Annotated in this window: 35 protein-coding genes and 1 tRNA gene; 12 read left to right on the top strand and 24 right to left on the bottom strand. The window is 64.8% G+C overall.

Annotated features, from left to right (window positions below; genetic code table 11):
- The 5 genes from addA to tsaE all read right to left on the bottom strand — a co-directional run.
- Positions 1–2825: double-strand break repair helicase AddA (addA, locus tag WBG82_RS13580; protein WP_424425065.1), on the bottom strand; the 2825-nt coding region annotated here is incomplete at its 3' end.
- A complete protein-coding gene (gene addB / locus WBG82_RS13585; RefSeq protein WP_424425067.1) occupies positions 2822–5839 on the bottom strand; it encodes a double-strand break repair protein AddB in 3018 nt (1005 codons plus the stop codon). The genes addA and addB, both read right to left, overlap by 4 nt.
- Before the next feature lie 70 nt (positions 5840–5909).
- Positions 5910–6620, bottom strand: coding sequence for a nucleotidyltransferase family protein (locus WBG82_RS13590; RefSeq protein WP_424425069.1), 711 nt, complete (start codon positions 6618–6620; stop codon positions 5910–5912).
- Between the two features lie 20 nt (positions 6621–6640).
- Entirely contained in the window at positions 6641–7765 is a 1125-nt protein-coding gene (locus WBG82_RS13595) for an aminoglycoside phosphotransferase family protein (protein WP_424425071.1), read from the bottom strand.
- A 1-nt stretch (position 7766) separates the two neighbouring features.
- The gene (gene tsaE / locus WBG82_RS13600; RefSeq protein ID WP_424425073.1) at positions 7767–8264 is read right to left on the bottom strand and encodes a tRNA (adenosine(37)-N6)-threonylcarbamoyltransferase complex ATPase subunit type 1 TsaE; all 498 of its coding nucleotides are present in this window, start codon (positions 8262–8264) and stop codon (positions 7767–7769) included.
- A gap of 118 nt (positions 8265–8382) precedes the next feature.
- Between tsaE and WBG82_RS13605 the strand changes: the two genes are divergently transcribed.
- From WBG82_RS13605 to WBG82_RS13615, 3 genes are all read left to right on the top strand, one after another.
- Positions 8383–8910: a PAS domain-containing protein gene (locus WBG82_RS13605; protein ID WP_424425075.1), complete on the top strand. Its 528-nt coding sequence runs from the start codon at positions 8383–8385 to the stop codon at positions 8908–8910.
- Between the two features lie 234 nt (positions 8911–9144).
- A complete protein-coding gene (locus tag WBG82_RS13610; protein WP_424425077.1) occupies positions 9145–10386 on the top strand; it encodes an NAD(P)/FAD-dependent oxidoreductase in 1242 nt (413 codons plus the stop codon).
- 82 nt (positions 10387–10468) lie between these two features.
- Positions 10469–10789: a 2Fe-2S iron-sulfur cluster-binding protein gene (locus WBG82_RS13615; RefSeq protein WP_424425079.1), complete on the top strand. Its 321-nt coding sequence runs from the start codon at positions 10469–10471 to the stop codon at positions 10787–10789.
- Positions 10790–10855: 66 nt separating this feature from the next.
- On the opposite strand, the gene WBG82_RS13620 is transcribed toward WBG82_RS13615, so the two are convergent.
- Both WBG82_RS13620 and WBG82_RS13625 read right to left on the bottom strand, forming a co-directional pair.
- Positions 10856–13093: a molybdopterin cofactor-binding domain-containing protein gene (locus WBG82_RS13620; protein WP_424425081.1), complete on the bottom strand. Its 2238-nt coding sequence runs from the start codon at positions 13091–13093 to the stop codon at positions 10856–10858.
- A 14-nt stretch (positions 13094–13107) separates the two neighbouring features.
- The gene (locus tag WBG82_RS13625; protein ID WP_424425083.1) at positions 13108–13572 is read right to left on the bottom strand and encodes a (2Fe-2S)-binding protein; all 465 of its coding nucleotides are present in this window, start codon (positions 13570–13572) and stop codon (positions 13108–13110) included.
- Between the two features lie 320 nt (positions 13573–13892).
- On the opposite strand from WBG82_RS13625, the gene WBG82_RS13630 reads away from it, so the two are divergent.
- From WBG82_RS13630 to WBG82_RS13640, 3 genes are all read left to right on the top strand, one after another.
- The gene (locus tag WBG82_RS13630) at positions 13893–15386 is read left to right on the top strand and encodes a flavin-containing monooxygenase (protein ID WP_424425085.1); all 1494 of its coding nucleotides are present in this window, start codon (positions 13893–13895) and stop codon (positions 15384–15386) included.
- A 185-nt stretch (positions 15387–15571) separates the two neighbouring features.
- Complete coding sequence (locus tag WBG82_RS13635; protein ID WP_424425087.1) at positions 15572–16096, top strand: PAS domain-containing protein; 525 nt, start codon at positions 15572–15574, stop codon at positions 16094–16096.
- Entirely contained in the window at positions 16080–17369 is a 1290-nt protein-coding gene (locus WBG82_RS13640) for a methyl-accepting chemotaxis protein (protein WP_424425089.1), read from the top strand. Before WBG82_RS13635 ends, WBG82_RS13640 begins: the two co-directional genes overlap by 17 nt.
- Before the next feature lie 57 nt (positions 17370–17426).
- Here WBG82_RS13640 and WBG82_RS13645 read toward each other — a convergent pair whose 3' ends face one another.
- The 7 genes from WBG82_RS13645 to WBG82_RS13675 all read right to left on the bottom strand — a co-directional run bounded on the left by WBG82_RS13645 (position 17427) and on the right by WBG82_RS13675 (position 25686).
- Positions 17427–20036, bottom strand: coding sequence for an ATP-binding protein (locus WBG82_RS13645; protein WP_424425091.1), 2610 nt, complete (start codon positions 20034–20036; stop codon positions 17427–17429).
- Between the two features lie 128 nt (positions 20037–20164).
- Positions 20165–21562, bottom strand: coding sequence for an adenosylhomocysteinase (ahcY, locus tag WBG82_RS13650; protein ID WP_424425093.1), 1398 nt, complete (start codon positions 21560–21562; stop codon positions 20165–20167).
- 145 nt (positions 21563–21707) lie between these two features.
- Positions 21708–21995, bottom strand: coding sequence for an HPr family phosphocarrier protein (locus WBG82_RS13655; protein ID WP_424425095.1), 288 nt, complete (start codon positions 21993–21995; stop codon positions 21708–21710).
- Between the two features lie 19 nt (positions 21996–22014).
- Entirely contained in the window at positions 22015–22422 is a 408-nt protein-coding gene (locus tag WBG82_RS13660; RefSeq protein ID WP_324300793.1) for a PTS sugar transporter subunit IIA, read from the bottom strand.
- Between the two features lie 129 nt (positions 22423–22551).
- Positions 22552–23031, bottom strand: a complete 480-nt coding sequence (locus WBG82_RS13665) for an HPr kinase/phosphorylase (protein WP_424425097.1) — start codon at positions 23029–23031, stop codon at positions 22552–22554.
- A gap of 10 nt (positions 23032–23041) precedes the next feature.
- Positions 23042–24889, bottom strand: coding sequence for a stimulus-sensing domain-containing protein (locus tag WBG82_RS13670; protein ID WP_424425099.1), 1848 nt, complete (start codon positions 24887–24889; stop codon positions 23042–23044).
- A 95-nt stretch (positions 24890–24984) separates the two neighbouring features.
- A complete protein-coding gene (locus WBG82_RS13675; protein WP_424425101.1) occupies positions 24985–25686 on the bottom strand; it encodes a response regulator in 702 nt (233 codons plus the stop codon).
- Positions 25687–26405: 719 nt separating this feature from the next.
- Between WBG82_RS13675 and WBG82_RS13680 the strand changes: the two genes are divergently transcribed.
- Both WBG82_RS13680 and WBG82_RS13685 read left to right on the top strand, forming a co-directional pair.
- The gene (locus WBG82_RS13680; protein ID WP_424425103.1) at positions 26406–28019 is read left to right on the top strand and encodes a phosphoenolpyruvate carboxykinase; all 1614 of its coding nucleotides are present in this window, start codon (positions 26406–26408) and stop codon (positions 28017–28019) included.
- 75 nt (positions 28020–28094) lie between these two features.
- Positions 28095–29588 carry an acetyl-CoA hydrolase/transferase family protein gene (locus WBG82_RS13685; protein ID WP_424425105.1) on the top strand — a complete coding sequence of 498 codons (1494 nt, stop codon included), beginning with the start codon at positions 28095–28097 and terminating at the stop codon, positions 29586–29588.
- 7 nt (positions 29589–29595) lie between these two features.
- Here WBG82_RS13685 and WBG82_RS13690 read toward each other — a convergent pair whose 3' ends face one another.
- The gene (locus WBG82_RS13690; protein ID WP_424425107.1) at positions 29596–29763 is read right to left on the bottom strand and encodes a hypothetical protein; all 168 of its coding nucleotides are present in this window, start codon (positions 29761–29763) and stop codon (positions 29596–29598) included.
- A gap of 74 nt (positions 29764–29837) precedes the next feature.
- Positions 29838–32708 (bottom strand): DNA polymerase I, encoded by a 2871-nt coding sequence (gene polA, locus WBG82_RS13695; RefSeq protein ID WP_424425130.1) that lies wholly within the window; start codon positions 32706–32708, stop codon positions 29838–29840.
- A 231-nt stretch (positions 32709–32939) separates the two neighbouring features.
- Between polA and WBG82_RS13700 the strand changes: the two genes are divergently transcribed.
- A complete protein-coding gene (locus WBG82_RS13700) occupies positions 32940–33947 on the top strand; it encodes an ABC transporter ATP-binding protein (RefSeq protein WP_424425109.1) in 1008 nt (335 codons plus the stop codon).
- A 49-nt stretch (positions 33948–33996) separates the two neighbouring features.
- Here the strand turns inward: WBG82_RS13700 and WBG82_RS13705 are convergent, their stop codons facing one another.
- Positions 33997–34506: a PAS domain-containing protein gene (locus WBG82_RS13705; RefSeq protein WP_424425111.1), complete on the bottom strand. Its 510-nt coding sequence runs from the start codon at positions 34504–34506 to the stop codon at positions 33997–33999.
- Between the two features lie 298 nt (positions 34507–34804).
- Between WBG82_RS13705 and WBG82_RS13710 the strand changes: the two genes are divergently transcribed.
- Positions 34805–34881 (top strand) — tRNA-Arg (locus WBG82_RS13710).
- A gap of 268 nt (positions 34882–35149) precedes the next feature.
- Here WBG82_RS13710 and WBG82_RS13715 read toward each other — a convergent pair.
- Both WBG82_RS13715 and WBG82_RS13720 read right to left on the bottom strand, forming a co-directional pair.
- Positions 35150–35623 carry an ASCH domain-containing protein gene (locus WBG82_RS13715; RefSeq protein ID WP_424425113.1) on the bottom strand — a complete coding sequence of 158 codons (474 nt, stop codon included), beginning with the start codon at positions 35621–35623 and terminating at the stop codon, positions 35150–35152.
- Entirely contained in the window at positions 35607–37772 is a 2166-nt protein-coding gene (locus WBG82_RS13720; protein ID WP_424425115.1) for a GNAT family N-acetyltransferase, read from the bottom strand. The genes WBG82_RS13715 and WBG82_RS13720 overlap by 17 nt, the downstream gene beginning before the upstream one ends.
- Before the next feature lie 373 nt (positions 37773–38145).
- Here WBG82_RS13720 and WBG82_RS13725 point away from each other — a divergent pair, with 373 nt between their 5' ends.
- Positions 38146–39570 (top strand): OprO/OprP family phosphate-selective porin, encoded by a 1425-nt coding sequence (locus WBG82_RS13725; protein WP_424425117.1) that lies wholly within the window; start codon positions 38146–38148, stop codon positions 39568–39570.
- A 154-nt stretch (positions 39571–39724) separates the two neighbouring features.
- Here WBG82_RS13725 and pstB read toward each other — a convergent pair whose 3' ends face one another.
- From pstB to WBG82_RS13750, 5 genes are all read right to left on the bottom strand, one after another.
- A complete protein-coding gene (gene pstB, locus WBG82_RS13730) occupies positions 39725–40567 on the bottom strand; it encodes a phosphate ABC transporter ATP-binding protein PstB (RefSeq protein WP_424425118.1) in 843 nt (280 codons plus the stop codon).
- Between the two features lie 15 nt (positions 40568–40582).
- Positions 40583–42328, bottom strand: a complete 1746-nt coding sequence (gene pstA / locus WBG82_RS13735; RefSeq protein ID WP_424425120.1) for a phosphate ABC transporter permease PstA — start codon at positions 42326–42328, stop codon at positions 40583–40585.
- Positions 42329–42338: 10 nt separating this feature from the next.
- The gene (locus tag WBG82_RS13740; protein WP_424425122.1) at positions 42339–44987 is read right to left on the bottom strand and encodes an ABC transporter permease subunit; all 2649 of its coding nucleotides are present in this window, start codon (positions 44985–44987) and stop codon (positions 42339–42341) included.
- Between the two features lie 112 nt (positions 44988–45099).
- The gene (locus tag WBG82_RS13745; RefSeq protein ID WP_424425124.1) at positions 45100–46065 is read right to left on the bottom strand and encodes a PstS family phosphate ABC transporter substrate-binding protein; all 966 of its coding nucleotides are present in this window, start codon (positions 46063–46065) and stop codon (positions 45100–45102) included.
- Positions 46066–46279: 214 nt separating this feature from the next.
- The gene (locus tag WBG82_RS13750; protein WP_424425126.1) at positions 46280–47611 is read right to left on the bottom strand and encodes a spinster family MFS transporter; all 1332 of its coding nucleotides are present in this window, start codon (positions 47609–47611) and stop codon (positions 46280–46282) included.
- Between the two features lie 196 nt (positions 47612–47807).
- On the opposite strand from WBG82_RS13750, the gene WBG82_RS13755 reads away from it, so the two are divergent.
- Positions 47808–48170, top strand: a 363-nt coding sequence (locus WBG82_RS13755; protein ID WP_424425128.1) for an Ada metal-binding domain-containing protein, incomplete at its 3' end; no start/stop codon positions are given.

Below are 48170 nucleotides of genomic sequence, written 5' to 3' on the forward strand. Positions count from 1 at the left end.
CGCGCCCAGTCCGGCAGCGGCGGCGTCTCGGTGCGTACCACGAGAATATCCGGCACGGGCACGCGGCGCTGCTCGCCCTCGATGCGCCAGATTCTGCCGCCATCGGGGAGCGGAATTTCCTCCGCCTCCGGAACAAGAGCGGCGGCAATGAGATTGTACCAGCAATCGGGGGCCGGTTCCGTCTTGCCGCGATAGCCGCAGACATAGAGCCTGTCGCGCGCCCTCGTCATCGCGACATAGAGAAGGCGGCGATATTCCTCGCCCTGCGCCTGGCGATGAGCCTCGCGGGCGCGGGCGGAAATCTCGTCTTCATCCTTGCGACGAGCAGGCCAGAGAAAGAGCTTCGGTTCCGTCGGCAAGGCGAGGAGCGGCGGATCGTGGCGCCCGGATGGCGCTGCGCAGGTATCGGGCATGAAGACGATATCAGCCTCGAGGCCCTTCGCGCCGTGAACCGTCATCACGCGCACCTCGTCGCGTCCCTGCTCCATGTCGCGCTTGATTTCCGAGGCGCCCCGTTCGACCCAATGGAGAAAACCCTGGAGCGACGGCGCATGCAGACGCTCATATTCGAGCGCGAGCGAAAGGAACTCGTCTATCGGATCGTTCGCATCGGGCCCGAGGCGGGCGAGCAATTTGCGCCGCCCGCCCCCGGCCGCCAGAAGCTCGGCATAGAACTCATAAGGCCGCTCGAAATCGGCGCGCTTCAACAGGGCGGCAAGGAGCGCATGGGCCTCGCCGAAGCGCGAGGCCGCCCCCTCATGCGCGGAAAGCGCCTGCCAGAGCCGCCCCTTGCGGCCCCAGGCAAGCGTGAAAAGCTCCTCCTCGCCGAGACCGACGAGCGGGCTTTTGAGCACCGTTGCGAGAGTGAGATCGTCATCCGGCATCAGCACGAACTGGCCGAGCGCCATCAGATCCATCACGGCGATCTGCTCGGTCAGCACCATGCGGTCGGCACCCGCGACCGGAACGCCAAGCTCCTTCAGCTGGCGCACCATCTCGCTCACGAAGGAATTTCGCCGCTGGACGAGGATCAGAATATCGCCCGCGCGAATGGGGCGGCCTCGCGCCGCCAGCGGCTCGCCGCTATCGAGCCAGCCCCTGATGGTCGTAGCGATGCGCCTTGCGAGCTTTGCGGGCGGCGCCGTCTCGTTCATGTAGTCGAGTGGTGCGTCCCACGCGCTTTTCTCATCCTGCTCGTCGGGCGCCTCGGGCTCCCAGATTTCGACGAGGCCCGCATCGAGTTCGCGGTGCGCGATATGCATGTCGACCGCGCCCGATGCGGTAAGGCCCTGGCTGGCGATTTCCTGCGCGAAGACCTTGTCCACGGCCGAGAGCACCTGCGGCACGGAGCGGAACGAGCGCACGAGGCGAACGGGCCACCAGGTGAGTTCGGCCGCCTTGACGCGCGCCTCGAAATGGCGGTGCATGTCGGCGAAGCGCTGCGGATCGGCGCCCTGAAACGAGAAGATCGACTGCTTCTCGTCGCCCACGGCGAAGATCGTCCGCACACGTCCGCGCGCGCCATGCCCGGAAAGGAATTCATCGGTCAGCGCGGCGATCACGTCCCATTGCTCGGGACTCGTGTCCTGCGCCTCATCGACCAGAATGTGATCGATGCCGCCATCGAGCTTGAACAGCACCCATGCCGCCATCTCGCTTTCATGAAGCAGGCGGCGCGCATAGGAAATCAGATCCTCGTAATCGAGAAGGGCGCGGGCGCGCTTGGCGCGCTCGAAATCGGCGAGGATCGCATCGGCGAGATGAAAGACGGCTCCCGTCGCCTCCGCGACGCCGACGGCACGCAGCCGCGCGACGAGCCCCGTGATCCGCTCCTGCTCGCGCTGAAGCGCGGCGACGATGGAGGGATTTTCCTCGCCGAGCTTCTTGGTGATGAGGCTCTTTCGCGGCTCGTCCTTATTGGTGAGGAAGATCGACTTGTAGGTATCGAGGCGAGCGAGCCGCGCCTGTGGGTCGGCGAGAAAATCGGCAAGTGCCCTCGAGCGATCGACATCGGTTTTCGTGCCACGGGCGAGCGTCGCCGCGGCGGCGCGCATTTCCTTTTCAGGCACGGCCGCCATTTCGCGGCGGACGCGTTCGCTCGTCTCATCAATCTCCACGCCGAGCGTCTCGCAGACCGCGCCGATCGCGCCTTCGATACTGCCGAAAGCGGCAATGAGCTTCGCGAAGGCGCGGCGCTCGCCGGTGATCCCGGTCAGAAGACTTCCGAAGACAAACTCATCGACGCGCTCGACGATGAGTTGCAGCGCGCGGCCGAGCGCCGTGTCCGGCGCCCTGCCCGCGCGGCGCAGAACGCCGTCGCGCACTTCCATCATCAGATCGGCGGCGCTGCGATCGTCGAGAATGTCGAAATTCGCGGGCACGCCCGCCTCGAGCGGAAAGCGGCCGAGCAGCCGCTCGCAGAAAGCGTGGATGGTCTGGATCTTGAGCCCGCCCGGCGTTTCGATGGCGCGGGCGAAGAGCTTGCGGGCAAGCGCGATCTTCTCCCCGGAAGGGATCGGCCCTTCGATGCCAGCAATCTCGTAGGCGAGCTTTTCATCCTCCATCACCGCCCAGTCGCCAAGGCGCTGATAGAGACGGCCAGACATTTCGGCCGCTGCCGCCTTGGTGAAGGTGAGGCAGAGAATGCGGCCGGGGTCGGTGCCGGCCAGAAGAAGGCGCGCGACGCGCGTCGTCAGCGCATGCGTCTTCCCGGAGCCCGCATTGGCCGACACCCAGACGGAGGCGGCAGGGTCCGACGCGCGGAGCTGCTGTTCGTCTGCCGACGGACGTTTTTTTGTTTCGAGGGTGGAGCCGGATTCGCTCATTCGCCGCCTCCCGCCGCCGACCATTCCTTCACGCGGGCGAGATGGTCATAGTCGCCGAAGCGCGCCTCGAACATCGGGCGCGGACGCGAGAGATAGGGCGTCGTCTCAAGTTCATATTGCTTCAGGAGATCGACGAGGTTTTCGTAGATCCGCTCCACGAGATCGTCGGGCGCGAGGCTGTGTTTCTCGCCCGCCTTGTCGCCGCCCGTCAGCCGCAGATAGAGAAGGCGCGAGGTCCGCGCCTCGCCGATCTCGCCGAAGCCGCTTCGCGCCGCCATCGCCGCTTCCAGGGGAAGCTGCGGCGCAAGCCCGCTCTCGACCTGCGGGGTGCTCGGCACGGCGCCTGTCTTGTAGTCGATGATGGCGATGGTGCCGTCTTCAAGCTCGTCGATGCGGTCGGCCTTGCCAACGAGGCGCACGGGCCGTGAAAGCTCCGCGATCTCGATCTCGCCGCGCAATTCCGCATGAGCGCGGCGAAGGCCCGCGCGGTGCTCGCGCTCGAAATCGACGATCCAGCCCGCGATGCGCTTGAAGCGCGGCCACCAGAAGGCGGCGACGCCCGGCCGGTCCATCGCATGCGCAAAGGTAGCCTCGCCGATGCGGATGAGTTCGTCGAGCGCATTTTCGGGAAGCGCCTGCGGATAGGCGCGGGCGAAATTCTCGAGCGCCTTGTGGATGATGGTGCCGCGCTCGGCCGCCGACGCATCGGCGTCGATCGGATCGAGGATGTCGAGCTTCAGCACCTTCTTCGCATAGATCGAATAGGGGTCGCGGATGAGCGTCTCGATCTCGGTGACGGAGAAGCGCGCAGGCCGCGCGACGAGCGGCGGCGCCGGACGCGGCTTCGCGATGGGCGCGGCCCGCTCCGGCCGGTCAAGCTCGCCCGACCAGCCCGTCCACTGGGGCCGCGACAAGGCATCGGCGCGGCCGATGCCGCCGAGAAGGCTTCTGAGGCGCAGGAGCCAGCGCGAGGCGACGGTCGGCGCGCCCCCAACCTTGAGCGCCCTTGTGAGCACAACCTCCTCGGCGCTCGCGCCCGAAGCGAAATCATGCGCGGCAAGGCCGATACGCCGCTCGGGCGGCTCGATGGCAAGCTCTGCCCGCATCGGCCGGTTCAGCCATGGATCGATGCTGGCATCCCCCGGCCATGTGCCCTCGTTCAGTCCGCCCAGAATGATGCGGTCGGCATGCTGGAGGCGCGCTTCCAGCGGCCCCCAGATGAAGAGGCGCGGATGGCGGCCGAAGCGCGGGCGCAGGACGCGGCCCCCCGCAAGCTCGGCGAAAAGGCGCGGATAGGTTCTGGCCTCCACCTCGCCGAGCGCGGGCGCTGCCTCCAGCATCTCGCTGACGAACCGGAAGGCCCCCTCGCCCTCGTCGCCCGACCAGAGGCGCTTGTCGCCTCCCTCTCCTTGCGCAGCCGCCAGAGCCTCCGCCGCGACGATATGTGCGCGGATGAGCGCATCGAAAGGCGCGGCCCCGCCAGCGGCGAGATCGGCAAGCGGGGCAACAGCCCGTTCAAGCCGTGCAAGGAGGTCTTCAAGACCGGCGAGTTCCCGGACCGGCCGTCCCCGCGCCTCCAGCTCCGCCTTCGCCTCGCCGAGCGCGGCCCGCAATCCCGCCATGCCGGGCGCGGGGCGGGGCCCGCGCAGCACATGGCGCTCGAGCCTGCGAATGTCGGCGCGGAGCCGCGCGGGCTCGCCCCCGAGGCCCGCGAGCGGATGCTTGAGGCAGGCAAGAAGCGGCACGGGGGCGAAATCCTCCGCGATCATCTCCGCGACATGAGCGAGAAAGCTCATGGGCGGCGTCGCGGCGAGCGGCATGCCGCCCGAATCGTCGATGCCGATCTGCCAGCGGCGAAGCTCGGTCGCGACGCGGCGCGCAAGGCCCCGATCCGGCGTGACGAGCGCCGCCGTCTTTCCCGGCGTCTCCAGCGTTTCGCGCAGCATGAGCGCGATCGCCGTCGCCTCGTCGCGCTCGGTCGCGGCCTCGATCAGCGCCAGACCGTGAAGCGCGTCATCGGCTTCCTTTTCGAGCGCGGCGAGGTTCGCCCGCCAGCGCGATGTCGTGTCGGCGGGACGCAGTGCTTCTGAAAGGAGACGCAGGCGCGCCTTCTGCCATGGCGCTGTCTCGCAGCCCGGCCAGACGAGCACGTCGCTCCGGTCGGCGCGCATGAGCTGAAGGAGCTTCTTCATGCCGTATTGGGGATGGGATTCGCTGCCCGCGCCGCCGAGCCCGTCCCAGCTCTCCTTGTCGAGTTCGAAATCGAGGCCCGGCAGCACGACGGCGCCGAAGGGAAGCCGCGCGATGACGGAGAGAAGCTCGCCCGTCGCCGGGATCGAACCCGTGGAACCCGCCGCAATGACGGGATTTTCGGGCGGCGCGTCGCGCCAGCGCGCGGCCTCGGCCTCCAGGAGCGAATTGCGGCGCGCGACGCCTTCCATCGCGCCGAGGCGGGCAAGCTCCTCCGGCCAGCGCTCGGTCAGCACCTTCAGGAATTCGATGGTGAGCTGCCAATAGGCCGTGAACTCGTCGGGGACGAGACGCGCCAGCGCCCCGAGATCGGCCCGCTCCGTGAGCGCCATGTCGAGAAAGCGGCCGAGATCGGCGGCGAGCGCCAGCGCGCGGCCCGGATCGCGATCCTCGGGCGTGCCCGGAAGGTCGAGGATGAGGCGCGCCAGCCGCATCTGCCGCTCGAGCGGCGCGATGGCGGGCGGCAGGCCGAGGCTCGCGGCAGGCGAGGCGCCGACATCGAGCAGCAATTCGTCCTCATCGACATCGCCGAGCGGCCTCAGCACCGGCAGAAGCATGGCCTTGCCGCCACCGGCGCGCAGAAAGGCATCGCCAAGCGCGCGGGCGGCGCGGCGGGTGGGCAGAAGGATGGTGATGTCGGGAAGCTCGACGCGGCGGCCGAGCCGCTGCCCGAGCGTCGGATCGGCGATCAGGGTCCGCGCCAGGGCATCGAGAAACGGCGTGCCGGACGGAATGGAAAATACGCGCGGCGAATCGTGAAGCATAGGCGAGTGTACCCCTGTCCGGGGCGGAAGCCGCAAGCCGAAGATCGGCGCCGACCGCGGCGGGCGGGCGCTAGAGTTTCCTCATGAATTCCTCGGCGGCGTCGAGGTCCTCGGCCGTCCCCACATGCATCCATGTGCCCGACATGCGCTGGCCGAAAAGCCTGCCCGCCTCGATGAGCCGGTCCCAGATGAGATTGGTCGAAAAGGCGCCGTCGGGCCCCTCCGCGAAGAGCTGCGGCTTGATCACCTGCACGCCCGCAAACATGAAGGGAACGGTCTCGGAAGGCCCCCGGCGCGTGAGGCGGCCGAGCCCGTCCATCTGGAAATCGCCGCGCCCGACATAGCCGATCGTCCTGACGGCGTCGGCGATCATCAGCAGCGCGTCCATGCGCTCCGGATCGAAGGCCGAAAGCAGCCCGGGGAGGTTGGAGCCGAGCCCCTCGACCCAGACGCTGTCCGAATTGAAGGTGACGATGGGGTCCTCGCCCAGCAGGTGAAGCGCCTGCTTGGCGCCGCCGCCCGTATCGAGCAAACGCTCTCGCTCGTCGGAAATGACGATGCGCGGAGAACGCCGCCCGGCGAGATGCGCCTCGACCTGATCGGCGAAGCGATGGACGTTGACGATCGCTTCCTCGATCCCCGCTTCCTCCAGACGGTCGAGCACATGATCGATGAGCGGCACACCCATGAAGGGAACGAGCGGCTTCGGCATGGTGTCCGTCAAGGGACGCATGCGTGTGCCCTTGCCAGCCGCCATCACCATTGCACGCTTGATCTTCATACTGGACCCGGGAGAAATTTTCAGAGCGAACGAAGGAGGGTGCCGGACCCTCCGGAGAGCGCCGGGGAGGCCCCGAGAACATGGGCATCGAGCCATGACTTCAGGGGCGCGAGCGCGGGGTGGACGAGATTGCGCCGCAGATATTCCATCGTGCGCGGCATATGCGCCATGTATTGCGGCTTGCCGTCGCGCTTGAGAAGGCGGGGCCAGAGGCCGATGAGGCGCAGGGCGCGCTCGGCGCCCAGCACGGCATAGGCGGCGCGGAATTCCTCTTCGTCGAAGCCGGCAAGATCGGCACGCGCATGGCTCACATAGCGCGCGAGCATCGCTTCCTCGCGTGCCACCGGCACGTCGCGGCGCGCATCCTGCAGAAACGAGACGACGTCATAGGCCCGCGAGCCGATGAGCGCGTCCTGAAAGTCGATGAGGCCGACACGCGCTATGCCCGTGCGCGCGCCGAGCCAGATGATGTTGGGCGAGTGGAAGTCGCGCAGAAAGAGCGATGAGGGCCCGGCATCCATGACGGGGCGCAATTCGGACCAGAGCGCGTGATATTCGGCGCGCAGATCGGCCGATGCCTCGCGGCCGAGCACGACCGGAAAATACCAGTCGAGAAGAATGTCGAGCTCGGCGCGGAAGACGCTGTCGTCGAAGGAGGGGACGACATGCTCCGTGCCATCGCCCAGAGGCAGGCGGCGGGGCGCATCCTCCGCCTGCAGAGCGATCAGCGCGTCGATGCCCGCGCGATAGAGTTCGTCTAGCGGCTCACCGCCGGGTCCCCTGCCCGCGTCGATCAGCGTCCCATAGGCCGCATCGCCCAGATCCTCGAGAAGCAGCAGCCCCGCATCGAGATCGCGCGCATAGATTTCCGGTGCCGAGAGCTTGAGGCGGCGCAGATATTCGCCGATGGCGACGAAGGGTCCGCAATCGACGGCGAGATGCGCGACCTGGCTGTAGGAAAGCTGGCCCGAGGGCAGCGGCACCTCCGGCACGCGCGGCCAGTCCATGAGCACGGCGGCGCCTTTCGGTCCGCCGAGCCTTTCGTAGCGGCGCGTCGAGGCATCGCCCGCAAGCGGCGCGCGCATGGCGTTCCCCCAGCCCGCGGCGTCGAGAAACGCCCTGATCTCCTCTTCGCGCGTCGCCATTCTAGCCCTTCAACCCGTCAAGCCGCCGCGCCCACGACCCATGGCCGACAAGCAGCGCCTCCCGCTCACCGCCTTCTCCCACAATGCGGATATCGATGTCGAGGCGATCCTTGGGCAGCCGCCCGAGCTTTTCAGGCCATTCGACCAGCACGACGCCTTCGTCGAGCGCGTCCATCAGGCCGAGCTCGGCGGCATCCTCCGGCCGCTCGAGCCGGTAGAGATCGACATGGGTCAAAAGGAGGTCCGGCGTCTCATAGGTCTGGACGAGGGTGAAGGTCGGGCTCGGCACATCCTCATGAAGTCCGTGCCCGGCGAGCCGGGTCTCGATCAGCGCCCGGGCGAGGGCGGACTTGCCGGCGCCGAGGCTACCCGTCAGCGCGATGAAATCGCCGATCCGCACCAGGGAGGCAAGCCTGGCGCCGAGCGCGCGCGTCGCCGCCTCGTCGGGAAGCGCGATCTGGCGTTGCGCGGTCGGGGCGGGGGAAGCGCGTTCGGACATGGGGCGCATAGGAGGAAATGCGGCCGGACTTGTCAATTTCGTTGATCCGGCGCCGATCGCAATTAAAGCGCTGGTAACCCACCGATGGCAGGCTGGGGCGGACGGGAAGACGGGACTCATGCCTTACACAGCTTCGACTTCACGCCTGCGCGCCGCGACCGAGATCGACCCCCAGAGGCTCGAACATCCGGTGCTCTCGGCGGTCAAGGCCTATTGGGATGAACGGCGCGGGACCAGGCTCATGCCCTCGCGGGCAGAAATCGACCCCGTCGCGCTCAAGGACCATCTGGGGTGGATCCTGATGCTCGACGTGCTGGAGGATTGCAGCGACTTCCGCTTCCGCCTCATCGGCACCAAGGTCACCCATTATTTCTTCACCGACGCGACCGGCCAGACGATCACCGAAGCCTTCGCCCGCTTCGGCCCGGCGGCGGTCAATGGCGTGCTCGCCGTTCACCGCAAGACGGCGCGCGACCGCGTTCCCGTCAGGGCCTTCGGCGATGCGGGCTGGCTCGCGCAGCGCTATTACGAGTTCGACGCGATCTACCTGCCGCTTTCCGACGACGGCGTCACCGCCAACAAGATCCTGAGCGTCTTCACCTTCGATCACAAGCGCGTCGCGGCCAGACGCGACAGCGCGCTTTAGCCGGAGCCGGGACCGGCGGCGCCGCCCGCGCCAGCCGTTCGGTATTTTCAAACAATGTGGATATAGAAGTTGACGCCAGCGTCACTTTTATGGCGTGCTCTGCCGATCATTTCAGCCGGGCTGGGTTCCGCCGCCATGAACGATCGCAGGCGGTGACGGCGGGAGCGCGGTTCTATAAAAGGCGGAATGCGCCCTTCGGGGCGAGAGGCGACGAGGGAGAGCGGGAGGACGGGTTTGAGTACGAACAGCGATACGGGCGGGGTCATCATCATCGGCGCGGGCCAGGCGGCGGCACAGGCGGTCATGAGCCTGCGGGCCGAGGGCTATGAGGGCCCGATCCGCATGATCGGCGACGAGCAGGAGCCTCCCTATCAGCGGCCGCCGCTCTCCAAGAAATTTCTCGCCGGAGAGATCGGCTTCGACCGGGTGGAACTGAAGCCCGCCAGCTTCTATGCCGACAACCATTGCGAACTCGCTCTCGGCTGCCATGTGACCGCGATCGAGCGGGCCGGCAAGACCGTGCGCACGAGCGACGGGCGCGCGTTCGGCTACGACAAGGTCCTCATCGCCACGGGCAGCCGGGTGCGAGAGATCAATGTTCCGGGCTTCGATCTGGAAGGCGTGCACTATCTGCGGACGGTCGGGGACGTGAAGGAACTCCAGGCCCATTTCCGCGAGGGCGCGCGTCTCGTCGTGGTGGGCGGCGGATATATCGGGCTCGAGGTCGCCGCCGTGGCGAGGAAGCACGGGCTCGATGTCACCGTGCTCGAAACCGCCGACCGGGTGATGGCCCGCGTCGTCGATCCGATCGTGTCGCGCTTCTATGAGCGCATCCACAAGGAAGAAGGCGTGAAGATCCGCGTCGGCGTCACCGTCGCGGGCTTCGAGGGCGAGGGCGGAAGGCTCACGCGCGTCGTCTCCGGGGAGGGCGAGAGCTTTGCGTGCGATTTCGCCGTCGTCGGCATCGGCATCCTTCCCAATGTGGAGCTTGCCGCCGAGGCGGGGCTTGCGGTCGAGAACGGCATCACGGTCGACGAGTTCGGCCGCACGAGCGATCCCGACATTTTCGCGGCTGGCGACTGCACGAACCATCCGAACGGCATTTACGGCCGCAGGCTGCGTCTCGAAAGCGTTCACAACGCCATCGAGCAGGCCAAGACCGCGGCGGCGGCCATTGCCGGCAAGCAGAAGGCCTATAATCAGGTGCCGTGGTTCTGGTCCGACCAGTACGATCTCAAATTGCAGATCGCGGGACTTTCGACCGGCTACACCCAGGCGGTGGTGCGCGGCGACCCCGAACATGGCCGCAGCTTCGCCGTGTTCTATCTCAAGGACGGCGTTCTCATCGCTGTCGATGCGGTCAATCGCGCGCCTGAATTCATGATGTCGAAGATGCTGATCGCGCGCCATGCGAAGCTCGATCCGGCACGGCTCAGCGACGAAAGCATCTCGATGAAGGAAATCGAGAACGCCTGAAGCGTTTTCGCAACGTAAGCTGCCCAGGCAGAAAATCGCGACCAAGAAGGACCGCGAGAACATAAGAAGGAGACGGGAGAGGATGGCAAAGATCACCTATATCGAGCACAACGGGAAGGAACATACGGTCGAGGTCGCGGACGGGCTGACGCTGATGGAAGGCGCGATGCGCAATTCCATTCCCGGCATCGACGCCGATTGTGGCGGCGCCTGCGCCTGCGCGACCTGCATGGTCTATGTGCCGGAGGAATGGTTCTCGAAGCTCGAGCCCGCGGAACCCATGGAAGAGACGATGCTCGATTTCTGCGACCGCCGCGATGACAGCTCGCGCCTGTCCTGCCAGCTCAAGGTCTCGCCCGCGCTCGACGGCATCCGCGTGAAGATGCCGGAAAGCCAGCACTGACCGCTCAAGACTGACGAAATCATCTCATGCCTTGAGGCGCGCAACGCCCTCAAGGCATGAGTGTTTTCAGTCGGCCGCTCTCGCGAACTTCGCCGAATGCGGCGTCAGGTCGTGCTTCTTCAGCGGCAGATCGCGGATGCGCTTGCCTGTGGCGGCAAAGACGGCATTCGATACCGCCGCCGCGATGGGCGGCGTCGCAGGCTCGCCGAGCCCGCCGAGCGGCGCGCCGCTCTCGATGATATGCACCTCGATCGCCGGTGCCCCGGCCAGCCGCACCATCTCGTAGTCGCCGAAATTCGACTGGGTGACGGCACCCTTCTCGATCGAAATCTCGCCATAGAGCGCCGCCGTGAGGCCGAAGATGATGCCGGACTCGGTCTGGGCCTCGATCGTGTCGGGGTTGATCGCCTCGCCGCAATCGACGGCGGCGACGACGCGGTGAACCTTCAGTTCGCCGGTCGGGCTGACGGAAATTTCGGCAACCTCCGCGACGATCGACTGGAAGGATTCCTGGATGGCGATGCCGCGAGCATGACCTGCGGGCAGCGGCGTTCCCCAGCCCGCCTTCCCCGCCGCAAGCTCCAGCGCCGCAAGATGGCGCGGGCTGTCCTTCAACAGCGCGCGGCGGAACTCGAACGGGTCCTTGCCCGCTTCATGCGCAAGCTCGTCGACGAAGCTCTCGGTGAAGAAAGTGTGCTGCGAATGGGCGACCGAGCGCCAGGCGCCGAAGGGCACATGGGTCGGGCTTTCGACATAGCGGATGGACTGGTTCGGCACGGCATAGGGAATGTGCGCCGCCTCGGCGGGCTCGTTCTTGCCGATATAGCGATTGGACCAGGCGACCGGGTTCCCCTCCGCATCGAGCGCGGCGCGGAAGACCGAGGTGACGGCGGGGCGGTAGCAATCGTGCTGGATATCGACCTCGCGCGTCCAGACGAGCTTCACCGGCGCGTCCACGCTGCGCGCCGCGGCAACGGCCTGCGCGACGAAATCGAGCGTCTGCGAGCCGCGACGGCCGAAGCCGCCGCCGAGATACTGGCAATGCAGCGTCACATCCTCAACGCCGATGTCGAGAAGCCCGGCGACATAGGCGGCAGTGCCGAGCGCATCCTGCGTGCCGACCCAGACTTCGGCCTTGCCGGGCTTCACCCAGACCGTGCAGTTCATCGGCTCCATGCAGGCATGGGCGAGATAGGGCACGCGATAGCCTGCCTCGACGAGCCTGCTCGCGCCCTTGAGCGCCGCGTCCGCATCGCCGAGCTCGACATCCTTCGTGCCCTTGTTCGCGGCGAGGTCCTTGTCATATTGCGCGTAGATCGTCGCCGAGGAGCGCGCGTCATTGCCCTTCGGGTCGAACTTCACCTCGAGAAGCTCCGCCGCCTCTTTCGCCCGCCAGAAGCTGTCGGCGATGACCGCGACGCCACCCGGAACCGCCACGACTTTCTTCACGCCGCGCCGCTCCATCACCTTGTCCGCATCGAAGCTCAGCACATCGCTTCCGAAGACGGGCGCGGGCCTCACGGCTGCGTAAAGCATGCCGGGGCGGCGAATGTCGATGCCGAAGCGCGCCGAGCCATCCACCTTGGCGGGAATGTCCACGCGCGGAATGCGCTTGCCGACGATGGTGTAATCCGCCTTCGCCTTGAGCACGGGATTTCGGGGCGGCGAGAGTTCGGCCGCTTCCGCCGCAAGCTCGCCGAAGGTCGCGGACCTGCCCGACGGCTTGTGGCTCACGACGCTCATGGTCGCCACACATTCCGTTGACGGAACGCCCCACCGCCGGGCTGCGGCGCGGATCAGCATGTCCTTCGCCGCGGCGCCCGCGACGCGCATGCCGTAATGCCCGGTGAAGCGCACCGAGGTCGAGCCGCCGGTGATCTGCAAATTCATGTGCTCGGCGATCTTGAGCATGGCGAAATCCTCGATGCCCGTGAGCGCCGAGGGCACGGAAATGCCATGCGTGAGATAACCCTTGGCGAGCCCGTCATTGGCGAAGGCAATTTCTGCCGGCGCCTGCACGGAGCGCACGCGCGACCAGTCGGCCTCCATTTCCTCCGCGGCCATCATGGGGAGCGAGGTGTGGACGCCTTGCCCCATCTCGGAATGAGGAACATAGACGGTGACGATGTTGTCGGGCGAAATCTTGATCCAGGTGGTCAGCATGCGCTCCTTGGCGCCGGCAACGGAGCGGCCGGCCAGCGCCCGGCGCGACGGAACCGCGAAGGCGTAGCCCAGAAGCAGGCCGCCGCCTGCAAGGCCGCCTGCGACGATCAGCTGACGGCGGGTCGGTCTGGTGATGCTCATGGCGTTCCTCCCGCTCAGGCGTTTGCCAGCGAATGAATGGCGGCGCGCACTCTCGGATAGGTGCCGCAGCGGCAGATATTGGTGATCGCGGCGTCGATCTCGGCATCCGAGGGCTTGGGATTTTCCTTCAGAAGCGCGGTGACGGCCATGATCATGCCGGACTGGCAGTAGCCGCATTGCGGCACCTGCTCCGCGATCCAGGCCGCCTGAACCGGCGCGAGCCCGCCCTTGCCGCCCGAGGCTTCCGCAAGGCCCTCGATGGTGACGATCTCCTTGCCCTCGACCACGATGAGCGGCGTCACGCAGGAACGCACAGCCTCCCCATCGACATGCACCGTGCAGGCGCCGCATGAGGCGACGCCGCAGCCGAATTTCGTGCCGGTGAGGCCGATCTCGTCGCGCAGCACCCAGAGGAGCGGCATCTCGAATTCGACATCGAGCACATGCTGGACGCCGTTGACCTTGATGGTGATCGACATGGGTTCCTCCCTTTCCCGCATGAAGCGGCCCGGACGGGGCGGCCTTCGTCATTCTACACCCGGGACGCGGCCCACCCATAACCGGGGAGTGGGCCTGACGGGCGGGCGACGCGTTCGCGATGAACGACTGACCGTATTTATCATTTCGGTCATTGTTGGGAAAGAGCGCAGCGCGATGGGAATGTCGCAAGACGGTTCACACAGGGGCGCGAATGCGCGGGCCTCGCGCCCAATCGGCACTTTGAAAACCGACCATGTCAGATTAAATATCATGCAGCGGCCGGAACGGTCGGCCTGCCTTGCGGGAGTTGGGTCATTCCATGACGATTGAACATTTCGACGTGCTGGTGGTGGGCGCGGGCATTTCGGGCATCGGCGCCGGATACCACCTGCAGAGGAACTGCCCCAACAGGAGCTATGTGATCCTCGAAGGCCGCGAGCGTATGGGCGGCACATGGGACCTTTTCCGCTATCCCGGCATCCGCTCGGATTCCGACATGTATACGCTCGGCTATTCCTTCCGGCCGTGGAAGGAGGCCAAGGCCATCGCCGACGGCCCGGCGATCCTCAACTACCTGCATGAGACGGCGAAGGACTACGGCATCGACCGCAAGATCCGCTACGGCCATATGGTCAGACGCGCCTCCTGGTCGACCGATGATGCCCGCTGGACCGTCGAGGTCGAGCGCGGCCCGGAGAAGGAGCCCGTGCGCTTCACCTGCAATTTCCTCTTCATGTGCAGCGGCTATTACAACTACGCCGAAGGCTATACGCCAGATTTTCAGGGTACGGAGCGTTTCAGGGGCCGCATCGTCCACCCGCAGAAATGGACCGACGACATCGACTATGCGGGCAAGCGCGTGGTGGTGATCGGCAGCGGCGCCACCGCCGTGACGCTGGTGCCGGAAATGGCGAAGAAGGCGGCCCATGTCACCATGCTTCAGCGCTCGCCGACCTATGTCGTCTCCCGCCCGGCCGAGGACGGTTTTGCGAACTGGCTGCGCCGGCATCTCCCTGCCATGACCGCCTATCACCTCACGCGCTGGAAGAACGTGCTCTTCGGCATGTATTTCTACCGCCTCTGCCGCCGCAAGCCGGAAGCGGCCAGGAAGTTCATCCTCAATGGCGTGCGCGCGCAGCTCGGGCCGGACTTCGACATCGACACGCATTTCACGCCCAGCTACAACCCCTGGGACCAGCGCCTCTGCCTCGTGCCGAACGGCGATCTCTTCGAGGCGCTGAAGGCGAAGCGCGCTTCCGTCGTCACAGACCATATCGAGACATTCACCGAGACGGGCATCCGGCTCAAATCGGGCAAGGAGATCGAGGCCGATCTCGTCGTCACCGCGACGGGGCTCAATCTTCAGGTGCTGGGCGATCTCAAGATCGCGGTCGACGGCAAGGACGTCGATTTCTCGAAGACGCTCAACTACAAGGGCATGATGTATAGCGACGTGCCGAACCTCGCCTCGGCCTTCGGCTATACGAACGCCTCATGGACGCTGAAATGCGACCTCACCTGCGAATATGTCTGCCGGCTCCTCAATCACATGGAGCGGACCGGACTTCGCCAGTGCACGCCGCGCCGCAACGATCCCGATATCGCCGAAGAGCCGTGGATCGATTTCTCGTCCGGCTATGTCCAGCGCTCGCTCGACAAGTTTCCCAAGCAGGGCTCGAAGAAGCCGTGGAAGCTCTATCAGAACTACGCGCTCGACATCATGAGCCTCAGGATGGGCAAAGTTGAGGACGGGGTGATGGCGTTCACCAATCCGGAGCCCCGGAACGGCGCGATGGAGAAGCTCGCGAGCTGAAGACAGGACCGATAGCTGCAACACCGAACCCGGCCGGGACAACCCCGCGCCGGGTTTCCTTTTTTGCGCGCCGAAGGAGCCCCGACCTTCTTGCTACAGGTTAACACGGATGAGAACGCGCTTAAGCCCGCCTTCACCTTTGCTTCCCAAGATCGCTCGCATCACTCGAATTTGCGAGGCAGCGCATGACGAAATTGCAGATCCGGCCAACGGGTCGCGAGAGCCCGTTCCGGGAAGACGAGATGATCGTCAGCAAGACCGATCTCAAGGGCCGCATCACCTATGCCAACGAAGTCTTCGAGCGCGTCTCGGGATATTCGATGAAGGAGCTGATCGGCCAGCCGCACAGCATCGTGCGGCATCCGGACATGCCGCGCTGCGTCTTCAAGCTCCTTTGGGACACGATCGAGGCCAAGGGCGAGATCTTCGCCTATGTGCTCAACATGGCCAAGAATGGCGACCATTACTGGGTGCTTGCCTGCGTGACGCCGACCCTCGACGCGCAGGGGAACATCATCGGCTACCACTCCAACCGGCGCAAACCGAGCCGCGAGAAGCTGGAAAAGATCATTCCGCTCTACCGCGCGCTGCTCGCGGAGGAGAACCGGGCCGCGAACCGCAAGGAGGGCATGCACAGCTCCTTCCAGCAACTGACCAGCGATCTCCAGAAGAGGGGCGTAGCGTATGATGAATTTGTCCTCACTCTCTAAGGCAAGCCTCCTCGCCTCGGCCGGCGCCATCATCCTCGCCATCTCGCTGCTGCCGCTCGGCCTTGGCGGATCGGTGACGCTCCCGGCGCAGGCGCTCGCGCTCGGCCTGATCGCGGGCGCGGCCTTCTACATGCGCCGGCTCGCGGGCGTGCTGCGCCGCGCCGCCAGCGTCTGCACCGCGGCATCGAAGGGCGACCTCGAAGCGCGCATCTTCGAGCTTCCAGAGCCCGGCTCCGTCGGCGAGATGCAGCGCGGCATCAACAACATGCTCGATATTTCGGACGCCTTCGTGCGCGAGGCGACGAGCACGGCCGACTATGTGAGCCGCGGCCTCTTCTACCGCGAAGTGCTGCTGAACGGCCTTCCCGGCTCGTTTGCAAACGCTTCGCGCGCGCTCAACGCCTCGACCGCCATGATGGCCGACAAGGTGCGGGAATTCGCCACCTTCGCCGATACCTTCGAGGCGAATGTCGGCCGCGTGGCGGAAAGCGTATCCGCCGCCGCCGTCCAGATGCGCAGCGGCGCCGAAACCATGTCGGTCAACGCCCAGCAGACCAGCGAGCAGGCGATGGCCGCCGTGGCGGCGACGGAGGAAGCCTCGACCAACGTCCAGACGGTCGCGGCCGCAACAGAACAGCTCTCAAGCTCGGTCGGCGAGATCGGCCAGCGCGTCGTCCAGTCGAGCACCATCGCCCAGTCCGCGGTCGAAAAGGCGGAGCGGACCAATGCCATCGTGCAGAGCCTCTTCGACGCCGCGCAGAGGGTCGGCGATGTCGTGACGCTCATTCACGACATCGCGGAGCAGACGAACCTTCTCGCCCTCAATGCGACGATCGAGGCGGCGCGCGCAGGCGAGGCCGGCAAGGGCTTCGCGGTCGTCGCCAATGAGGTGAAGAGCCTCGCCTCGCAAACGACTAAGGCGACAACGGAAATCGCCGAGCAGATCGGCACGATCCAGAACGTGACCAATGAGGCGGTGGGCGCCATCGAGGACATCGGCTCCACCATTCGCGAGATCAACGGCATCGCCACCATGATCGCGAGCGCGGTCGAGGAACAGTCGGCGGCGACGCAGGAAATCGCGAGAAACGTGCAGCAGGCCGCCGCGGGAACGGAAGTCGTGTCCACCAATATCTGCACGGTGCGCGAAGCGGCGGCGGATACGGGCCGTGCGTCGGAAGACGTCTTCAGCGCCGCGTCCGATCTCACCACGCAGGCTCAGCGCCTGCAGAGCGAGGTTGCGAGCTTCATGAAAAAGGCGCGCGCCGCCTGATCGCTGCCACCTGATCGCTGAAGGGCGTTCCGCGAGAGCGGACGCCTTCGGCCCGCCTCAGGCGCCCTCCTCGTAGCCGACCATGATGGCGGGCTCGACGGCGTCGTCGGGCGCGGCCGCCGAAGCGACGCGCACCGGCAGGTGGCAGGTGACGCGCGTGCCCACATCGGGCGCGGATTCGAGCGTTACCCAGCCACCATGAAGTTCGACGAAGGAGCGCACGAGCGAAAGCCCGAGGCCCGCGCCACGGCGCCGGTCGGTCCCTGCGCGCGCCTCGAAACGATCGAAGACGGTTGCCTGAAACTCCGGCTTGATGCCGATGCCGGTGTCGGCGACATAGAGCTGGACGGCGTTTTCGAGCCGCTTCGCACCGATGGTGATGGTGTCGCCCGGCCGCGTGAAGGCGAGCGCGTTGGACAGAAGATTGATCATGATCTGCTTGATGCGCTTTTCGTCGGCGCGGATATGGCCGAGGCCCTCGGGACATTCGACCTTGAGCACGACCCTGTTCTTCTGCGCGGGGCGCTGGGCGAAATCCTCGGCGGCGAAGACCACTTCGGAAAGTTCGACATCGGAGAGGTCGAGCGTCATGGCGCCGGCCTCGATCACCGCGAGATCGAGAATATCGTTCACGACATCGAGAAGCGTCTCGGAGGATTCGAGAATGCCTTGCGTATATTCGTGCTGCTTCGGATTGAGATCGCCGAACATCTCGGCCTCGAGGATCTCGCCGAAGCCGAGAATATTGGTGAGCGGCGTCCTGAGCTGGTAGGAGACATGGCTGATGAATTCCGACTTGAGCCGGTCGGCGGTCTCGAGCGCATCGTTCCGCTCGCGCAGCGCCAGCTCCATCTTGATCGAGTCCGTCACATCGACATAGGTGAGAAGGCTCGCCCCGTCGGGAAGCGGCACGACGGCATAGTCGATCACCGTGTCGTCCGGGCGATTGAGCCTGCCGGTCGCAGGCGAGCGCACGCCCGAGGCCATGGTGATGCGCGCCTTGAGGCTTTCGACCTCGGCGTCGCTTGCAAAGAGCGGGCGGCTCGCCGCCAGCACCTCGTTCACATGCGGTTCGCCGCCAAGCACGTCGCCGGCGAGCGACCAGATGCGCGCGAAAGCCGGGTTCCAGAGTTTCAGGCGGCCATCCGAACCGAACACGGCGACGCCTTCATAGAGGTGATCGATCGTCTCGCGCTGAACGCGGGCGAGCGTGTTGTACGAACTTTCGAGATTGAGCTGCTCGGTGACGTTCTCATAGAGATAGATCACGCCGCCGAACGGATGGGCCTGCCCCAGAACCTTGATCGTGCGGCCATCGGGCAGGTGCCAATATTCCTCGATCGGATCGGGCGAGGTGTATAGCTCCATGCGGGCCTGCTTCCAGGCCTGGAAGTTCGCCTGCTCGGGCAGGCGCCGCAGCACGCGAAGCTCATCGAGCATTTCGCCATCGCTCGGCTCCGCATCGAGCCATTGCGGATCGAGCCCCCAAAGCTGCTCGAAGGCGCGGTTGCGGAAGCGGAGCCGCTTGTCCGGCCCGCAGATCGCGACGGCCGTCTTCACCCGGTCGAGCGTCGCGGCATGGCTCTCTATATGGCGGCGAAGCTCCGCCTCGGCATGATCGAGCGCGGAGACGTCGATCGCGACTCCAGCGAGCCCGTTCTTCACCCGTCGCTCGAAAACCTCGATGGCGCGGCGCTCGCCCGCCATGATCGCATGCGTGCGCTCCTCCGCCCGGTCGCGATCGAAGAGGCGGCGGCGCAGCCTTCCGAGCACGTCCTCGCCCAGAAGCTCGAGCCCGCGCTCCACCGCATCCTCGGGCGAGGCCGCATCGACGGCGCGGGCATAGGCATCGTTCACCCAGAGGAGCTTTCCCTCCTCGTCGCGGCGCCAGGCGGGGAAAGGCGCCGTCATCAACTGTTCCTCGAAGCGCGCGCGCGCGGCGTCGGCCTGGCGCAGCCTCTCCATGAGGCGGCTCACCTCCGCGCGCTCGCCGGTCACGTCGCGCAGCCAGAGCACGGCGAGAGCGCCGGCGGGCCTGCCCTCCGCCTCGAAAGTGCGCCCGTCCAGCGATTGCACATGGAGCGAAAAGCGCGCGCCGCGCGTCCGCAGGCGCTGCACGGCGGTGTTGAGGCGGCCCGCATTTTCCGGCTCGAGCCGTGAGAGCAGATAGGCGAAATCGAGATCGCCCGAGGCGGGATCGACGAGCGTCGCGGTCGAGCCGACGATGCGGGGCCGCGACTGGAAGGTGCCGGGCGCGGCGCGAAGGCTCTCCGGCGTCCAGATGAAGACAGCATCGGGCTCGGCGGCGAGGATCGACTCGGCGGAATGAAGTCGCGCTTCGAGGCTCGCAAGCTCCTCCTCGCGCGCGAGCGCCACGCGGCGCGCGATGCGGGCGGAACGCTGGCCCATGAAAGCGGCGGCCGCGCCGACGATCGCAATGCCGACGGCGGCGAGAAGGGAGAGGCTGACGCTCGGCTCGGCGGCGGCAACGGGCGGGACGCCGAGAGCGCCGAGCGCCTTGGGCAGACCCTGCTGGAGATTGCCGGGCAGTTCCGCGGCCGCGCGCGCGGCAGAGAGAGGCACGAGCGCGGCAAGACCCGCGACACCCGCAAGCCTGACGCTCCGATCGCTGCGCTTTCCCGCCGGCGGCGTCGCTTTCGTCTTCATGTTCCCCATTCGATGCGATTCGCACCGTCACACGGCCCCGAGGACAGCGATACTACAGCCCAGAGGTGCCGCGACAAAGCGCCGGGAGAAAGCCGCCACCCGGCAAGGGCGGCGGCTCGGGGAAACGATCAGTAGCGGTAGTGTTCCGGCTTGAAGGGGCCCGTATCCTCGACGCCGATATAGGCCGCCTGCTTCGGCGTGAGCTTGGTGAGCTTCACGCCGATCTTCTCCAGATGGAGCGCCGCGACCTTCTCGTCGAGCTTCTTCGGCAGGGTGTAGACCTTCTTCTCGTACTGGCCGGGCTTCGTCCAGAGCTCGATCTGGGCGAGCGTCTGGTTGGTGAAGGAGGCCGACATGACGAAGCTCGGATGGCCGGTGGCGCAGCCGAGATTCACGAGGCGGCCCTCCGCCAGCAGAATGATGCGGTTGCCACCCGGGAACTCGATCTCGTCGACCTGCGGCTTCACATTGTGCCACTTGAAGTTCCTGAGCGCGCCGACCTGAATCTCGCTGTCGAAGTGCCCGATATTGCAGACGATGGCGCGGTCCTTCATGGCGCGCATGTGTTCGACGGTGATGACGTCCACATTGCCCGTCGTCGTCACGAAGATGTCGCCACGCGGCGCGGCGTCCTCCATCGTCGTGACTTCATAGCCTTCCATCGCGGCCTGAAGCGCGCAGATCGGATCGATTTCGGTGACGATGACGCGCGCGCCCGCATTGCGGAGCGAGGCAGCCGAGCCCTTGCCCACATCGCCGAAGCCGGCGACGACGCCGACCTTGCCCGCCATCATCACGTCGGTCGCGCGGCGGATGCCGTCGACCAGCGATTCGCGGCAGCCATAGAGATTATCGAATTTCGACTTGGTCACACTGTCATTGACGTTGATCGCGGGCCAGAGAAGCGTGCCCTTCTTCTGCATCTCGTAGAGGCGGTGGACGCCGGTCGTCGTTTCTTCCGTCACGCCGCGAACGCTGCGCGCAACCTCGCCATACCAGCCCTGCTTGTGCTTCAGGCGACGCTTGATCGCGGCATAGAGGATCTCTTCTTCCTCGTTCGAGGCGGTGTCGAGAAAGGCCGTGTCGCCCTGCTCGGCGCGCAGGCCCAGATGGATGAGCAGCGTCGCGTCGCCGCCATCGTCGAGGATCATGTTGGGCGTGCCGCCATCGGCCCATTCGAAGATGCGATGCGTGTATTCCCAGTAATCCTCGAGGCTCTCGCCCTTCACGGCGAAAACCGGCGTGCCAGAGGCCGCGATCGCGGCGGCGGCGTGATCCTGGGTCGAGTAGATGTTGCAGGAGGCCCAACGCACTTCGGCGCCGAGCGCCTTCAGCGTCTCGATCAGCACCGCGGTCTGGATCGTCATGTGGAGCGAGCCCGCGATACGCGCGCCCTTGAGGGGCTGGGACTTGCCGAATTCGGCGCGGGTCGCCATGAGACCGGGCATTTCCGTCTCGGCAATATCGATTTCCTTGCGGCCCCAATCGGCGAGGTTGATATCCTTGACGACGTAGTCCTTGCTCATGGGAGCTCCTTCGGGAATGCCAATGACTGCGGGCGCATATGGGCGCCATTCTGGATTGTCGGCCTTATAACAGGGGCGCGGCAGTCCGACAAGAATCACATAAAGAAATGTTTATGTCTTTGTTTTCGCCGGGCAGGGCGCCGGATCAGTCCCGTTCGCCGAAGCCGTCCGAGACCAGGGCTTCCAGCGCATCGAGGGCGGGCTCGGCTTCGGGGCCCTCGGCCTCGATCAGGATGCAGCAGCCGGGGGCGGCCGCGAGCATCATCAGCCCCATGATCGAGGTGCCAGAGACGGTATGGCCGTCCTTGGACACCTTGATGCGCGCGTCGAATTTCTCCGCACACTGAACGAATTTCGCCGAGGCGCGGGCATGGAGCCCGCGGCTGTTGACGATATTCAGAAGCCGGTTATGCGGACGGGTCGTATCGTCCATTCAATGACCATCCATCGGCTCAGGCCCCATCGCCCGCGAGAACGCGGCTGGCGATGGAGATGTATTTGCGCCCCGATTCCTGGGCGAGGTCGACCGCCTCGCCGAGGCTCGCCTGATCGCGGATGCTGGCCAGCTTGATGAGCATGGGCAGATTGACGCCCGCGATCACCTCGACTCTGGCCTTGTCCATCACCGAGATGGCGAGGTTCGAGGGCGTGCCGCCGAACATGTCGGTGAGAAGAATGACGCCGTCGCCCGAATCCGATGTCGCCACGGCCTCGAGGATATCGCGGCGGCGCTGCTCCATATCATCGTCGGGCCCGATGCAGATCGCCGCCACCTGCGGCTGAGGCCCAACGACATGTTCCATGGCCGCGACGAATTGGCTGGCCAGAGCGCCATGCGTTACCAGTACTAGTCCGATCATCAAAAGCCCTCTTCGCCGCTCCAGTCCGAACTGCAGGCTGGATCGCCGGCCGTGCCCCTGCGGAGGCGCGTATCGTGCCTCCAATCGTGCTCAAAAGACAAGCATGCAGGGGTCGCCATAACAACGCCTTCAGATACCGCCTCCGCCAAGGCACCCGTCATCGCCGGGAAAGCCCTGGGCGGGGATTTTTTCAAGCGCGAGACGTACCTTCTCGGCGGCCGTCAGGTCAAATGCATGCAGCGCGAGAAGCGGCAATTCGACCTCCGCCAAGGTGGCGGAGCGCGGTTCGGGCAGCCGCGGCACCTCGTCGCGCCGGACGAGATCGACGACGAGCGCAACCTCGGCGCGAACCGCATGAGGCAGGCGCAATAGCCCGAGGCCCCTGAGTTCCAGAAGCCCGGCCAGCGCCGCCGCCGGCGAGGCCAGAAGCCGCCCTTCCTCGACGGAAAGGCCGACCTGATCGTCGGCGACGAGAAGCGCGCTCGCCCCCTCGCCGCGGATCAGGCGGAAGGCGAGATCCGACTTGCCCGAGCCCGAGGGGCCGCGGAGGAGAACGGCGCGCGCGCCGACGAGAACGCAAGTGCCGTGAACGAAGAGGAGCGCAGACATTTCCGCTCTTTCAGTTGGCGGGTATCGGCAGTTCGACCACGAAGCGGGCGCCGAGCACGCGGCCTTCGGGCCCGTCGCCCTCGTGCCGGTTTTCGGCGCGGATGGTTCCGCGATGAGCCTCGACGATCTGCTTGGAGATCGCAAGTCCGAGGCCGGAATGCTGGCCGAAACTGTCCGGCCGGTCGGTATGGAAGCGGTCGAAGATGCGCTCGAAATTGTCGGGCGGAATGCCGGGGCCCTCGTCCTCGACCAGAATGACGATGCGGCCGGGCGCCCGGCGGGCCGAGACGAGAACCGTTCCGCCTTCGGGGCTGAAGGTGAGCGCATTGTCGATGAGGTTGCGCACCACCTGTCCGAGCCGCATGTCGAAGCCCTTGACGATGAGCCCCGCGCGGCCTTGCGGCCCGGGGTCGATGTCGAGCTTCACATCGGCGGAGCCCGTGACGCCGGTTTCGGTGAAGAGATCGCAGACGGTTTCGAGGAGCGTGGCGACATTGACGTTGTCCATCTCCTCGCGTGAAAGCTCCGCATCGAGGCGCGAGGCGTTGGAAATGTCGCTGATGAGCCGGTCGATGCGCCTGACATCGTCCTGGATGATCTGCATGAGCCGCGCCTTGGCCGCTTCATCCTTGGCGAGCGTGAAGGTCTCGATGGCGCTTCTGAGTGAGGTGAGGGGGTTCTTGAGCTCATGGGCGACATCGGCGGCGAAGCTCTCGATCGCGTCGATGCGGCTGTAGAGCGCGTTTGTCATGTCGCGCAGCGCGCCGGACAATTCGCCGATCTCGTCGCGCCGCGCGGTAAAGTCCGGAATCTGCGCGCGCCTCGTCTTGCCCCGGCGGACGATTTCGGCCGATTCGGCAAGCCGGCGCACCGGCTCGGCGATGGTGCCGGCAAGCACGACCGAAAGCAGGATCGTCACGCCCAGCACGACGAGAAACACCTGCACGATGGCGAGGCGCTCCGCCCGGACGATGCGGTCGATATCGCCGCCGCGCGTCGACAGCATGAGCGCGCCGAGCACGGCGCGATAACGCTGGATCGGCACGGCGACGGAAACGATGAGCTCGCCGCGATCGTTGATGCGCTCCATGCTCGAGGGCAGGCCGCCCAGCGCCCGCGTCACTTCACTGTAGATGGAGCCGTTCTGGCTGCCCGCCTCCTTGTAGCGTTCGAGATCCCGCCCCGGGAGCAGCATGAGCAGGCGGTCGCGGAGCCGGCCGATGGGCCCTTCCGATTCCGTGCCCGCGGGCGGCGGCAGTTCGAAGGCGACGATCTGGCCGGATGCGGTGAGTTGACGTGAATCGAGGATGAGCCAGCCATCCTTGTCATAAAGGCGGGCGCGCGTCTGCGTCGGCAGAACGAGGCGGCGCAGAATGGGGGCGGCATTTTCGGGAATGATCGGCAGGCCGCGATCGGCCGTCTCGTCATCCATGTCGCCGCGCGGGCGGATGTCGAGCGGCTTGCCGCGGCGGCGTTCCATCTGGTCGAAGACCGGCGCGGCCTCGTTCGACGTCGCGCCTTCGGCTATGGCGCCGGCGATGATCTCGGCCTGGGTCAGAAGGCTCTGGCGGCGCGCGTCGATCAGCCCCTCGCGGAACTGGTTGAGATAGAGAATGCCGCCGAGCATGATGAAGAGCGCGACGACGTTGAAGACGACGATACGGCGCGTGAGGCTCGAAAAGCGCCCGCGCAGGAGGAAGCTGCGGAAAGCGGCGAAGGCATGGGCGACGAGCGCCTCGACGAATTGCCGGAACCTCGCGGCGAGGCGCGCGGCGCGCGAGACGGCTTCTTCCCGCCGGGAGGCGGGCGCCTTGGCCGATCCGGTGCCTCCGGCTTCATGCTCCGTCACGCTCGCCATGCCATGCTCATCGGGTGAAGGCCCTCCGTCGCATCTCTATGCCGATCGCAGGGCGCATCCCCATCCGGGGAATCCACAGCATTCCGTATCGGGGTCTAGACTTCACGATAGCGATAGCCGACGCCGTAAAGCGTCTCGATCGCGTCGAAATCATCGTCGACTTCCTTGAACTTCTTTCTCAGCCGCTTGATGTGGCTGTCGATGGTCCTGTCATCCACATAGACCTGATCGTCATAGGCCGCGTCCATGAGCGAGTCGCGGCTTTTGACATAGCCGGGCCGCTGGGCGAGCGCCTGAAGGATGAGGAACTCGGTCACGGTGAGGACGACCGGCTTGCCGTCCCAGGTGCAGGAGTGCCGCTCGGGATCGAGCACGAGCTTGCCGCGCTCGAGCACGGCCTTCTCGGGCCCTTCGGCGGGCGCGCCCTCGGCCTTCGGGCTCACGCGGCGCAGCACCGCCTTCACCCGCTCCACCAGCAGGCGCTGCGAGAAGGGCTTGGTGATGTAGTCGTCCGCGCCCATCTTCAGGCCGAAAAGCTCGTCGATCTCGTCATCCTTGGAGGTGAGGAAGATCACCGGCAGGTCCGACTTCTGGCGCAGGCGGCGCAGAAGCTCCATTCCGTCCATGCGCGGCATCTTGATGTCGAAAACGGCGATGTCCGGCGGATTGGCGGACAGGCCCGCAAGCGCGGCCGCTCCGTCCGTATAGGTCTGCACATGGTAGCCTTCCGCCTCGAGCGCCATGCTCACCGAGGTCAGAATATTGCGGTCGTCATCGACCAGAGCGATGGTGGGCATCGACCCCCGTCCCTTTTGCAGAGGCTCTTTTCCGGCTTCATCCATTCGCGACCCCTCCAGAGGCAGGCTCTCTGCCCGGCAAGTTTCCAAACAGCCGAAGCCTTAGGGTCGCTTTTGGCCTAAAATGTGGCGGCAGTATAAGCACTTGGGCCGGTTCGCGCCACGGTTTATGCCCATAATGCGTGCCCTCGCCGCCCCTGCCCCACCCCCGCCAGGCGCCGGTCGGGCCGCGTCCCGGGCCCGGCCGGCCGGGACCTCGCCGCGCCGCGAAATCCGGGGGGCGAAGTGTGGCCAAAGTACCATTCCGGCGCCCGGCCATCGCGACCCAGTTGCGCGGGCCAAGCCTCACAACTATGGTGCCGCCATTCGGAACAGGGACATCGGCACCGGGGCGGATCGCACACCGGACCGGGAACCTTCGGGGACCGTCTTCACATGCTTCGGGAGGCGGCCGATAGCGGCTTAGCCGATGCGAAGCCGCGCCGCATGATATAGTGCGCGCGGATGAGCCGGATTTTCGGGCCGAATGCGAAGCAGTGACGACCCAGGCGAGACGAAGAGAAACCAGTTCAGCAAAGATTCAGGAGGCAGTGAGACCGGCGGCCCCGGATGGCCCCCGATGACGGGAGAAAATTTTTCCGTCCCGGGCGTTCAAGCCAGGCAAGCCAGCCCCATATGGGCAAAGGCCCCAGCCTCACGAGCAGCACAGGAGAGAAGGTGTGAAACAGACCGGGCCCTACATCAGCAAATACGGAGTCGATAAAAGCGGCTTCAAAAATCTGGCCGCCGCCCACTGGAACTACCGGCCGGCCGCCCTCTACGAGGAAGCAATCCGCCGGGGCGAAGGCATGGTCGCCGCGAACGGGCCCCTCGTCGTCAAGACCGGCGTTCACACCGGCCGTTCCGCGAAGGACAAGTTCATCGTCCGCGACGCGAACACCGAAAAGTCCGTCTGGTGGGACAACAACAAGTCGATGACGTCGGAAGCCTTCGACCTCCTCCACCAGGACATGCTGAAGCACGCCGAGGGCAAGGAGCTCTTCATTCAGGATCTCTTCGGCGGCGCCGACAAGACCCATCGCCTCGCGACCCGCGTCTATTCCGAATATGCCTGGCACTCGCTCTTCATCCAGAACCTGCTGATCGAGCCGAAGCCGGAAGAACTCGACGACTTCCTTCCCGAATTCACGATCATCGACCTGCCGAGCTTCGTTGCGGACCCGGCGAAGTACGGCGTTCGCACCTCGACGGTCATCGCCTGCGACTTCACCAAGCGGATCGTGCTGATCGCCAACACCTCCTATGCCGGCGAAATCAAGAAGTCCGTCTTCTCGATGCTGAACTACGAGTTGCCGCCCAAGCGCGTCATGCCGATGCACTGCTCGGCCAATATCGGCGCCAAGGGCGACACGGCGATCTTCTTCGGCCTTTCGGGCACCGGCAAGACCACGCTCTCGGCCGATGCGAGCCGCACGCTCATCGGCGATGACGAGCATGGCTGGTCGGAGAACGGCGTCTTCAATTTCGAAGGCGGCTGCTATGCGAAGATGATCAAGCTCTCGGCCGAGGCCGAGCCGGAAATCTACGCGGTGACGCAGCGCTTCGGCACCGTGCTCGAAAACGTGGTGATGGACGAGACAACGCGCGAGCTCGATCTCGACAGCGCCGCGCTCGCCGAGAACAGCCGTGGCGCCTACCCGCTCTCCTTCATCCCGAATGCGAGCGCGACCGGCACCGGCGGCCATCCGAGCAACATCATCATGCTGACGGCCGACGCCTTCGGCGTGCTGCCGCCCATCGCCAGGCTGACGCCGAGCCAGGCCATGTATCACTTCCTTTCCGGCTACACGGCCAAGGTCGCCGGCACCGAAAAGGGCGTGACGGAGCCCGAGGCGACCTTCTCCACCTGCTTCGGCGCGCCCTTCATGTCGCGCCATCCGACCGAGTACGGCAACCTGCTGCGCGCGCTCATTGCCGAGCACAAGGTCGATTGCTGGCTCGTCAACACGGGCTGGACGGGCGGCGCCTATGGCGTCGGCAACCGCATGCCGATCAAGGCGACGCGCGCGCTGCTCGCCGCCGCGCTCGACGGTTCGCTCTCGCATGTCGAGTTCCGCACCGATCCGAATTTCGGCTTCGAGGTCCCGGTCAGCGTTCCGGGCGTCGACACGAAGATCCTCAACCCGCGCGACACATGGGCCGACAAGGCCGGCTATGACGCGCAGGCGCAGAAGCTCGTGAAGATGTTCATCGAGAATTTCGCCAAGTTCGAGGATCACGTCGATCCCGACGTGCGCGCCGCCGCCCCGACGGCCAAGCGCGCCGCCGAGTGATCGCGCTTTCAGCGCAGTTTGCGAAAAGCCCGGGCCTCAAGGTCCGGGCTTTTCTGCTTTTCAGGGTGAGTAGCCATGTACAGGGATCGCATACGCAACAAGGAACTGCATGACAGGATCGTCAGCGCGGAGGAAGCCGCCCTTCTCATTCGCGACGGCATGACCATCGGCATGAGCGGCTTCACGCGGGCAGGCGAGGCGAAGGCCGTGCCGCTGGCGCTTGCCGCACGCGCCAAACGTGAGCCGCTGAAGATCACGCTCATGACGGGCGCCTCGCTCGGCAACGATCTCGACAAGACGCTCGCCGAGGCGCATGTGCTGGCGCGCCGCCTGCCCTTCCAGTCGGACCCGGGGCTCCGCAAGGCGATCAATGCGGGCGAGGTCATGTTCATCGACCAGCATCTTTCCGAAACGGTCGAGCTTCTGCGCACGCATCAGATTCCCGAAGTCGACATCGCCATCGTCGAGGCGGTCGCCATCACCGAGACGGGCGGCATCATCCCGACCACCTCCGTCGGCAATTCGGCGAGCTTCGCCATTCTCGCGCCCAAGGTCATTGTCGAGATCAACCTCTCGCAGCCGCTTCTCCTCGAGGGTCTTCACGACATCTACATCCCGACGAAGCGGCCGCATCGCGAGCCCATTCCCGTGATCGCGCCGGAAAGCCGGGTGGGCCTGCCCTATATCCACATCCCGCCGGAGAGGATCGCGGCCATCGTCATCACCGAGAAGCTCGACAGTTCGGCGAAAGTCTCGCCGCCCGACGAGGGGACGCGCGCCATTGCGGGCCATCTCATCGACTTCCTCGGCCATGAGGTGAAAAAGGGCCGGATGGGAAGCGATCTGAGGCCGCTTCAGGCGGGCATCGGCTCCGTCGCCAATGCGGTGCTGCACGGGCTCATCGCCTCGCCTTTTCACGACCTTAAGATGTATTCGGAAGTCCTGCAGGATTCGACCTTCGATCTCTTCGATGCGGGCAAGCTCGTCTTCGCCTCGGGCTCATCCATCACGCTCTCGGCGGAGAAATATCGCGAGGTCATGCCGAATATCGGCGATTACAAGCAGAGGCTCCTCCTCCGCCCGCAGGAGATCAGCAATCACCCGGAGGTCGTGCGCAGGCTCGGCGTGCTCTGCATCAACACGGCGATCGAGTTCGACATCTATGGCAATGTCAACTCCACCCATATAGGCGGCACACAGATGATGAACGGCATTGGCGGTTCGGGCGATTTCGCGCGCAACGGCTATCTCTCGATCTTCGTCACCAAGTCGATTGCCAAGGAAGGGAAAATCTCGAGCGTGGTGCCGATGGTCTCCCATGTCGACCACACAGAGCATGATGTCGATATTCTGATCACGGAGCAGGGGCTTGCCGATCTGCGCGGGCTTGCGCCACGCGAACGCGCGGCGCTCATCATCGCCAACTGCGCCCATCCGCTCTATCGCGACCGGCTCGCCGACTACTACAAGCGCGCGCTCGCGCGCGGCGGGCACACGCCGCATGTGATCGAGGAGGCGCTTTCCTGGCACATGGCGCTCTCTGAACGCGGCACGATGCTGCCGGGCTGAGCCGCCTTCAGGGCTTTCTGGCCGCCCGCGTTTCCGCCGGCTTGCCGACATGGGTCGGCGTCCAGGCGGGCGGATCGCTGGCGGGAAAGGTTCCCTCGCCCGCCAGATCGACGAGTGCACTCGCCTTGGCGGCTTTTTTCGCAGCCGCCGGCTTCTTGGCCTTTTCACGCTTCACAATGGACACCTCCGTGGTACGACCCGTTTTAGATGGGGTCGACGGCAGGGAATCCCAAGGGCGTCCCCCCGCGATCAATGCGCCTCGTCCCAGTTGCCCGCGGCGCGGGCGTCGACATCGAGCGGAACCGAGAGCTTGACGGCCGGCTCCGGCGCCGACGCCATGACGCTGGCGACGAGCTTGCAGGTCTTTTCCGCCTCGTCCTCCGGCACCTCGAAGATCAGTTCGTCGTGAACCTGGAGCAGCATGCGCGCGGCGACCTTGGCTTCGGCAAGCGCCACAGGCATGCGGATCATTGCGCGGCGAATGATGTCTGCGGCCGAACCCTGAATGGGCGCGTTGATCGCGGCGCGCTCCATGAAGGCGCGCTCGGCCGGGTTCCTGGAATTGATCGCGGGGATATGCACGCGGCGGCCGAAAACCGTCTCGACATAGCCGAGCTGGTGCGCCTGCTCCTTCGTCGCTTCCATATAGGCGCGAATGCCGGGGAAGCGTTTGAAATAGCGCTCGATATATTCGCCCGCCTCCTGGCGCGAAATGCCGAGCTGGTTGGCGAGGCCGAAAGCCGAAATACCGTAGATGATGCCGAAATTGATCGCCTTGGCGCGGCGGCGCACGGCCGGGTCCATGCCTTCGACCGGCACGCCGAACATTTCCGATGCGGTCATGGCGTGAATATCGAGCCCGTCGGAGAAGGCTTTCTTCAGCGCGTCGATGTCGGCGATATGAGCGAGTAGGCGTAGCTCGATCTGGCTGTAATCGGCAGAGACGAGCCTGTTGCCCTTCTCCGCGACGAAGGCCGTTCTGATCTTGCGGCCGTCATCGGTGCGGACGGGGATGTTCTGAAGATTGGGGTCGCTCGATGAAAGACGCCCCGTGGTCGTCGAGGCCAGCGCGTAATTCGTGTGCACGCGGCCCGTGTCGGGATGGATGAAGGAAGGAAGCGCGTCCGTATAGGTGCTTTTCAGCTTCGACAGGCCGCGCCAGTCTAGCACGGCGCGCGGCAGGGCATGGCCCTGAACGGCGAGTGCTTCGAGCGCATCGGCATCGGTCGACCAGGCGCCCGTCTTCGTCCGCTTGCCGCCCTCATGCCCCATCCGGTCATAGAGGATTTCGCCGAGCTGCTTGGGCGAGGCGATGTTGAAGCGCTCCCCCGCGAGGCGATAGATGTCCTCCTCATATTCCGCCATCTTCTGCGCGAAGTCGGCCGAGAGGCGCGCAAGCACATTGCGATCGACCTTGACGCCCGCGCGCTCCATGGCGACCAGAACGGGTACGAGCGGCCGCTCCAGCGTTTCATAGACGGTGGTGCGGCCCTCCGCGACGAGACGCGGCTTCAGTACATGCCAGAGCCTGAGCGTCACATCGGCATCTTCCGCCGCATAGGCGACGGCCTTGTCCACCGGCACCTGATCGAATGTGATCTGCGCCTTGCCGGTGCCTGCGACCTCGGAGAAGGCGATGGGCTTGTGCCCCAGATGCAGTTCGGAAAGCTCGTCCATGCCGTGCCCGTGGAGCCCGGCATCGAGCGCATAGGACATCAGCATGGTGTCGTCGATCGCGTCGACCCTGAGCCCGTGCTGCGCGAAGACGATGAGATCATATTTGATGTTCTGCCCGACCTTGAGAATGGAAGGGTCCTCGAGCAGCGGCTTCAGCGCCGCGAGCGCGTCGCGGAGCGGCATCTGCGCATGGGCTGCGGCATTGTCGAGATCGAGCCCGCCGCCATTTCCGTGCTGAAGCGGCACATAGCAGGCTTCGCCCGGCTCGATGGCGAGCGAAAAGCCGACGAGGCGCGCGAGCATGGGATCGAGCGAATCCGTCTCGGTATCGACCGCAACGACGCCCGCCTCCCGCGCGCGCGCGACCCAGCCCTCAAGCTCGGCAAGCGTCGTCACCGCCAAATATTTCGCCTCGTCGAACGGACGGTCGATGCCGGGCTTCACGATGCCCGGAACGCCGCCGCGCGGAGACGCCGCATCGTCCTTGCGGGCCGGAGCGGATTTCTCCGCCCCTTCCTTTCGCACGGGATGGGCGCCCGAGGCTGCGATCTTGTCCATATCGACGCCGAAGTGCTCGGCCACGCGGCGCGTCAGTGTCGTGAACTCCATATCCTTCAGGAAGCCGATCAGCGTCGCCGGGTCGGGATCGTGAAGCCCCATCGTCGTGATCGGCACATCGACCGGCACATCGTCATCGAGGGTCACGAGCCTTTTCGATATGCGCGCGATCTCGGCATTGGCGATGAGATTTTCGCGGCGCTTGGGCTGCCTGATCTCGCTCGCGCGGGAGAGCAGCGTTTCAAGGTCGCCATACTGATTGACGAGTTCGGCCGCCGTCTTGATGCCGATGCCGGGCACGCCGGGCACATTGTCGACGCTGTCGCCGGCAAGGGCCTGCACATCGACCACCTTGTCCGGCGGCACGCCGAATTTCGCGATCACCTCGTCGCGGCCGATCGACTTCAGCTTCATCGTGTCGAGCATGTCGACGCGGTCATTGACGAGCTGCATCAGGTCCTTGTCGGAAGAGACGATGGTGACGCGCGCACCCGCCTCATGCGCCTGGCGCGCATAGGTGGCGATGAGGTCGTCGGCCTCGTAGCCCATCATCTCGATCGAGGGGACAGAGAAGGCGCGCACGGCATCGCGCACAAGCGCAAACTGGGGAATGAGGTCCTCGGGCGGCGGCGGGCGATGGGCCTTGTATTGCGGATAGATATCGTTGCGGAAGGTCGTGCCGGAGGCATCGAAAATGACGGCGAGATGAGTGGGCTCGAACTCGTCCTTCGTGTCCTTGATCAGCTTGTAGAGCATGTTGCAGAAGCCGGCGACGGCGCCCGTGGGCAGGCCGTCGGACTTTCGCGACAGGGGCGGCAGCGCGTGATAGGCGCGGAAGATATAGCCCGAGCCATCGACCAGAAAGAGATGGTCGCCCTTCTTCAGGGGTCTTTCCGCAATGTTTTGAGGGGCTTCGCTCTTCGCCACGCCGTTTGCCTTCCTTTATCAGTATCAGTGGTCGAGCGCCGATGCGGGTTTTCAGGGAACGCCGCGCCTGCGGGATGCAGGGATGCGGCGGAACGCGAGACCGGACGATTTGACGCTGTTGCGAGGCGGATGATACCAACTCGGAACGCCGCGCACAAAAGAGCCCGCACACGATAAAGAGCCTTCTCGATGGCCGAAATCATTCCCGCCGATCCCGCTTATTCCGCCAGGGCCGCCGTTCCGCCGGAGCCCGCGCCCGGAAACGAGACCGGAAACGCGATCGAGGCGCGCGGCCTGCGCAAGGTCTATCGCGCGAGCGGCGGCCAGCCCGCGAAAGAGGCGCTCAGGGGCATCGATCTCGCCGTGCCGCGCGGCTCGATCTTCGGGCTGCTCGGCCCCAATGGCGCGGGCAAATCGACCTTCATCAACATTCTCGCCGGCCTCGTCATCAAGACCTCCGGCTCGGCCTCGGTCTGGGGCTTCGATATCGACGTCAATCCGCGTCAGGCGCGGGCGGCGATCGGCGTCGTGCCGCAGGAACTCAACATCGACCCGTTCTTCACTCCCGCCGAGGTGCTGGAGCTGCAGGCCGGGCTTTATGGCGTGCCCAAGCGCGAACGCCGGACGATGGAAATCCTGCGCGCCATGGGCCTGGAGGACAAGGCCGACGCCTATGCGCGGACGCTTTCGGGCGGCATGAGGCGCCGCCTCCTCGTCGCGAAGGCGATGGTGCACAATCCGCCCGTGCTCGTGCTCGACGAGCCGACGGCGGGCGTCGATATCGAGCTTCGCAAGCAGCTCTGGGACTATGTGAAATCGCTCCATGAGCAGGGCACGACGATCGTGCTCACGACGCATTATCTCGAGGAAGCCGAAGCGCTCTGCGACACCATCGCCATCATCGACAAGGGGCAGCTCGTCGCCTGCGAGCCGACGCAGCGGCTCATCGCGCGCATCACCGACAAGAAGCTCATCATGCGGACGGCCCGGCCCGTGACGCCAGAAATGGCGGCGATGGAGGGGCTCAGAACCGAGATCACCCAATCGGGCGCGCTCTCCGTCCAGTACAATCCGCTCGAGGCGAGCGTCATGGACATTCTCGACCGGGTGCGGGCGCGAGGGCTCGAGATCGTCGATATCTCGACGGAAGAATCGGACCTCGAAGACGTGTTCCTCCAGCTCACCTCGTCTCACTGAGGCTGGCGAGGCCGGGGACGCCGGCGAGGCCGGAGACGCCGGAGACGCTCTAGCCCAGCGGCGAGGCCCGCTTCACCAGTTCGCCCATCGTCATGCCGACATGCGCGCCGCCGACTGAGAGCGGCAGGCAAACAAGCTCGATTTCGGTCGCGGCATGATCGTCGCCAAACTGCGCGGCCCCGTGGAGGCGGAGGGGACGGCGCAATTCGCAGACGATGGCGAGCACCTTGGCGGCGGCCGAGGCGGCCTTGTCCGACAGGCCGTCGGCAAGGCTGCGGCCCGTGAAATCGCGGGCGAAAAGCTCGTTGAGGGCCGTGCCCATCAGCCGGACATGAAAATCCCTGGGCGTCACCGCCGGGGGCTCGGCCCCGATCAGGAAGACGGAGGGCAGGTGGCTCACAATGTCGCCGGGGTTCACATCGGCGCGCGCAGGCATTGGGCGGCCCGACCGCTTCTCGTTCCAATAGGCGAAAAGCTCGCGAAGGCGGCGGTCCTGGAGCTCAAGCAGCGGATCGATATAGACGTCGAAAGGAGATAGCCGCAGATGATGCGCCGACATGAACTTCCCAAACCCGCCCCCGGCCGCGCGAGGGCGGCCAAACATCCCGATCCGTATAGATCAATTCGCAGGGAGCGCCAAGCAGGCGCCCTGGCGCATTTCGGCCGATCCTCGTGCCGATTCGCGCCGGTTTCGGCCGGAACGGCGCGTAGGATAGGGCCGGAGGCCCCCGCACCCGGGGCGCGCGAAACATGCGGCGCGCCAGGTTTCGGGGCGGGCGTCACGGCGGATTGTCAGGGCGTTCCGTTTCATCTAATTTGCGCCCCATCGAAGAGGGCCTTTCCCGAGGCCCGGCGCGGCACCCGTAGCTCAGCTGGATAGAGCGCTGCCCTCCGAAGGCAGAGGTCACACGTTCGAATCGTGTCGGGTGCGCCACTACTTCCAATGACTAAGACGGGCCTCCACATGGATGGAAATGCTCTGGGTAGCGCCAGGGTAGCACGCTCTATCAGCCAATTCCTGCCGATGTTTTCCACAGATTCGATCACTGCCACGGCCCTTTGTCCGCCTCTCTAGAGAGTTAGAGATGAAGCGCTGAGGGTGGGTTCGCTTTCCACGGCCCCCTCTCGCGCTCTCCAAACAGGGCTGTAGAGAGCGGGCGGTGAGAAGCGAATGGGTGCTATGAACACCAATAGTCGATGGGTCACGCTCGCAAAAGGCGCACCACATTGCCTACATCTTCCTTATCAAACGAACTCATTTGACGAAGACGTTTAGCTTCCGACGCCGTGATGCGAGCTAGTACCTGCGGCGGGTGAAAGCCCTCTTTCCAGATGCGCAATTGCTCTATGTTGATGGGCTGCATGCGTTGAACCCTCGAAAGCCGAATTCCGATGGCTTCTCGCGCACCTTCAAAATAGCTATCGAAGTCGTCGCGGTTGATCGCAATGCGATCAGAGTATGTTTCCCATACAGCTTGAGGAGTCCCCCGAAAGATAGTGTCTATGATTGCGACGCCAACGATCGAAGCAGCGGGCCGCGTCGCGTAAATCCACAGACGAGCGCCGACCTCTATAGGAGGAATACGACGGCGAAGCTCGACTGTTTTTCTGCCCGATAGAATGGCCTCTGCGAAGGCGGGGCGGATCGAGATAATTGCTTCACTGAATTTTGCCATTGGACCACGCGCAGGTGAGAATGGAGTCAATTTTCTCACTTGAAAGCGAGACGGCAGATACAAGGTTGGTGGGACCGACGGCACCAAAGCGCTTCAACGCGTCGAATGCCACCGGCGCAGGGAACACCATAAGGTTGTCAAAAGTGGTCAAAAGCACATTGTCGGTTGCAGAGAACCCATCGGCGGTATCGATCACCAACCGCTTGTCGGATTTAGGGTTCAACTGCGATTTGGGAACCACAATCGAATTAACGATCCGTGCCACGGCCACAGCAGCTCCTCGCCCACTACCTTTCCCCTTGGATTCGTAGAAAATGATCGGAGCGCCAACCCGCATGTTTCCGGCAGTTCGTGGCGAGTTGACGTAGCCCCGCAGCGATAGAAATGCTGCATCGCGGTTAACGATAAACGGCAGATTGGACTGGACCCCCGTTCCCAGCAACTCGTCGGCGTATGTGTGAGTGATGGGAACGATGACACCGTCTCGCCCCGGCCAAACTAGGAGGGTTGGACTAAGCAGATCTTCCAAAGAGGCCGGATTGATCCGAGCTGTTACCCCCTTGGCAGTCTGAATATCAATCTCTTTACCAGCCGACGTGAAGGGCAACACATTCGGCAGGATAAGCCCCGTTCGTCGACGCACCTGTTGAACCACAGCAGGCCACGTACTCACAGAACAGGGTCTGCCAACCGCGATCTTTGCGAAAGTCGACGAATTTGCATGTCGTTGAAAACCACGCGCAGCGGCCAACTTGTTAACGATCGATTGTCCCGGAAGATGGGCCAACTCAATCACGATAGGCGCACGCACACTTGAGGTGCGTATGAGCGTGCCAAGCAGATGATCCGCAAACAGTTCGGCATCATGGTGCTCACTTCGGACATGCACGATCATGCGTGCAGTAGGATCGACGCCTTTCGGGACATGAACTACCCCGGCTGCGACGACACGTTCATCACATCGAACCGCGCGGCGCTGGATGAACTCCGCCGATGCATCCAGCTTTACAAATTCCGCAATGGCGGAGGTTGGTACGCCCACTTCCGTGAAATATGTCCCCAGCTGCGCACTATCTATGGAGCTGAGTTCAAAGCCATCGCCGCGTAACGCGACCGCGTCCGAGCTAATCGGCTCTGGCAACAGGTCCAGCACTTCTTCAACCGTCGCAATGTCAATTCCGAATGTCGAAAGAAGCTCGTTGCGTGCATTCAGGATAGGACCGTCACGAGTGATAAAAGCCGCAGCACGCGAAATGGCCGCATGGGCGAGGTGCCTTGCATCACTTCTGGCTTGATCTGTACCTACCCCTTTGGCGTTCCGCTTTACGAATACAATGTCGTAAATCTGGTTAGCTACCTGATCCAATGCAGACGCATCGGGCTTCGGCAATCTTGGAAGCTGCAATGCCATTTGAAGGACGGGGTCAACAGATGGGCCATTCGATGTTCTTCGGAGCTCAGAAACAAATTCATCCGCGACTGCCAGACGAATTGTATGCCCCAAGGCCTCACCAAATAAACGGCGAGCCCGTTTAGATTGAGCCCGTTGCTTAACAAGGTCGAAATACACGTTTAGGTCAAACGCAAAGACCGGAACTTCTCCGGGGTTGCGGTGCCGAATCCCAAGATCGATTTGCGGGTCGGCTTGAGCCGCAGCGAAGGAGAAAAGATTGTCGGTGTCAAGTTGACGCGAATGAACAACGATTTTGCGCCCGCGCGCCCTACCCCCAGCGCGCTCGAGTACTGGCTCGAAGCCGTTCTTAGTATAGAAAGCAAGGGCGTTCGGAAGATCGGAGGCGATATCCGCCTGGATGGATAGGAAGCCGGCACGTTCAAGTTCCGAAACAAGCGCTTTCAGAAGGGACGACGCCACCCCTGCTTTTCGGAATGTATCGACTACTGCGATCTGCTGAACCTTTGCATTGGGAAATACACCGCTATGCAAAAGGTACCCTACGAAACTGCGGGACTTACGATCATCGACGATGGCAGCGATCAATCTTCCGCGTCCGATCGCATCTTCAAAAGCCTTAGCTGGCAGGAAGCCAAGGGCATTATCTTTTTCGGAGTCGGCGAGCGACTGAATCTCCGGGAGCAGCGCCGTCAGCGCTCCAAGATCTTTCTCTATAATTACATTTAAGCGCTTCACCGCTTGCTCCCCGATTTAGCAGCAGTGCGGGTGTCAGACGCCGTGCGTTGATCGTCAGTCACCATGCAAACGGCTTCATCTGTACGTTCTCACAATTACTATCCAATTTCGGGGCCATCAAAATCAAGGCCGATATGCTGCGCACCATGCTGGTGACCTCACGCTCTTCTTCCTTGGTCAAGTGGCGATTAATAAGATCTTCTTCAGCGCCGATGCATGAGGGCCACAGTCCGGGCCCGTCATCTTCCTGTCATCGAAACAGAACCGAACCGTCATAACGCTCTGTTACGAGCCTTGGCCAGGGGGCGTCGTGAGTATCGCTCGCGGCTCGCAATCCTGCACAGAAGCTCATTTATCAACACGGAGACGTCGAATGACGTTGAGAAATATTCTGCTGGCGGGCACCGCGCTCGGTGCCGCGGCAATGCTCACGGGCCCTGCCTTCGCCGGCTCGCAAAACGAGATCAATACGATGAAGCAGCAGATCATCGACCTGCAGCAGCGGCTCGACGATCTTCAGATCTCGCAGGGCAACGAGATCAAGGAAATCAAGGAAAAACAGGAAGCGGTCCAGATCGACTTCAAGGACGGCAAGCCGACCTTCCGCACGGGCGACGGGCTCTTCACCATGTCGATCCGCGGTCGCGCGCATCTCGACATGGGGTCCTACAACATCAGCGATTCCGACAGCGCCAAACTCAACACCCTCGGCGCCTCGTCCACGGGCCTCAACTCGGGCGCCAACTTCCGCCGCGGTGAACTCGGCGCCGAAGGCACGTTCCTGCGCGACTGGGGCTACAAGATGAACTTCCAGTGGGGCGACAGCGGCAACGAGAAAGCCAGCACCATCAAGGATCTCTATCTCTCCTATAACGGCATCAAGGGCATCTCGCTCATGGCCGGCGCCATCAAGACGCCGATGAGCCTCGACGATGTCACCTCCTCCAACGACATCACCTTCATCGAGCGCGCCACCGCCTCGAACCTCGCCACCTCGCTCGGCGCGGGCGACGGCCGCATCTCCTTCGGCGCCAAGGGCAACACCGACAACATCTACGCCTCGCTCTTCTACACGACCGAAACGGTCGGCCAGGCCAACACGTCGAACGAAGGCTCGAACATCGTCGGCCGCACGGCCTACCGCTTCAAGCCGGCAGCCAAGACGAACGTGCATCTCGGCCTCTCCGGCACCTATGCGATGGACCCGAGCGCCAATGGCGGCACGGCAGGCAGCGTGCGCTTCCGCGACCGGCCGGAACTGCGCGTCGATCCCTCGCGCCTCATCGACACGGGCAGCATCGCGGCAAAGAACGCCTATGTCTTCGGGCCGGAACTCGCCGCGAATTACGGCCCGGTCAAGGTGCAGGGCGAGTACTACACCTACAAGATCGACCGCATCGGCACCCTGCCCGACCCGGACTTCAATTCCTGGTATGTGCAGGCGTCCTGGGTGCTCACGGGCGAAGAGTACAAATACTCGATGGAAGACGCCGCCTATAAGGGCGTGAAGCCCGCAAGCCCCTTCACCTTCGGCGGCGGCACCGGCGCCTGGGAAGTGGCGGCGCGCTACAGCCAGACCGATCTCAACTACAAGGACCACCTCACCAATGCCAATGGCGGCGTCGCCGGCGGCAAGCAGGACATCATCACGGTGGGCCTCAACTGGTACCCGATCAACAATGTCCGCGCGATGGTCGAATATCTCAATGTGAGCGTCGACAGGCGCGCGACCGGCGGCGCGGCGGTCCAGAACATCAATTACGACGCGGTGGCCGCCCGCCTGCAATTCGCCTTCTGATCCGATCCTCGCAAGGTCATCAGAAAGAAGACCCCGGCGGGAAACCGCCGGGGTTTTTTCATACCTTGCGCACAGGCAAAAAAAGACCCCGCCCAAGGAGGGGCGGGGCCAGTGACGCTGCGAGGAATGAAGCAGCGGGAGAGAAACTTTCGTCTCAGCCGAAGCGGCCGGTCACATATTCTTCCGTGCGCCTCGAAAGGGGCTTTGTGAAGACCTCATTCGTCTCGCCATATTCGATGAGCCGGCCGAGATACATGAAGGCCGTATTGTCCGAGACGCGCGCGGCCTGCTGCATGTTGTGAGTGACGATGACGATAGTGTAGGTCGATTTCAGCTCCTCGATGAGCTGCTCGATGCGCATGGTGGCGATGGGGTCGAGCGCGGAGCAGGGCTCGTCCATGAGGAGCACTTCGGGATTGCCCGCAATCGCGCGTGCGATGCAGAGGCGCTGCTGCTGGCCGCCGGAAAGGCCGAGCGCGCTGTCATTGAGGCGGTCCTTCACCTCGTCCCAGAGAGCCGCTCCCTTCAGCGCCTGTTCGCAGGCTTCGGCGAGTAGCTTCCTGTTGGTGACGCCGTCCACCTTCAGCGGATAGGTGACGTTCTCGGCGATCGACATGGGGAACGGGTTGGGCTTCTGGAACACCATGCCCATGCGCTTCCTGAGCGCGATCACATCGACCTGCGGGCCGAAGACGGGCTCGCCGGAAAGCCGCACCTCGCCCACGACGCTCAGATTGTCGATGAGGTCGTTCATTCGGTTGAGCGAGCGGAGAAGCGTGGACTTGCCGCAGCCAGAGGGGCCGATCAGCGCCGTCACCATGCCCTTCTGGATCTCCATGGAGATGTTGTGAAGCGCCTGCGACGCGCCGTACCAGAGATTGAAATCGCGGATGGAGATTTCCGCGCCGGACGCGCTCTCGACCGGGTGATAGACGGTCGGGTCGAAGCCATCGCCCGATGCGGGCGACCGGCGCCTCGGAGCCGCTGCTGTTGCCATCGGAATGATCCCTTGTCAGAACTTGTCGCCGGCGAATTTGCGCTTCAGCCGGTTGCGGACGTTGATCGAGACGGTGTTGAGCGCGAGCACCAGCGCCATGAGCACGAGCGCCGTCACGAAGACCATGGAGCGGCCGGCCTCCGAATTGCGCGACTGGAAGCCCACGTCATAGATGTGGAAGCCGAGATGCATGAACGAGCGCTCGAGATGGATGAAGGGGAAGACCGCATCCACGGGGAGCTCCGGCGCCAGCTTCACCACGCCGACGATCATCAGCGGCGCGACCTCGCCAGCGCCGCGCGCCATCGCCAGGATGAGGCCGGTCATGATGCCGGGCATGGCGCGGGGAAGAACAATCCATTTGATCGTCTGCCATTTCGAGGCGCCGCAGGCGAGCGAGCCTTCACGCATCGAGCGCGGCACGGCCGCAAGCGCCTCCTCGGTCGAGACGATGACGACGGGCACTGTCAGCAGCGCCATGGTGAGCGAGGCCCAGAGAAGGCCGCCCGTCCCGAAGGTCGGGCTCGGCAGGCGCTCGGGAAAAAAGAGCGCGTCGATCGAGCCGCCGAGCACATAGGCGAAGAAGCCGAGACCGAAGACTCCATAGACGATGGAAGGCACGCCGGCGAGATTGTTCACGCAGATGCGGACGAGCGCGACGATGCGTCCCTGCCTTGCATATTCGCGCAGATAGAGGGCCGCGACGATGCCGAAGGGCGCGACGAGAAGGCTCATCACCACCGTCATGACGAAGGTGCCGAAAATGGCCGGCCAGACACCCCCTTGCGTATTCGCCTCGCGCGGTTCGGCGGAGAGGAACTCCCCCCAGCGCGCCAGATAGATCCCCGCCTTCCGCGCGAGGGTGAGATCGTTCGCGGCGTAGTAGCGGACGAAATTGGCGAGGGGAAATTCGCGCGTCTCGCCGCCGATCTCGGCGGCGGAAGCGGTGAGCGCATCTTCCTTCTCGCGGATGGCGGAGACCTTGGCCGAGAGGCGCGCGAACTCGCCATTGAGCCGCGCCGTCTCCCGGGCCGCCCGTTCGGCAGCGGCCAGCGCCTCGGGCGAGCCCTCGCCATGATCGAGCTCGGCCCGACGCACGGAAAGGCGCAGATCGTTCAGCTCGCGGTTGATGCCGCCGATCTCGTGCTTCTCGATCGACATGCGTTCTGCGCGAAGCGCGCGAGCGCGTCGCTGCGCCGCGTCGAGCGTCGCCATGTCGGGCGCCTCGATCTTTCTGCCATCGGCTGAAATCGACTTCACCTTGCCGATGAGCGCGCCCCATTCCTGGCGCTCGATCAGCATGATGTCGCGGGGGCGCGAAACCGACTTCACATCGAGGGCCGGCACCCAGACGAAATCCTCGCCATAGAAATCGAAATTGCCGACATGATAGAGGGTGCGGCTCGAATGCCCGCCATGCGCCTCGATCTCCGCGCGCGCCTTTGCGGGCAAGGCGGCGAGCGCCGCGGGCTCGGGCTTGTAGCTTTCGGTGCGCAGGGGCTCGCCGGCGATGATGCGGCCGCTCGTCAGGGTCACGACCTCGACGGGCTTCGGCCAGAAGGCGGTGAGGCCGCTCCAGAAGATGAGGCCCATGAAGCCCGCGATCATCATCAGGCCGAAGGCGAGCGAGCCGCCCATGGCCCAGACCATGGGCTCGCCCCGGGCGGTGAGGTCGCTCGATCTGCGCCGCGGAACGGCTGCCAGGCCTACCGCCTTTCCGTTCACGAGGATACCGTCCATCGGTTGAACCAGTTCGGCCATGTCGCCTCCCTCAAAGCTGGGCCGCGCGCTTGCGGAAGCGCTGGCGAACAAGCTCGGCAAGCGTGTTCAGGATGAAGGTCATGACGAAGAGGACGAGCCCGCAGAGAAAGAGCGTGCGATAGAGGCTCGAATCCTTCACCGCCTCCGGCAGCTCGACATTGATGTTCGCGGAGAGCGCGCGAAGTCCATTGAAAAGGCTCCAGTCCATGATCGGCGTGTTGCCCGTCGCCATGACGAGGATCATCGTCTCGCCGACGGCGCGGCCGAGGCCGATCATGATCGCCGAGAAGATGCCCGAACCCGCGGTCGGCAGAATGACCCAGCGCGCCGTCTGCCAGTTGGTCGCGCCGCAACCGAGCGAGGCGGCGCGCAGATGCTCGGGCACGGCGCCGAGCGCATCTTCCGCAATCGAATAGATGATCGGGATGACGGCGAAGGCCATGCCGAAAGCCGCGATCAGCGTGTTGCGCTGGACATAGGTGCCGACGATGCCGCCGCGCGCATCGAAGCCGCCACCTGCGAGGAGCTGCGCCAAGCCCGCCGCGACGGCGAGCGAAAGCAGCGTCAGCGCCACCCAGCGGCCTAGCTCCCATGCGCCCGCCACGTGATATTCGCGGCCGCGCAGCCGCCCGCGCCAGGACTGGCCGAAGAAGCGGCCTGAAAGGCCGAAGACCAGGATGAGGGATAAGGGCAGAACGAGGAGGAAGAGGAAAGGCGCCGCCGAGCCCGCGCCCGTCGTCCAGGCCTTGAAGTCGCCGGCAAAGAGCGCGTGCTCGAGAAGGGGAGAGATGGCGAGCGTGAGCCAGATCGCGCCTGCAAGGGCAGCAAAGAAAGCGACGAGCTTCGGCGCGCCGTCGAGGCGGAGGGCGAGCGGGCGCGGCAGAAGCTGCCAGAGAAAGGCCGAACCGATAAGCGCGAGCGGCACGACGCCGAAGGCGATGACGACGGCGGCGATCCAGTTTTCGACGATGGGCGAGAGAACGAGCGCGACGACGAAGCCGATGACGACCGAGGGCAGCGAGGCCATGAGCTCCATCAGCGGCTTCACCACGGCGCGCAGGCGCAGATGCATGAACTCCGAGGTATAGATCGCGGCCAGAAGCGCGATCGGCACGGCGAAGACGAGCGAATAGAACGCGCCCTTGATGGTGCTGAAGATGAGCGGCACGAGCGAGAGCTTGGGTTCCGCGCTATCGGTGCCGGATGTCGACTGCCAGGTGTAGCCGGGTTCTGGATAGCCTTCGTACCAGACCTTGCCGAAAAGCGATCCGAGCGTCGTTTCGGGATGCGGCACGTCGAAGGACCAGAGGCGCGCCGCCCCGTCCCTGCCGATGGCGAGCGCGCCATTGTCGCGCGGCGCGAGGATCAGCGTTTCGACGGGCGCGGCCGCGCCTTCGGAGGGAAGCGACAGGACGCGCCGTTCCGTCGTCGCATGATAGAGGGCGACATCGCCCGCCCTGTCAGCGCCGATGAAAAGGCGCGTGCGCTGGCTGACCGCGAGGCGCTCGACCGGCGCGGGCTGGAGCCCGAGATCGTGGATCTTCGTCAGCACGGCGCCGTCGCTGGTCGATGAGGATTTGCGGTCGATCATCGTCCAGATCGAGAGCGAGCGATCGGAGCCCGCGACGATGAGGGAGTTCTCGCCATTGAGATAGGCGAGCGCGGTGGGCCGGACGCCTTGCGGCAGAAGGCGCGCCGTCTCGGCGAGTTTCGCATGGGCGGGATCGCGCGTATCGAAGCGGCGGATGGCGCCGTCCGCCGTCGCAACGAGGAGGCGGTTGCCCTGCGTGTTGAGGAGAATGGCGGCAATGTCACCGACGGCGAGCCCTGTCGGCACCTCGACGTTCGACACTGTCGTCAAGGTTTCGCCGGTCATCATGTTGACTTGGGCGTAGGCGGTGGAGAGGCGCGCCGTGCCGTGCTCGTCGACGGTGGCGAAGGTTCTGAGCGGGCGCTCGGCCGTGCCACCGACGCGGTAGTCGAGGAAGCGAATGGCCGTGCCCGAGGGCGCGACCTGAACGGGCGCCTCGAGCGCGAGGCGCGGCGCGAGACGGCGCAGCTGGCGGCCGGGAATTTCGGAGTAGACGGCGGCGCCATCGCTGCGATCGCCATTGGGGAGTTTTTCGAGCGCTGACGGCGCGGCGCTCGCCGGCAGGACCGCGGTGTCTATCGCCAGCGTGCCGAGACGCACGGTCCCGTCGGGAAAGCCGAAGGCAACATCATCGCCCTGCAGGGTGCGCGCGAAGGCGCCGGGCGCGGCGCCGCCGAAATCGAAGGCGGCGGCGGCGATCTTCCTGCCGCTCGGCGCGTGAAAGACTGTGACCTTTCCATCTCCGGCGAGTTCGAGGCCGAGTGTGCGATATTCGTCGATGGAGGTGGAAAGGATGTGCCCGTTCGTCTGGTCGAGCGCATATCGTTTCGCTTCGCCGACCTTTCCCGCGCCGAAGAGCGGCATCGCCACATAGACGAGAAAGAACATGATCGCGAAGACGGTGAAGATGACAAAGAGGCCGCCGATGGAAATGGCGCGCCGGGCGAAGCGATCCATCCAGAGCACGGAGGCCCTTGTCTGCTTGCTGCGCGTATAGACGACGGAGCGGCGCTTCGTCTCCTGCCCTGCTCCGGGCTCGCGTTGGTTCGGGATGGCGGCGTCGGTCATGCGCGGAAAATCACGTGGTTGGGATGCGGCGAAGCCGAAAGGACGATCCGAAGCGGCCGGCAACGGAAGGTGGACGGGCCGGCGTATCGTTCCGCCGGCCCGCCTCTGCAGCTCACTTCAGGCCGAGCTTCGCCAGCTCTTCCTGAGCGAAGACGTAAGGCATCGGGTAGTAGCCGTCCTTCACCGTGTCCTTCTGCCCGTCCTGCATCAGCACGAAGCGCAGGAATTCACCGCGCAGCGGATCGAGCGCCGTCGAGGGGTTCTTGTTCACATAGGCATAGAGGAAGCGCGTGATCGGATAGGCGCCCGTATAGGCGTTGCGCTGATTGGCTTCCTGGCATTTGCCGTCGCGGCCCGCGACCGGCACGGCCTTGACGTCGGCGGTCTTGTAGCCGATGCCGGAATAGCCCATGGCGAACTTGTCGGCGGCGACGCCCTGCACGACGGCGGATGAGCCGGGCTGCTCTTTCACCGTGTCCTTGTAGTCGCCGTTCACCATCGCGACTTCCTTGAAGTAGCCATAGGTGCCCGAGGCGGAGTTACGGCCGAAAAGCGAGATCGGCTTGGACGCCCATTCGCCGGTGAGACCGAGCTGGCCCCAGGTCACGATGTCGGGCGAGCCGGAGAGGCGGCTCTTCGAAAACACGCCGTCGAGCTGCGTCAGCGAGATGCAGGAGAGCGGGTTGTCCTTGTTGACGAAGACGGCGAGCGTATCGACGGCGAGGCGAACCTGCGTCGGCTTGTAGCCGTATTTCTGCTCGAAGGCGTCGATCTCGGCGGCCTTCATCGGGCGCGACATCGGACCGATCTGCGCGGTGCCGGCGATGAGGGCGGGCGGCGCGGTGGACGAGCCCTTGCCTTCGATCTCGATCTTCACCGAGGGGTAGATCGCCTTGAAGCCTTCGGCCCAGAGCGTCATGAGATTGTTGAGCGAGTCCGAGCCGATGGACTTCAGGCTGCCGGAGACGCCGGCGGTGGGCTGATAGGCCTGATACCGGCTGTCGATATCGATGGCGAACGCGCTGGTCGCCGTCAGGCTGACCGCAAGCGCGCCAAGGAATGATCCTATGCGCTTCATAAGTTTTTGACCTTCTGAAAGGACGAAAGATTGGCACGCGGCGGTGTTGCCCGCCCCGGAAGCGTTCTTACGGGCGCGCCGTGAAGCCTGTGCAAAGGATTTGCGACGCAATCATGACAGTCGGCGTGACAGCGGGCGCGACAGCGGGACCGCGCCAAAAGAAAACGGCCGGGCGATGCCCGGCCGTCACAATTCGCCGATGAGCGATGCGGCTCTATCTGAGACCGTGGAGACGCGCGCGCTCGATGTCGTCCTTCAGGGTGCGGGCGGCCAGAACATAATGGAAGGCCGACCAGATCCAGACGACCGAGATCGTCAGAAGCGCATAGCGCAGCGATTCCTGCCCATAAGCTTCGGAATAGAGATCGCTGAGCAGGCCCGCGAGCTGGGGCCCGAGCCCCATGCCGATGAGATTGAGCACGAGGAAGAGCACGGCGGAGGCGGCAGCACGCATGCGGACGGTGACGAGCGCCTGCGTCATCGCAAGAGAGGGCGCGACATAGGCCGCGCCGGCAAAGGCCGGATAGACGAAGATCGCGAGCGCCGCCATTTTCGCATCGCTCAGATAGAGAGCGACCGAGAACGGAAAGCTCAGGCCGACGACGATGGCGACCACCCAGACGTTCCAGCGCACGTCGCGCTTGCCGAGGCGGTCGGCGAAATAGCCCGTGGCCCAGGTGCCGAGGCCGCCGGCAAAGCCGATGATGAGCGCGAGCGCCGTGCCGATCTCGCCCGGCGTCATGGCGAAGGAACGCACGAGGAAGGCCGGAAGCCAGGTGACGCCCGCATAGCCGCCCATGGCGGCGAGCGCGGAACCGAAAGCGATGTGACGGAAGGAGCGCTGGGCCCAGAGGAGCCTGAAGACTTCCCCGATGCCGGGGGCAGCGCCCGCGCCCTCCGCCGTCAGACCGTCGGCCGTTCCGCGCACCGGCTCCTTCAGCGTGAAGCGCACCAGAAGCGCGATCAGAAGGCCGGGAACGCCGACGATATAGAAGGCCGCGCGCCAGCCATACCACTCGCTCACCCAGCCACCGACGAGAAAACCGATCAGGATGCCGATATTGATACCGAGCGAATAAACGCCCATGGCGGCGGCGCGCTTCTCCGGCGGGAACATGTCGGAGATCATGGAATGGGCGGGCGGGCTCGACCCCGCCTCGCCGACGCCGACGCCGATGCGCGCGAGCGCGAGCGCGAGCTGGGCGAAGCTCGTGACGAAACCGCAGACGACCGTCATGCCGGAGAAGATCGTCAGGGCGAGGGTGATGATGTTGCGGCGGTTGCCGCGATCGGCCCACATGGCGATCGGAATGCCGAGCGTTGCATAGAAGAGCGCGAAGGTGATGCCGGAGAGGAAGCCGAGCTGCGTGTCGCTCAATCCGAGTTCGAGCTTGATCGGCTGAAGCAGGATCGAAAGAATCTGGCGATCAACGTAGTTCGCCGTATAGGCAAACATCAGCACTATCAGCGCATAGTTGCGATAGGCCGGCGTCATGCCGGCATCGCGGGCACGAACGACGACATCGCCGCTCACCTGGTCTGTCATTATTTCCTCCCTCGCGGCCCGGGTCTTCGCTCGCGCAGCCCGTTTGCCGTCCTGATTGCGAGCCTAACAGCGGCGAGCGCTTTCGCAACCCTCCGCAAAACCGAACATTTCTGTCAGCAGAGGCGACCCGCATCATGCCCATGGACATGTCCGTTTTTGGCGAGCGGCGCTATCGCGGCGGGTCTAGTATCCATTCATGACCAGCGCGGAAAAGCTCGATCCGGATTTCTGCTACCGCATCATTCAGGCGAAGGATGCGCGCTTCGACGGACGCATCTTCGTCTGCGTCACATCGACCGGGATCTATTGCCGCCCGGTCTGCCCGGCGCGCGTGCCGCATAAGGAACATTGCCACTTCGTCGCGAGCGCCGCTGCGGCGGAGGCGCTCGGCTTCCGCTCCTGCCTCCGCTGCCGGCCCGAGACGGCGCCCGGAACGCCCGCCTGGGCGGGCACGCAGGCCGCCGTCGCGCGGGCACTCAGGCTTATCGAGGATGGCGCTCTCGACAGGGATGGCGTCGAGGCGCTCGCCGCCCGCGTCGGCCTCGGCGCGCGCCAGCTC

Origin of the sequence: Parvibaculum sp. (assembly GCF_049671045.1) — a bacterium.
In the GTDB taxonomy this organism is placed as follows: domain Bacteria; phylum Pseudomonadota; class Alphaproteobacteria; order Parvibaculales; family Parvibaculaceae; genus Parvibaculum.

Excerpts from the sequence above, each read along its gene's own strand:
- WBG82_RS13660 (WP_324300793.1), bottom strand. The coding sequence starts at position 22,422 with ATGATCGGACTAGTACTGGTAACGCATGGCGCTCTGGCCAGCCAATTC.
- WBG82_RS13740 (WP_424425122.1), bottom strand. The coding sequence starts at position 44,987 with ATGACCGACGCCGCCATCCCGAACCAACGCGAGCCCGGAGCAGGGCAG.
- WBG82_RS13685 (WP_424425105.1), top strand. The coding sequence starts at position 28,095 with ATGTACAGGGATCGCATACGCAACAAGGAACTGCATGACAGGATCGTC.
- WBG82_RS13750 (WP_424425126.1), bottom strand. The coding sequence starts at position 47,611 with ATGACAGACCAGGTGAGCGGCGATGTCGTCGTTCGTGCCCGCGATGCC.
- WBG82_RS13635 (WP_424425087.1), top strand. The coding sequence starts at position 15,572 with ATGACGAAATTGCAGATCCGGCCAACGGGTCGCGAGAGCCCGTTCCGG.
- WBG82_RS13645 (WP_424425091.1), bottom strand. The coding sequence starts at position 20,036 with ATGAAGACGAAAGCGACGCCGCCGGCGGGAAAGCGCAGCGATCGGAGC.
- WBG82_RS13620 (WP_424425081.1), bottom strand. The coding sequence starts at position 13,093 with ATGAGCATCACCAGACCGACCCGCCGTCAGCTGATCGTCGCAGGCGGC.
- WBG82_RS13590 (WP_424425069.1), bottom strand. The coding sequence starts at position 6,620 with ATGAAGATCAAGCGTGCAATGGTGATGGCGGCTGGCAAGGGCACACGC.
- WBG82_RS13725 (WP_424425117.1), top strand. The coding sequence starts at position 38,146 with ATGACGTTGAGAAATATTCTGCTGGCGGGCACCGCGCTCGGTGCCGCG.
- WBG82_RS13670 (WP_424425099.1), bottom strand. The coding sequence starts at position 24,889 with ATGGCGAGCGTGACGGAGCATGAAGCCGGAGGCACCGGATCGGCCAAG.
- WBG82_RS13615 (WP_424425079.1), top strand. The coding sequence starts at position 10,469 with ATGGCAAAGATCACCTATATCGAGCACAACGGGAAGGAACATACGGTC.
- WBG82_RS13630 (WP_424425085.1), top strand. The coding sequence starts at position 13,893 with ATGACGATTGAACATTTCGACGTGCTGGTGGTGGGCGCGGGCATTTCG.
- WBG82_RS13605 (WP_424425075.1), top strand. The coding sequence starts at position 8,383 with ATGCCTTACACAGCTTCGACTTCACGCCTGCGCGCCGCGACCGAGATC.
- WBG82_RS13595 (WP_424425071.1), bottom strand. The coding sequence starts at position 7,765 with ATGGCGACGCGCGAAGAGGAGATCAGGGCGTTTCTCGACGCCGCGGGC.
- WBG82_RS13625 (WP_424425083.1), bottom strand. The coding sequence starts at position 13,572 with ATGTCGATCACCATCAAGGTCAACGGCGTCCAGCATGTGCTCGATGTC.
- WBG82_RS13665 (WP_424425097.1), bottom strand. The coding sequence starts at position 23,031 with ATGTCTGCGCTCCTCTTCGTTCACGGCACTTGCGTTCTCGTCGGCGCG.
- WBG82_RS13715 (WP_424425113.1), bottom strand. The coding sequence starts at position 35,623 with ATGGCAAAATTCAGTGAAGCAATTATCTCGATCCGCCCCGCCTTCGCA.
- pstA (WP_424425120.1), bottom strand. The coding sequence starts at position 42,328 with ATGGCCGAACTGGTTCAACCGATGGACGGTATCCTCGTGAACGGAAAG.
- tsaE (WP_424425073.1), bottom strand. The coding sequence starts at position 8,264 with ATGTCCGAACGCGCTTCCCCCGCCCCGACCGCGCAACGCCAGATCGCG.
- addB (WP_424425067.1), bottom strand. The coding sequence starts at position 5,839 with ATGCTTCACGATTCGCCGCGCGTATTTTCCATTCCGTCCGGCACGCCG.
- WBG82_RS13675 (WP_424425101.1), bottom strand. The coding sequence starts at position 25,686 with ATGCCCACCATCGCTCTGGTCGATGACGACCGCAATATTCTGACCTCG.
- ahcY (WP_424425093.1), bottom strand. The coding sequence starts at position 21,562 with ATGAGCAAGGACTACGTCGTCAAGGATATCAACCTCGCCGATTGGGGC.
- WBG82_RS13700 (WP_424425109.1), top strand. The coding sequence starts at position 32,940 with ATGGCCGAAATCATTCCCGCCGATCCCGCTTATTCCGCCAGGGCCGCC.
- WBG82_RS13655 (WP_424425095.1), bottom strand. The coding sequence starts at position 21,995 with ATGGACGATACGACCCGTCCGCATAACCGGCTTCTGAATATCGTCAAC.
- pstB (WP_424425118.1), bottom strand. The coding sequence starts at position 40,567 with ATGGCAACAGCAGCGGCTCCGAGGCGCCGGTCGCCCGCATCGGGCGAT.
- WBG82_RS13745 (WP_424425124.1), bottom strand. The coding sequence starts at position 46,065 with ATGAAGCGCATAGGATCATTCCTTGGCGCGCTTGCGGTCAGCCTGACG.
- WBG82_RS13705 (WP_424425111.1), bottom strand. The coding sequence starts at position 34,506 with ATGTCGGCGCATCATCTGCGGCTATCTCCTTTCGACGTCTATATCGAT.